Annotated in this window: 48 protein-coding genes (2 of these 48 cut by a window edge); 23 read left to right on the top strand and 25 right to left on the bottom strand. The window is 47.5% G+C overall.

What is annotated here, in order from left to right; genetic code table 11:
* Both ACN08W_RS05695 and ACN08W_RS05700 read left to right on the top strand, forming a co-directional pair.
* A protein-coding gene (locus tag ACN08W_RS05695; protein ID WP_419107103.1) for a putative quinol monooxygenase crosses the window boundary here: on the top strand, positions 1-215 show its 3' portion. It extends 94 nt beyond the left edge of the window; the window shows 215 of its 309 coding nt (coding positions 95-309); its start codon lies off the left edge, out of view; it ends in the stop codon at positions 213-215.
* A gap of 72 nt (positions 216-287) precedes the next feature.
* Positions 288-578: a putative quinol monooxygenase gene (locus ACN08W_RS05700; protein WP_419109003.1), complete on the top strand. Its 291-nt coding sequence runs from the start codon at positions 288-290 to the stop codon at positions 576-578.
* Between the two features lie 115 nt (positions 579-693).
* Here ACN08W_RS05700 and ilvD read toward each other — a convergent pair whose 3' ends face one another.
* Positions 694-2,556 carry a dihydroxy-acid dehydratase gene (ilvD, locus tag ACN08W_RS05705; protein ID WP_419107105.1) on the bottom strand — a complete coding sequence of 621 codons (1,863 nt, stop codon included), beginning with the start codon at positions 2,554-2,556 and terminating at the stop codon, positions 694-696.
* A 379-nt stretch (positions 2,557-2,935) separates the two neighbouring features.
* Here ilvD and treR point away from each other — a divergent pair, with 379 nt between their 5' ends.
* Entirely contained in the window at positions 2,936-3,661 is a 726-nt protein-coding gene (treR, locus tag ACN08W_RS05710; protein ID WP_419103997.1) for a trehalose operon repressor, read from the top strand.
* A 38-nt stretch (positions 3,662-3,699) separates the two neighbouring features.
* On the top strand, positions 3,700-5,370 hold the full coding sequence (gene treC / locus ACN08W_RS05715) for an alpha,alpha-phosphotrehalase (protein ID WP_419109004.1): 1,671 nt from the start codon (positions 3,700-3,702) through the stop codon (positions 5,368-5,370).
* Here treC and ACN08W_RS05720 read toward each other — a convergent pair.
* The 5 genes from ACN08W_RS05720 to nadE form a co-directional block, all read right to left on the bottom strand.
* Positions 5,367-6,305, bottom strand: coding sequence for an ABC transporter substrate-binding protein (locus ACN08W_RS05720; RefSeq protein WP_419103995.1), 939 nt, complete (start codon positions 6,303-6,305; stop codon positions 5,367-5,369). The genes treC and ACN08W_RS05720 overlap by 4 nt on opposite strands.
* Before the next feature lie 12 nt (positions 6,306-6,317).
* Positions 6,318-6,977: an ABC transporter permease gene (locus ACN08W_RS05725; RefSeq protein ID WP_419103994.1), complete on the bottom strand. Its 660-nt coding sequence runs from the start codon at positions 6,975-6,977 to the stop codon at positions 6,318-6,320.
* Complete coding sequence (locus ACN08W_RS05730; protein ID WP_419109005.1) at positions 6,974-7,648, bottom strand: ABC transporter permease; 675 nt, start codon at positions 7,646-7,648, stop codon at positions 6,974-6,976. Before ACN08W_RS05730 ends, ACN08W_RS05725 begins: the two co-directional genes overlap by 4 nt.
* Positions 7,645-8,736, bottom strand: coding sequence for an ABC transporter ATP-binding protein (locus ACN08W_RS05735; protein WP_419109006.1), 1,092 nt, complete (start codon positions 8,734-8,736; stop codon positions 7,645-7,647). The genes ACN08W_RS05730 and ACN08W_RS05735 overlap by 4 nt, the downstream gene beginning before the upstream one ends.
* Positions 8,737-8,925: 189 nt before the next feature.
* Positions 8,926-9,750 carry an ammonia-dependent NAD(+) synthetase gene (gene nadE, locus ACN08W_RS05740; protein ID WP_419103991.1) on the bottom strand — a complete coding sequence of 275 codons (825 nt, stop codon included), beginning with the start codon at positions 9,748-9,750 and terminating at the stop codon, positions 8,926-8,928.
* A 151-nt stretch (positions 9,751-9,901) separates the two neighbouring features.
* On the opposite strand from nadE, the gene ACN08W_RS05745 reads away from it, so the two are divergent.
* Positions 9,902-10,399: a DUF4870 domain-containing protein gene (locus tag ACN08W_RS05745; RefSeq protein ID WP_419109007.1), complete on the top strand. Its 498-nt coding sequence runs from the start codon at positions 9,902-9,904 to the stop codon at positions 10,397-10,399.
* Positions 10,400-10,526: 127 nt separating this feature from the next.
* On the opposite strand, the gene ACN08W_RS05750 is transcribed toward ACN08W_RS05745, so the two are convergent.
* Complete coding sequence (locus tag ACN08W_RS05750) at positions 10,527-14,426, bottom strand: S8 family serine peptidase (protein ID WP_419107109.1); 3,900 nt, start codon at positions 14,424-14,426, stop codon at positions 10,527-10,529.
* A 412-nt stretch (positions 14,427-14,838) separates the two neighbouring features.
* Between ACN08W_RS05750 and ACN08W_RS05755 the strand changes: the two genes are divergently transcribed.
* Positions 14,839-16,131: an adenylosuccinate synthase gene (locus ACN08W_RS05755; protein WP_419109008.1), complete on the top strand. Its 1,293-nt coding sequence runs from the start codon at positions 14,839-14,841 to the stop codon at positions 16,129-16,131.
* An 87-nt stretch (positions 16,132-16,218) separates the two neighbouring features.
* Here ACN08W_RS05755 and ACN08W_RS05760 read toward each other — a convergent pair whose 3' ends face one another.
* Positions 16,219-17,406 carry an MFS transporter gene (locus ACN08W_RS05760; protein WP_419109009.1) on the bottom strand — a complete coding sequence of 396 codons (1,188 nt, stop codon included), beginning with the start codon at positions 17,404-17,406 and terminating at the stop codon, positions 16,219-16,221.
* Between the two features lie 97 nt (positions 17,407-17,503).
* On the opposite strand from ACN08W_RS05760, the gene ACN08W_RS05765 reads away from it, so the two are divergent.
* The gene (locus ACN08W_RS05765; RefSeq protein ID WP_419102279.1) at positions 17,504-18,517 is read left to right on the top strand and encodes a magnesium and cobalt transport protein CorA; all 1,014 of its coding nucleotides are present in this window, start codon (positions 17,504-17,506) and stop codon (positions 18,515-18,517) included.
* Between the two features lie 70 nt (positions 18,518-18,587).
* On the opposite strand, the gene ACN08W_RS05770 is transcribed toward ACN08W_RS05765, so the two are convergent.
* A complete protein-coding gene (locus ACN08W_RS05770) occupies positions 18,588-19,229 on the bottom strand; it encodes a DUF6318 family protein (RefSeq protein ID WP_419109010.1) in 642 nt (213 codons plus the stop codon).
* Between the two features lie 244 nt (positions 19,230-19,473).
* Here ACN08W_RS05770 and ACN08W_RS05775 point away from each other — a divergent pair, with 244 nt between their 5' ends.
* Positions 19,474-20,034 carry an RBBP9/YdeN family alpha/beta hydrolase gene (locus ACN08W_RS05775; protein WP_419109011.1) on the top strand — a complete coding sequence of 187 codons (561 nt, stop codon included), beginning with the start codon at positions 19,474-19,476 and terminating at the stop codon, positions 20,032-20,034.
* Positions 20,035-20,068: 34 nt separating this feature from the next.
* Here the strand turns inward: ACN08W_RS05775 and ACN08W_RS05780 are convergent, their stop codons facing one another.
* The 4 genes from ACN08W_RS05780 to ACN08W_RS05795 form a co-directional block, all read right to left on the bottom strand.
* On the bottom strand, positions 20,069-21,382 hold the full coding sequence (locus ACN08W_RS05780; RefSeq protein ID WP_419109012.1) for a M18 family aminopeptidase: 1,314 nt from the start codon (positions 21,380-21,382) through the stop codon (positions 20,069-20,071).
* A 63-nt stretch (positions 21,383-21,445) separates the two neighbouring features.
* Positions 21,446-22,507, bottom strand: coding sequence for a lysostaphin resistance A-like protein (locus ACN08W_RS05785; protein ID WP_419107114.1), 1,062 nt, complete (start codon positions 22,505-22,507; stop codon positions 21,446-21,448).
* Between the two features lie 282 nt (positions 22,508-22,789).
* A complete protein-coding gene (locus ACN08W_RS05790) occupies positions 22,790-24,064 on the bottom strand; it encodes a glycosyltransferase family 87 protein (protein ID WP_419107115.1) in 1,275 nt (424 codons plus the stop codon).
* Between the two features lie 48 nt (positions 24,065-24,112).
* Entirely contained in the window at positions 24,113-24,568 is a 456-nt protein-coding gene (locus ACN08W_RS05795; protein ID WP_419109013.1) for a hypothetical protein, read from the bottom strand.
* Positions 24,569-24,670: 102 nt separating this feature from the next.
* Between ACN08W_RS05795 and ACN08W_RS05800 the strand changes: the two genes are divergently transcribed.
* Both ACN08W_RS05800 and ACN08W_RS05805 read left to right on the top strand, forming a co-directional pair.
* Positions 24,671-26,101 (top strand): hypothetical protein, encoded by a 1,431-nt coding sequence (locus ACN08W_RS05800; RefSeq protein WP_419109014.1) that lies wholly within the window; start codon positions 24,671-24,673, stop codon positions 26,099-26,101.
* Between the two features lie 136 nt (positions 26,102-26,237).
* On the top strand, positions 26,238-26,861 hold the full coding sequence (locus ACN08W_RS05805) for a transglycosylase SLT domain-containing protein (RefSeq protein WP_419109015.1): 624 nt from the start codon (positions 26,238-26,240) through the stop codon (positions 26,859-26,861).
* A gap of 34 nt (positions 26,862-26,895) precedes the next feature.
* Here the strand turns inward: ACN08W_RS05805 and bsh are convergent, their stop codons facing one another.
* The 4 genes from bsh to speB form a co-directional block, all read right to left on the bottom strand.
* Positions 26,896-27,903: a choloylglycine hydrolase gene (bsh, locus tag ACN08W_RS05810; RefSeq protein ID WP_419109016.1), complete on the bottom strand. Its 1,008-nt coding sequence runs from the start codon at positions 27,901-27,903 to the stop codon at positions 26,896-26,898.
* Positions 27,904-27,962: 59 nt separating this feature from the next.
* Positions 27,963-28,697, bottom strand: coding sequence for a glycerophosphodiester phosphodiesterase family protein (locus ACN08W_RS05815; RefSeq protein WP_419109017.1), 735 nt, complete (start codon positions 28,695-28,697; stop codon positions 27,963-27,965).
* A 513-nt stretch (positions 28,698-29,210) separates the two neighbouring features.
* On the bottom strand, positions 29,211-30,467 hold the full coding sequence (locus ACN08W_RS05820) for a PLP-dependent aminotransferase family protein (RefSeq protein ID WP_419109018.1): 1,257 nt from the start codon (positions 30,465-30,467) through the stop codon (positions 29,211-29,213).
* Between the two features lie 14 nt (positions 30,468-30,481).
* Positions 30,482-31,561, bottom strand: a complete 1,080-nt coding sequence (gene speB, locus ACN08W_RS05825) for an agmatinase (RefSeq protein WP_419109019.1) — start codon at positions 31,559-31,561, stop codon at positions 30,482-30,484.
* Between the two features lie 260 nt (positions 31,562-31,821).
* Between speB and ACN08W_RS05830 the strand changes: the two genes are divergently transcribed.
* Positions 31,822-33,441: a thiamine pyrophosphate-binding protein gene (locus ACN08W_RS05830; RefSeq protein ID WP_419107123.1), complete on the top strand. Its 1,620-nt coding sequence runs from the start codon at positions 31,822-31,824 to the stop codon at positions 33,439-33,441.
* A gap of 244 nt (positions 33,442-33,685) precedes the next feature.
* Positions 33,686-35,113: a sodium:solute symporter gene (locus ACN08W_RS05835; protein ID WP_419109020.1), complete on the top strand. Its 1,428-nt coding sequence runs from the start codon at positions 33,686-33,688 to the stop codon at positions 35,111-35,113.
* A gap of 110 nt (positions 35,114-35,223) precedes the next feature.
* On the opposite strand, the gene ACN08W_RS05840 is transcribed toward ACN08W_RS05835, so the two are convergent.
* Positions 35,224-36,213, bottom strand: a complete 990-nt coding sequence (locus ACN08W_RS05840; protein ID WP_419109038.1) for an aldo/keto reductase — start codon at positions 36,211-36,213, stop codon at positions 35,224-35,226.
* A 106-nt stretch (positions 36,214-36,319) separates the two neighbouring features.
* On the opposite strand from ACN08W_RS05840, the gene ACN08W_RS05845 reads away from it, so the two are divergent.
* The 6 genes from ACN08W_RS05845 to ACN08W_RS05870 all read left to right on the top strand — a co-directional run bounded on the left by ACN08W_RS05845 (position 36,320) and on the right by ACN08W_RS05870 (position 46,471).
* Positions 36,320-38,308, top strand: a complete 1,989-nt coding sequence (locus tag ACN08W_RS05845; protein WP_419109021.1) for a M13 family metallopeptidase — start codon at positions 36,320-36,322, stop codon at positions 38,306-38,308.
* 221 nt (positions 38,309-38,529) lie between these two features.
* Positions 38,530-42,291 (top strand): TIGR03773 family transporter-associated surface protein, encoded by a 3,762-nt coding sequence (locus ACN08W_RS05850; RefSeq protein ID WP_419109022.1) that lies wholly within the window; start codon positions 38,530-38,532, stop codon positions 42,289-42,291.
* A gap of 103 nt (positions 42,292-42,394) precedes the next feature.
* Entirely contained in the window at positions 42,395-43,840 is a 1,446-nt protein-coding gene (locus ACN08W_RS05855; RefSeq protein WP_419109023.1) for an anchored repeat ABC transporter, substrate-binding protein, read from the top strand.
* A gap of 34 nt (positions 43,841-43,874) precedes the next feature.
* On the top strand, positions 43,875-44,882 hold the full coding sequence (locus tag ACN08W_RS05860; protein WP_419107127.1) for a choice-of-anchor M domain-containing protein: 1,008 nt from the start codon (positions 43,875-43,877) through the stop codon (positions 44,880-44,882).
* On the top strand, positions 44,882-45,628 hold the full coding sequence (locus tag ACN08W_RS05865) for a metal ABC transporter ATP-binding protein (protein ID WP_419107128.1): 747 nt from the start codon (positions 44,882-44,884) through the stop codon (positions 45,626-45,628). Before ACN08W_RS05860 ends, ACN08W_RS05865 begins: the two co-directional genes overlap by 1 nt.
* On the top strand, positions 45,629-46,471 hold the full coding sequence (locus ACN08W_RS05870; protein ID WP_419107129.1) for an anchored repeat-type ABC transporter permease subunit: 843 nt from the start codon (positions 45,629-45,631) through the stop codon (positions 46,469-46,471).
* Positions 46,472-46,551: 80 nt separating this feature from the next.
* Here the strand turns inward: ACN08W_RS05870 and ACN08W_RS05875 are convergent, their stop codons facing one another.
* Both ACN08W_RS05875 and ACN08W_RS05880 read right to left on the bottom strand, forming a co-directional pair.
* Complete coding sequence (locus ACN08W_RS05875) at positions 46,552-48,075, bottom strand: MFS transporter (protein ID WP_419109024.1); 1,524 nt, start codon at positions 48,073-48,075, stop codon at positions 46,552-46,554.
* 19 nt (positions 48,076-48,094) lie between these two features.
* Positions 48,095-48,574, bottom strand: coding sequence for a polyketide cyclase (locus ACN08W_RS05880; protein ID WP_419107131.1), 480 nt, complete (start codon positions 48,572-48,574; stop codon positions 48,095-48,097).
* Between the two features lie 149 nt (positions 48,575-48,723).
* On the opposite strand from ACN08W_RS05880, the gene ACN08W_RS05885 reads away from it, so the two are divergent.
* The 3 genes from ACN08W_RS05885 to ACN08W_RS05895 all read left to right on the top strand — a co-directional run bounded on the left by ACN08W_RS05885 (position 48,724) and on the right by ACN08W_RS05895 (position 50,889).
* A complete protein-coding gene (locus tag ACN08W_RS05885; RefSeq protein WP_419107132.1) occupies positions 48,724-49,047 on the top strand; it encodes a putative quinol monooxygenase in 324 nt (107 codons plus the stop codon).
* A gap of 177 nt (positions 49,048-49,224) precedes the next feature.
* Complete coding sequence (locus ACN08W_RS05890; protein ID WP_419107133.1) at positions 49,225-50,043, top strand: NUDIX hydrolase; 819 nt, start codon at positions 49,225-49,227, stop codon at positions 50,041-50,043.
* A 24-nt stretch (positions 50,044-50,067) separates the two neighbouring features.
* Positions 50,068-50,889, top strand: a complete 822-nt coding sequence (locus ACN08W_RS05895; protein WP_419109025.1) for a thermonuclease family protein — start codon at positions 50,068-50,070, stop codon at positions 50,887-50,889.
* Between the two features lie 96 nt (positions 50,890-50,985).
* On the opposite strand, the gene ACN08W_RS05900 is transcribed toward ACN08W_RS05895, so the two are convergent.
* The 4 genes from ACN08W_RS05900 to ACN08W_RS05915 form a co-directional block, all read right to left on the bottom strand.
* Positions 50,986-51,618: a superoxide dismutase gene (locus ACN08W_RS05900; protein WP_419109026.1), complete on the bottom strand. Its 633-nt coding sequence runs from the start codon at positions 51,616-51,618 to the stop codon at positions 50,986-50,988.
* Between the two features lie 857 nt (positions 51,619-52,475).
* On the bottom strand, positions 52,476-52,904 hold the full coding sequence (locus tag ACN08W_RS05905; protein WP_419107136.1) for a DoxX family protein: 429 nt from the start codon (positions 52,902-52,904) through the stop codon (positions 52,476-52,478).
* A gap of 195 nt (positions 52,905-53,099) precedes the next feature.
* Complete coding sequence (locus ACN08W_RS05910; RefSeq protein WP_419102253.1) at positions 53,100-53,621, bottom strand: ferritin; 522 nt, start codon at positions 53,619-53,621, stop codon at positions 53,100-53,102.
* A 173-nt stretch (positions 53,622-53,794) separates the two neighbouring features.
* Complete coding sequence (locus ACN08W_RS05915; protein ID WP_419107137.1) at positions 53,795-54,322, bottom strand: MarR family winged helix-turn-helix transcriptional regulator; 528 nt, start codon at positions 54,320-54,322, stop codon at positions 53,795-53,797.
* A gap of 346 nt (positions 54,323-54,668) precedes the next feature.
* Between ACN08W_RS05915 and nhaA (ACN08W_RS05920) the strand changes: the two genes are divergently transcribed.
* Positions 54,669-56,000, top strand: coding sequence for a Na+/H+ antiporter NhaA (gene nhaA, locus ACN08W_RS05920; RefSeq protein ID WP_419109027.1), 1,332 nt, complete (start codon positions 54,669-54,671; stop codon positions 55,998-56,000).
* Positions 56,001-56,200: 200 nt separating this feature from the next.
* Positions 56,201-57,592 (top strand): Na+/H+ antiporter NhaA, encoded by a 1,392-nt coding sequence (gene nhaA, locus ACN08W_RS05925; RefSeq protein ID WP_419107139.1) that lies wholly within the window; start codon positions 56,201-56,203, stop codon positions 57,590-57,592.
* A 12-nt stretch (positions 57,593-57,604) separates the two neighbouring features.
* Here nhaA (ACN08W_RS05925) and ACN08W_RS05930 read toward each other — a convergent pair whose 3' ends face one another.
* On the bottom strand, positions 57,605-57,671 hold the final stretch of the coding sequence (locus tag ACN08W_RS05930; protein ID WP_419107140.1) for a hypothetical protein. The gene runs 680 nt beyond the window's last position; only the last 67 of its 747 coding nucleotides appear in the window; the start codon falls outside the window, past its right edge; the stop codon is at positions 57,605-57,607.

The raw sequence follows: 57,671 nt of genomic DNA on the forward strand, positions 1-57,671 counted from the left end.
AACAAGGTATGGTCAGCTATAACTTTGGGTCGCTCACCACCGACGAACAACCAGCAGAACACCGCGAATACGCGTTTATCGAACGTTGGGAATCCATCGAAGACCTCGAAACTCATATGGATACTGAGCACTTCAAAAAAGCTGACCAACAATGCCAGCACCTTCTTGCATCTCCCATGCAAATTACTATCTATGAGCTTCCCACAGCGTCCTAACTACTGTTAGGCTCTAAATACACCACATAATATGAGCCACATCCCAACCATTCTCATGTTAGGAGCAAAACCATGATTGGTGTTTTTGCCAAAGTATCCATCAAAGCAGAATCTATCGAAGCCTTCGAAAAATCTGCACAAGCCCTCGTAGAAGCAACACGCTCCAACGATAACGGACTCGTCAGCTACGATTTTGGAACTCTCTCAGAAGAAGGCACCGAAGGCGAATACGCATTCATCGAACGCTGGGAATCTCATGACGCACTCAAAGAGCACATGGGCAAAGAACACTTCACCACCGCTGTTGGTGAGTGGGAAGAATATCTCGCAGAGCCCCTACAGGTCAGCGTTTACGACTTCTAAAAGCTCAACACTCATCTGTCCCTTTCAACGATGAAAGAACAGAGAGCAAGGGTGGGGTGGCACAGATATTATGTCTGTGCCACCCCACCCCTTTATGTTGAGCTAAAAATATTTTTTAGACAGAAGTCTCGTCACTATACTCCGGCGGAAGAATACGCACACCACCCTTATCAGCAGAAGCAGCCATCATGCCATAGGCGCGAAGCGCCTTTGATACGCGACGCTCTCGCAGTTTTGAAGGCTTCCACGGAACAGCACCCTTGCGAGCGCGACGCTGTTCAAGAACCTCGTCCGAAAGATTAACACGCAAAATGCGACGAGAAACGTCAATCTCAATTTCGTCGCCTGTTTCCACTAGCCCAATCGCTCCACCTGCTGCAGCTTCAGGAGAAACATGTCCGATAGAGATACCCGATGTGCCGCCAGAGAATCTTCCATCTGTGATAAGGGCACAGGTTTTTCCTAATCCAAGACCTTTAAGATACGAGGTGGGGTAGAGCATTTCTTGCATACCGGGGCCGCCCTTAGGGCCTTCATATTGAATGACCACGATATCGCCGGCTTGAACATTCTTTGAAAGAATTTCTCGTACTGCTTCATCCTGAGATTCAACGACAAAGGCTCTACCAATAAAGTGGAAAAGTTCTTCATCAATGCCAGCAGATTTGATAATGGCTCCATCTTGGGCGATATTGCCACGTAGTACAGCAAGTCCACCGTCTTTGGTGTACGCGTGTTCAACAGAGCGAATACACCCGTTCTGCGCATCGTACTCAAGAGATTCGTATTGATTTGCGGTAGAAAACGCTACTGTTGTGCGGACACCACCAGGTGCAGCTTTGAAAAGTTCTTGCGCTTGTTCACTTGCTTTTCCTGAACGAATATCCCATGTGTTAAGCCATTGTTCTAGAGAGTCAGAATGAACAGAATGAACATCGGTGTTCAGTAACCCAGCACGATAGAGCTCACCTAAGAGAGCAGGAATTCCTCCAGCACGGTGAACATGCTCAATATGGTATTTGGTGGAGTTTGGGGCTACTTTTGCTAAGCACGGGACACGCCGTGAGATAGCGTCAATATCGTCGAGGGTGAAGTCCACTTCTGCTTCGTGGGCAATAGCAAGAATATGCAAGACGGTGTTGGTTGAACCACCCATAGCAACGTCTAATGCCATAGCGTTTTCGAAAGCTTCTTTGGTGGCAATAGAGCGCGGTAGAACGGAGTCATCGTCTTGTTCATAGTAGCGTTTGGTGAGTTCGACGATGGTTTTTCCGGCGTTGAGGAAGAGCTCTTTACGAGCAATTTGAGTCGCAAGAGTGGTGCCGTTACCGGGTAATGCTAGTCCGATGGCTTCGTTGAGGCAGTTCATGGAGTTTGCGGTAAACATACCGGCACAAGACCCGCAGGTGGGGCAAGCATTCTTTTCGATTTGGGCGAGAGCTTCATCGGAGACTGATTCGTCAACAGCCATGACCATAGCATCGACGAGATCGAGACGGTGTTCTACGATGTCTTCGATTCCTTCGCCTGATTCCATCGGTCCGCCGGAGACAAAAATTGTAGGGATGTTCAGGCGCATTGCTGCAAGGAGCATTCCGGGGGTGATTTTGTCGCAGTTAGAGATACAGACAAGGGCATCTGCTCGGTGCGCGTTAACCATGTATTCTACGGAGTCTGCGATGAGGTCTCGTGAGGGAAGGGAATAGAGCATTCCATCATGTCCCATGGCAATTCCATCATCTACAGCAATAGTGTTGAACTCTTTTGCGACAGCGCCGGCTTCTTCGATAGCTCCGGCGACGAGTTGTCCCATATTTTTGAGGTGGACATGCCCTGGAACGAATTGTGTGAAGGAGTTTGCGATAGCAATAATTGGTTTTCCGAAGTCTTCGTCGCCCATTCCGGTAGCTCGCCATAGTGCGCGCGCTCCAGCCATGTTACGACCGTGAGTCGAAGTACGTGAACGTAATTCCGGCATAACTATTCTTCCTTATGTTCTGTGGTGACTGTCCTCAAGTGTACGCCTGCTTCTAGGTCCTCATTCAATTTCTACCCGTGAAGTATTCATATTCCGAGAATATTGCTGCGCCAATTTTGTCTTCCAGTATGTGTTGAGGATACAGCACCTCTCCAGTTGTCCGTACCTATAGCATAATATTGCGTTAAAATGAAAAAAATACGTCAAAAAATCTCATGTTCCCCAAAATGCGTAACGCTTTGTTAACACATAGACACTCTTATAAAGCGCCCCTAGACTTGTGCTGTACTGCCAAGCACTCATAGCTATGCCCTTCCCACCTTTTAATGTGAGTGCCAGTAGCAGTTTTTGACGCATACACACCATGAAGAGGTAATCGATGGGAAAATATGAGCGCGTTTATCAAGACCTGTCAACAAAGATTGATAACGGCACCTACTCGGTAGGCTCCCTCCTACCCAGCGAAAAACAGCTCACAGAACATTACGGCGTTTCACGCGAAACCGCCCGTAAAGCCTTAGCGTTATTGACCAACCGAGGATACATTCAAAAAGTTATGGGTAAAGGGTCTATCGTCATTAACCGACCCCAATATGCGCTTCCAGTATCCTTTATCGCCAGTTACCAAGAACTTGCGAATATCAGCGGTTTTAGCTTCTCTAGCAAAGTTATATCGTGCGGCGAAAAAGTACACCACCCTCCACATATCTTTGAGTCTATTACCCCATCATTCCCCGCCGGCCCCTATCACTACCTCGAAACCGTGCACTATATTGATGGGGAACCCTCCATTATTGACCGAAACTATATTCTGTGTTCGGTAGTGCCGAGCATTCCGCGCAACGTTGCAGAAGAATCCCTCTTCACCTACCTTGAAGACACATTAGGGCTTGCTATCTCTTATGCCAGTAAACAAATCAAAATCGAACCGGCAACCATTGACGACCGCGAACGCCTGAACCTAGCCGCCGGAGAATACGTCGGTGTTACCACAACGGTCACAAGCCTTGAAGACACCACAACATTCCAATTCACCGAATCACGCCACCGTGCCGATAAATTTGTGTACCAAGACTTTGCACGCCGACAACGATTCCACCACTAACCGCTAAGGAGTAGGCGACCCTCGCCATACCACTAACTATGCCGTGGACAGAACGCACCATCTATCAGATATACCCAAAATCTTTTTACGATAGTAACGGCGACGGTATCGGAGATATCCGCGGAATTATCGAAAAAATACCCTATATCGCGTCATTAGGAATCGATATGGTGTGGTTTAACCCGTTCTTCGTCTCCCCACAACACGATAACGGATACGACATCTCCGACTACTACAATATCGACCCAAACATGGGCACCATGGACGATGTTGAAGAACTCATCCAAAAACTCAAAGCACACAATATTGACGTCATGTTTGATATGGTGCTCAACCACGTATCAACTGAACACCCGTGGTTTCAAAAAGCACTCGCTGGAGAGAAAAAATACCACGACTACTTTTACATCCAAGCACCACAACAAGACGGTTCGCTACCGACCAACTGGGAATCTAAATTTGGTGGACCAGCATGGGAACCCTTTGGAAAAACCGGTCTCTACTATCTGCACCTCTATGATAAAACCCAAGCAGACCTCAACTGGCACAACCCTAATGTGCGTGAAGAACTCTTTAACATCGTCAACTTTTGGCTCAGCAAAGGAGTACGAGGATTACGCTTTGACGTACTCAACGTCATCGGCAAAGATAAACAGCTCTGCGACGCACCAGCTGGTGTCGTGGATAAGACACTCTACACCGATACCCCACACGTTCATTCATGGGTCAAAGAGCTACATCAAAAAACTTTCGGAGCATATCAAAACGTCATCACCGTAGGTGAAATGTCCTCAACAACCATCGAACATTCTATTGGGTACACCAAACCTAGCCGAGACGAATTATCGATGGTCTTTAGCTTCCACCACCTCAAAGTGGACTACGACAAAGGACAAAAGTGGACTAACACTCGTTTTGATTTTGCGTTGCTCAAAGAAACTCTCAACGAGTGGGCTCTTCGCATGCAAGATGGTGGGGGCTGGAATGCTCTCTTCTTCAACAACCATGACCAGCCCAGAGCACTCAACCGTTTTGGTGATGCACAACAGTACCGCCAAGAATCTGCCACTATGTTAGCGACCGTAACGCACATGCTTCGAGGCACACCTTATATCTACCAAGGTGAAGAAATCGGAATGGTCGATCCAACATACTCCCAGATAAACCAATATGTAGATGTTGAAGCACACCACGCCTATCAGAGCCTACGAGAACAAGGACTCAGCGACGTGGAAGCCTTCAACATTGTTCGTACCAAGGCAAGAGATAACTCACGCGTACCTATGGCGTGGGATCACAGCACCTATGGTGGTTTTAGCGACGTGCAACCGTGGCTCATGCCCACCCACGCACAGCAGATTAATGTTGCTCAAGAAGAACGTGATGGAAGAATCCTTCCCTATTATCGGAAGCTCATTCAACTGCGTAAACAATACGCGGTTATTGCCTGCGGAACGTATGCCCCCTATCAATTAGAGCACCCAGACATTTACGCATTCTTCCGTGAAGATCACAAACATCGTATGCTTGTACTCACCAATTTCTACGGCAAAAACAGCACCATTAGCGTACCTGAAGAGTTCTCTCACGCGCAGATACTACTCAATAACCGTGAAGAAGAACCACAGCTTACCCAATCAACAATTACTCTTGAACCCTATCAAGCTCTCGTGCTTCTTTACTCGCACTCAGCAGATAAAGAACACTAATCGTTCTTCTTCGAGGAGAAGTGTTCTTCCACCCACTCTTGAGCCACTTGTGAAGGGTTTGCTTTCTCCTGCCCAGAGACTCGACTATTCAGATGAATTAAGTCGTCCGTCGTCAACAGTGCAGACACTTCATCAAGAACTTGCGCTGCAGCGTACGAAACATGTTGAGCGTTAATAACGGGTATCACTTGTTGAGCTAAGAAATTATTTTTGGGGTCATCAAGAACCACAAAATTATTCTGAGCAATTGCCGGATCGGTGGAAAAAATATTAGCAACCTGCACTTGATTATCTAATAACGCTTGAACGGTTAACGGACCACCACCATCGTTAATAGGGTTAAACGAGGCGGGAGTGAAACCATATTTTTCTTTCATACCAGCTAACCCATAAGAACGTTCAGAGAACTCTGGAGGAGCACCAATCGAGAGCTGATCTTGATGTTGAGCGAGGTCAGCAAGAGAACGAATCCCATATTTTTGAGCGGTCTGCTCTGTTACCACCAGAGTATCTTTATCTTCTGCCGGCGAAGCCTGTAAAACGGCTAAAGAAGAAGGCAAAGCCTTAGGCAACGCTTGAAGTATCTCTTCTGGAGATGTTGCAGACGTTTGAGCATCAAAATATAAAAGAAGGTTACCCGAATAGTCGGGAACAACACTGATAGTTCCTTCTTCTAAAGCACCAAGGTACGCCTCACGTGCACCAATTGCTGGTTGTGTCTGAGCCGATAGTCCACGAAGGTTAAGGGCACTTGCATAAATCTGAGCAATAATCTGAGACTCTGTAAAATCTGCTGAACCGACCACAATAGTCTCAGATGGGCTAGCAGTACCAAAAGCAGTATTTCCAGAAAGCCCGCACGAAGAAAGCGCCAACGAGGTAACACCCACACCAGCAAGACCAAATATTTTTCGGCGAGAAAGAGAAGAAGTCATATCAACAAAGTCCTAACGAATATGAGAAGAAGTAACGAGCCGTTGCACCAAGCTCAACAGAATATCGACAAGAAACGCTAAAGCAGCAACAAGAACTACGGCGGCAACCATACGGGTGTAATCTCGAACAGCTAAACCATCAATGAGGTATCGCCCTAACCCGCCAAGATTGATATAAGCCATCACCGTAACCGTAGCGATTACCTGCAACGTGGCGTTACGAATACCACCAAAAATTACGGGTAATGCCAGTGGCACCTCAACCCGCCACAGAATCTGCCATTCTGTAAGACCTTGGGCACGAGCAGCGTCCACTGTTGTAGCGTCCACAGAAGAAATACCGGCATAGGTTCCCGCCAGTAGAGGAGCCAACGCAAGAAGAATCAGAGCCAACGCCGGAGCAGTAAAACCAATACCAAGCCACAATGCAAATAACGTCAACAAACCAAGAGTCGGCAAAGAACGTAAAGCGCCAGTTATCCCAACGATAAGAGACTCTCCCTTACCGGTATGACCGACCCACAAACCTAACGGTATGGCGATAATCGCAGCAATAAGCAGAATAATCCCCGAATAGCTCAGGTGCTCAATGATGCGCTGCCAAATACCGCCAGGAGCTGTCCACGCACCCTCAGCAGTAAACCATGCCCACGTTTTATCAAAAATATTCATAGCTTCCTCCACCGTGTCAGCAATGCGCCTGCGCTAGCTAATAAACGGTCCAAGACAAGAGCCAAAAGAAGAGTTCCAATAATTCCTGTCCAAATTTCAGCTGGTAAGTCACGACGTAAACCGTCGGTAAATAGCGTTCCTAAAGACTGAATACCGATAATAGCTCCCACCGAAACCATGGAAATATTTGATACTAAAGCAACACGTAAACCAGCCATCATCACCGGAATAGCAAGTGGTAATTCTACGAACCAGAAACGAGATATAGGACGATAACCCACAGCAGTAGCAGCTTCAAGGGTTATCGGAGACACTGATTCAAAAGCATCGACAGCCGAACGCACCATCATCGCGATAACGTATAACGTCAATGTCACGTAGACGTTAAGCATTGATGTGATAGAAGTGCCCAAAATCAACGGCATCACCACAAAAAGTGCAAGAGAAGGAATGGTATATAGTAACGCAGCAAAGTTGACGACCGATGAACGTCGAACCTTCCCCCAACGAGTGCTCTTTTCTGTGGAACGTCCATCTCGACGACGACCTAAAGCAAGACGAGCTAAAGGAATAGCTATAAGAGTTCCGGCAATAACCGGAATCACCGATTGAAGAAGATGTAAGACTAGCAGGTGTAACACATAAGTGCTGTTAGAAATCAGCCAGCTCACACACTCACCCCATAGCGTCGGTGGCGTTCTGCCTCTGTAGCGTCAAGAACATCATCAGAGTTTAGAAGACCTTTAACGTAGCCTTCATCATCAACAACGACGCCCCAACCTGAAGGTGAAGAAAGAACAGAATCTAAAGCGTCACGTAAGTTACCACCTTCACGATACAGCGAACCGCCTGCAACAAGTCTGTTGTCGATAAACCATCCGGCGGGTTTTCCGTCCTCAACGTTAAGTTTCCACCGCCGCCATGGGGTGTTGAGACTATCGAGAGGGTACACTTTGAGCCCCTCTCCTGAGGCGAAGGTTAACCGTCGCATGCCACGGTCACGCCCAATAAAGGAAGCCACAAAATCATTAGCTGGTTCGCGAAGAATTTCCTCTGGAGAACCAACTTGCGCTAACTCCCCTGCAGAAAACACAGCAATATAATCGCCAAGAAGAATTGCCTCATCAATATCATGCGTTACAAAGATGATGGTTCTATTCAAGGTCTTTTGAAGCCTCAATAACTCATCTTGAAGATCTTTACGCACCACCGGATCTACAGCAGAAAACGGTTCGTCCATCAAAAGGATGGAAGAATCATTTGCTAATGCACGAGCAACACCAACGCGTTGCGCTTGACCGCCAGAGAGTTCTGAAGGGTATCTTTTCGCTAAAGAACGGTCTAAGCCCACCGTGTCCATGAGTTCACACGCTTTTGTGCGAGCAAGCGAACGACGCATACCGTTAAGGCGCGGAACTGTTGCAATGTTATCGACAATAGTTCGATGAGGCATCAGCCCTGCCTGTTGCAACACATATCCCATAGAACGACGTAGCTGATAGTCACGGATACTGTGGTTTGGTTCGCCATGAACAAGAATCTCTCCTTGGGTTGGCTCAATCATGCGGTTAATCATGCGCAATGATGTAGTTTTTCCACAGCCAGAGGGGCCAACAAAAACCGTGATTTTTCCTTCAGGAATACTTAAATTGAGATTGTTAATGGCGGTAACCTCACCGTATTTTTTGGTGACGTTACGAAACTCAATAGCATTCTTGAGCTGATGAGTAGAGTGTGTTTCGTGGTGTAATTGTCCCACAGCTGTCCTTGTGTTCAATGGAGGGTTTTCGCATAGATGAGGGTAACAATCATCTGATATGTCAAACAGTACAATCTAGAAAATTATTCCCTGCCCATCAAGAAAGGTGGAGTTGCTGAAAATACTACTGAGCAACCCCACCTCCTTGACGTTATGATGATGTTCTGCCTTCGACGCGGCTAGCCTTAACTAATCTTGGTACCACGTATCAAAGATCGTGACAGGGATAGTTCTCTTATGACGAGTGCGCATAAAACGCTGTTCAAGGTTCTGTGCTACAGCGTCAGAGACCGTTTTTCCTTCAAGGTAGTCATCAATATCGTCGTAGCTTAGTCCGAGTTCATCTTCGTCGGCACGTCCAGGCACTCCGTCGAGCAAATCTGCAGTGGGTACTTTCTCCCACAGACGCTTCTGTGCACCTAATTCTTTAAGTAATTCGCGGTTCTGACGTTTATTCAGACCGTATAAAGGAAGGATATCAGCGCCGCCGTCACCAAACTTTGTGAAAAATCCCGTGATAGATTCGGCGGCATGGTCTGTTCCAACTACTAAAAGATTTTTCTGGCCGGCGAGAGCATATTGGGCGATCATGCGTGAGCGAGCCTTGATATTTCCCTTATTAAAATCGGAGGAGTTCTCCCCTAACGCATGAGCAAACTCTTGAGTAAAGCCATCTACTGCGGGAGCAATATTGTAGGTGATGCTCTGCTGAGGTTGAATAAACTCTAAGGCTTGTTGAGCATCAGCTTCATCAAATTGCACCTTATATGGAAGTCGTACCGCAATAAATTCTGCGGGAGTTCCTTCTTCTGCTAGTTTTTCGACAGCGAGCTGGCATAGTCTTCCAGCAAGGGTAGAATCTACGCCACCGCTAATACCTAAGACAAAGCCCCGAGTATGACTTGCTTTGAGGTAATCACAAAGAAATTGCACTCGTTGGCGAATCTCTTCTGCAGGGTTAATGCTGGGTTTGACGCCCATCTGTTCAATAATTTTTGCTTGTATATCGCGCATAGTCCCTATCGTACTCGTGCGCCTATCCCAACCATAGGGGTTTATCCTCCTAAAGGATGATTTATTCTGCAGCTCCCCCCACCCTCATGATGAGATAGCTACCATGGTTATCATTGAAAACTCTCAGATTCTCATGAGAAAGAGCAACACTATGAGCAACCAGCACTCCTCCGAGTCGGCCCCTCCAACCGACACAACAGCACCCATGGATTTTTATGGCAACTACGCGCATCAGGCGCCACACAGTTCAGGGAATTTTTATAATGCTTCAGGTGTAAAAATCAGCGATAAAGAACGAAGCATTGCCGTTTTATCGCATGTTCTTCCTATTATTTTTCTTTTTCTCTCTGCCGGCACTCTCAGTATCTTTTCTCCTCTTATCATCTGGTTTATCTATCAAGACAAACCAGACTATGGGTTCGCTTCAGCATCTGCAGCCCGCGCTTTTAACTTCAATCTCACACTGATAAGCATCAATATTGTGGCAATTATTCTGTCATTTCTCACCTTCGGAATAGCCATTTTTATGTTGCTCATTACATTAATAATTACCTCTTTGATGCTGCTGATTTTCCATACCATTGGTGCTCTTGCCGCTCACCGAGGCACTATCTATGAGTATCCTCTACAGATTCGTGTTCTTAAATAATTTCTGTAACCAGTTCTACTAATTCTCCTAAATATTCCTTAAGCAAAAGAGTCCTTGTTGGTGGCGCATATAAGCGCCACCAACAAGGACTCTTGTCATCTAGTGGAATGATATTCCACAGATTGTTTTAGCGTCCGGAGAGAACTCCACGATCGTAACGGTAGATAAACGCTGCCATCTGGTCACGATTCACTGGTGAGAGGGCACGGAAGGTGCCATCTGGCCAGCCGCGAGTAATGCCTTGTTCTTCCATCCATGCAATCTCCTTGTAGAAGATGTAATCCGTGGAGAGGTCACTGAAAGCAGAAACGCTTGGTGCAGTGTACTCTGGGGATCCTGCCATGCGGTAGAAGAACGCTGCCATCTGGTCACGGTTCACAGGAGTCATGGGGCGGAAGGTGCCATCTGGCCAACCACGAGTAATGCCCTGTTCATGCATCCATGCAATCTCCTTGTAGAAGACGTAGTCCGTAGGAACGTCTTTGAAGGGGGAAACACTTGGTGCAGTGTACTGAGGGGATCCTGCCATGCGGTAGAAGAACGCTGCCATCTGGTCACGATTCACAGGAGTGAAAGGACGGAAGGTGCCATCTGGCCAACCACGAGTAATACCGCGTTGCGCCAACCATGAAATTTCTTCATAGAAGGGGTGGCTTGGATCTACGTCCGTGAAGTGAGGGTCATAAGCGTTAATGGGCTCTTCTGCAGATACTGCGAGAACCTGCGTACGGTCTCCATGAACACCCTTCTTAATACCGGAGAGGTTACCGGTTGCGTTGTGGGTGAAGATGAAGAGAGCTTTAACGTCCTCGTTAGTTCCGTTACGGTGTGCCTGAAGTTTATCTCCCGCCTCAAAAAGAACAGGGGTGAGGTAATCTTCAGAGCTAAACCATAGCTCAGGTGCTACAGGGTTGTAGGTAATCACATCGCTCACCTCAACAGGGGTGCTATCTCCTGTTTCAGGATCAACACTGCTGAGGTACTTGCTCATAGCCGTAACCTGGTAATTGATAGTTACCGGAGCAGAACCGTCAATACCCAATGCTGCCAAACTGATGGGCAAGACAAGAGTATTGCTGTCCATGGTATTCGTATCGAGGTCACCGAATGCGCCGTTTACGGGCTGGATGTCAAGGACATCAATTGCGCCTGCTTCATTAGGTCCACGAAGTGCTACTAGCGGGTAGTCAAGGCCCTTCGCCATGAAGGTGTACGCGGTGTAATCGGTGGTACCGTCACCATTGGTGTCAATGGAAACTTCAAATGATGCGTCAGAAGGAGTCAACGAATCCCAAGTTCCCCATGTAGAGATTCCAATACCTAGCATTGCTTGGCTTGTGTCTCCACCCTCAGCGAGGATTTGTGGAAGGTTAGAGGATGTACCAATGTACTGCAAGTCTGCAGACTGCATCGTTGGGCCGTTGAGGTCACCGGTGTGGATACGTCCACTGCTGTAGCCAAGTTCAAAAGCGCCAAGACCAGCACGGTAACCGTTCAAATCAAGGTTCTTACCGCTCAGAGAAAGTTCCTTGTTAAGAGAACGACCAAAGTCGATGTTCTCGCCATCAACCTTCAAGGTAGAAGAAGGCTTAGGAGCAATGTGTAGTGGTACACGAAGCTTCGAGTGCGCATCATGTAGGTCAAGACGTCCAGAATCAGAAGCGATGAACTGGCGAGCATATTCTCCAAGCTGTTTTTCAACAGTTGCCTTGTCGAAAGTTTTTTCCATGCTGTCACGGTCAATGTGAGCGGTGATGACGATGTCAGTCTTTTGACCTGCACCAACGGTGACAGACGATGGGTATGTGAACTCAACACCGGGCATATCAACGCTTGGCTCATAAGAAACTTCGAACGTGCGCTGAGCGTCAGATTTATTTTCGACGGTGAGCTTACGTGCAAAAGTTGCGGTGTCATCAGTAATCTCAACAACACCGAAGGATACAGAAACCTGCTGAGGTGAATCGGTGTTATAAACCAAAACGTTGTTATTAACAGCAGCAAGAGCGTCAACACGGCCGCTACCGGTACGTTCAACAGAGTAAATGTTTCCTTCGCTATCACGAACATCATGAGTAGCGGTGTTCATGATAGTGCTCTTAACCTCAGCAGGAGTGTAATCTTTGTGAGCTTCCATCACCAAAGCAGCAATACCTGCAACGTGAGGGGTCGCCATAGATGTACCACTCATGGTCAGTGAACCATTTCCGAGGCCAACACCAGCAGAGACAATGCTCGTACCAGGTGCAGCAACATCTGGTTTAACGTTTCCGTAGCTTCCGTGGTCGCCACGGGAGGAGCTTGTGTTCAAAGTGTCAAAGTTGCCAGATTCGAACTGCATAGCGCCACGCCATTCAGGATTAACCTGAATTTTGAGAGTTCCTGCTGCAGCCGCATCGCGAACTTTCGCTGCACTAGACTTGTTCAAACGTACGCCGGGGATAGTGCGGTTACCAGCGATGCCAGCATTTTCTGCTTCTACAGCACCAGCGAGAACAACGCCCTTACCGCCAGCAGCTTCAATATTGTTGAAACGTGTTGCAGAACCACAGGGGAAGGAGCCTGGCTCATCTTCCCAGTCAATCCAAACCCATTTACCAGCAAAATCTACGCCGTTGAACGGGTTGCAACCAAAACGATTATCGGCGGGAGCCATAACGACCTCGCCCATCAATTCATCAGGGTCAGCTGCATCGTAATCGAAGTTTACGCTGTAATCACCGATGAGATCCATTGGTTCGGAAGAACCTACCGTAGCGACAATCTTATCTCCGTGAGCGATAGACCCTACAGAGTTTGCTACGGTCAATGAGCTTGGAGCGTTTCCGGGGTTACCACCAATAGCGTATACGTCGTCGGAGTTTCCAGCTGCAATAACAGAGAGCACACCAGCGCGGGTTAGTGCTTCAACAATTGCATTTTCGGGGTCGTCGATGGGGCCGTAATCAGAACCTAGAGACATGTTGACAACTTGTGCCATGTCGTCAAAGTTACCGTCACCATTTGGGTCAAGAACACGGTCAAGAGCTTGCCCTGTGAGGTTGGTGCTACCTTCACAGCCAAAGACGCGTAGACCAACAAGTTTTGCTTCTGGTGCAGAACCAGGGCCAATTTGCATGTTGTGAACTTCGTCTGCAGTGAGCTTGTTGTAATCGCCTTGGAAGGTTTCACCATCAGCGTTAACACCGTAACCGGCAGCAGTACCTGCTACGTGGGTTCCGTGTCCAGCTGCTTTACAGTCGATAGGGTTGTTATCTGGTTTAGGGATGCTAGTTGCTGGGGATGAAGCATCGTAGTCGTCACCAGCGAAGTCATATCCACCCACAAATTTTTGAGGGTTATACAAACCAGAACGGCTAGAAGGCAAAGATGTTGCGTTCTTTGCTTTTTGGTACGCTTCCTCAGTACCAGGTCCACCAAAATCAGTGTGGGTGTAGTCAATACCGGTATCAATCACAGCGATGGTGACATCTTTACCTGTTTTTCCGGTGTTAACCCATGAAGCCAGTGCTTTAGTGTCTACGTCAGAAACAGAGTTTGCAGGGAATTTCTGGGTAATAGGAGTAATGCGCTCAACGTCTTTACGTTTTGCAAGCTGTCGAATAGCTTCAGCGTCACCAAGAATAGCTGCACCACGAACAGTGTTATGAGTGGTGTAAAGCAATGTTGCGTCAGAGTTCTGAGCGACAGATTGCCCTTGAGATTCAACGGCAGAGGCAATTGACTGCACGCGACCTTTAGCTTCTACCGGTGCTTTATCGCCGTTGAGAACTTCAGCGGGCTGTGTTAGTTCGAATGCGCCTTGGCCTTTGAACTGAACAAAAGCTGCAATTTTTCCTTCAGCTTTTTTCATGGATTCAGACAAAACTTCGTTTGCTGCATCCTTCAAGTTAGTGATAGGCGGTTGGCTATTGGACTCAGTAATAACTGCCTGTGCGCCGGGGAGCATGGATACTGCCATGCTGACTCCGGCAACAGTAGCTATACATGAGCGAGCCACTTTCCTACCGAAAGGGTGGTTTTTCATAGAAAACTCCTGTGAATTCAACATTACGCGAGTGACACGTAACACTCATGTTCCCTAGCATTACGGTGCAGGTCAAGTAAGAAACAGTTAATTGCCTATTAAAACGCCTAGTAATTCCACAATATGGAATTTTGGGTAGAAATGACCTCATGCCAACACCACCCAAAACAAACACCATCAGAAGCAAACTGACTAACACGCCACCACCGAATACACACAGTCGCACCACAAAGCTATAGCCAGCCGAATAAATCACTGTATTCTAGTACATGGTGTGTTTTCTGAGCCGTATCAAAAAGCTAACAACCCTCAAAACACTTTGAGAAACACAACGCCACTACGCTATGGACAGCACACACCGCACTGTTCGTGAAATCCGAACGGTGAAGCACTCAAAGGAGCATGACCCAATATGCCAGCAATAGTTATCGTCGGCGCTCAATGGGGCGACGAAGGTAAAGGTAAAGCAACTGACCTCCTCGGCGGAAGAGTCGACTACGTCGTCAAACCCAATGGAGGAAACAACGCCGGACACACCGTCGTCGTTAACGGTCAGAAATTCGAGCTAAAACTCCTACCCGCCGGTATCCTCTCTGAAAACGCAACCCCCGTCATCGGAAACGGCGTCGTCATCAACCCCGAAGCACTCTTCGAAGAAATTGACGGACTCGAAGCGCGCGGAGCAGACACCTCAAAACTCAGAATCTCCGCAAATGCACACCTCGTTGCCCCCTACCACCAGACCATGGACAAGGTAACCGAACGCTTCCTCGGCAAACGAGCCATCGGCACCACCGGACGAGGAATCGGCCCCACCTATATGGATAAAGTAGGACGCCTCGGCATCCGCGTACAAGACATCCTCGACGAATCCATCCTGCGTCAAAAAGTTGAAGGCGCACTCCGCCAAAAAAATGAACTCCTCGTCAAGGTCTACAACCGCCGACACGTAGAAGTTGAAGAAATCGTTGATTACTTCATGCAATACGCAGACCGGCTCAAGCCCATGATTGTTGAATCCACCCAACTACTCAACAACGCACTCGACGAAGGTAAAACCCTCCTCATGGAAGGTGGACAAGCGACCTTCCTCGACGTAGACCACGGAACATACCCCTTCGTCACCTCCTCAAACCCCACCGCCGGCGGAGCATCAGTCGGTTCAGGAGTCGGGCCCACTCGCATTTCACGAGTTATCGGAATTCAAAAGGCCTACACTACTCGTGTGGGTGCGGGCCCCTTCCCCACCGAGCTCTTTGACGAGATGGGAGACTTCCTCCGAACCACCGGCGGAGAATTCGGTGTTAACACCGGACGGCCTCGCCGTTGCGGCTGGTACGATGCCGTTCTCGCACGCCAAGCTGTGCGCATTAACGGGTTTACCGATTTGTTCATCACCAAATTGGATGTGCTTACCGGTCTCGAAAAAATTCCTGTCTGCGTCGCCTACGACGTCGACGGAGTACGCCACGACGAAATGCCCATGACACAATCTGAATTCCACCACGCAAAACCCATTTTCGAATATTTTGATGGCTGGAATGAAGACATCACCGGAGCAAAAACCCTCGAAGACCTCCCCGAGAACGCCCGCAAATACGTCGAAAAACTTGAAGAAATTTCTGGTTGCCGTATCTCTGCCATCGGTGTTGGACCCGACCGCGATAACACCATCGTCGTCCGAGATCTTATCGACAACGACTAATATTCCGTCCACTATGTCAAAGGGTGGTGTGCTGTTCCCCATTTCTCACGGAACAACACGCCACCCTTTGGCATATTAACAACGACCTTATGAACGACGCGAACCGGAACTCTTCATATCACCAAGTCCCATCACCACTGCACCAGCTAAGACGAGTACCGCCCAAATCCACCAAGCAACGGGGAAACCAGCTACTTGTGCCATCGCACCAACAGCTAAACCGCCTAACCCCGTACCAATATCAAAGTTTGAGTTCCATAGCACAGCCGCACCAGCACCATTTTTAGCCCCAGCATCTGCCAAGGCACGCACCATAGAAACACTCTGTAAGAACCCATAACCAATACCTAAAATAACGGTGGAGACAATAAAAACTGTGGCACGAGAAGAACCTTCTTCCATGCCTGCAGAAATACCGATACCAGCAATACCCACCGAAGAAGCACCCAAAATAGGGGTCATCAAAATACGTGTTCCCCAACGGTCAGTCAAAGAACCACCGTATAAACGGGTTGGAACCCCCACCGCCGTCAAACATAACAACGCCAATGTTGCCAGTGCCGGCGTATATCCCAGTTCAGTTGCAAACGTAAAGAATGCTCCGCCAGCGGCAGTAATTAACGTCAAGGTCAAAAGAGCCGGCCAAATTCTAAGAATCACTGAACCAAGACCATCAACACCTTCTACAGAAGGCTCAGCAGAAGTATGCTCCTCTACCAGACGACCTAACTTCCATGCAAAAGGTGCACCCGCAACCGCGATGAGTCCACTGCTGAGCACAAAACCGTACCCAAGAACCTCAATAAGCCACGGCGCAAGAGGAGTAAAAATAACTTGCGGAATAGCGGCAGCTAAACCATATAAGCCAACAGCAGTCCCTCGACGGTGACTAGGAATCAGGATAGACAACGCTGTTGAGCCGCACACCGTCACAATACCAAAACCAATACCGCGCAAAGCAGAACTTAAAAGAACCACCCATAGGTCTGAGCTAAGAGCCTGTAATGGTGAAGGGAGTCCCATGAATAAAGTGCCTGCACACACTGTGACGGGCCAGCCGATATAGGTCAACATTCTGCGCACAGCAACCAGCTGAGTCAGAACAGTAACACCCATGAGCGTTGCTGTTACTAAGCCCGCCCCAGAAGCACCAGCACCTCCAGCAGTAACCCATGCAGGAGACGCCGGAAGAAGTATTGATAAGCTACTCATCACGGCAGCAAAGGTGGCAAGAATAGGAACCATGCCGGGCATACGAAGAACGTTCTCTTGCATCTTTTCTTTCTATCAGAGGAGTAACTGTCGGCAAAAACACCGACAAACTAGCGTATCACTCCAAAACAATATCTACAGAAGCTTTACGATTGTTGCTATGCCTATTCTCGTCAACACCATCAACCTGCCCGACGGTTCTTCAACTAGTAGCGATTCTTTAGAGAACACGCATTCATTATTACGTGAGCAGCCAGAGTCTGTAGCGTTTATTGGAATGAGAGATCCCAGCGTTGAAGAGATGCGAAGTCTCGTTGAAAAATTTGGGATGAATGAGCTCGCAGTAGAAGACTCGATGGAAGGTCATCAACGAGCCAAAATTGACCGTTATGGCGACAGCTATTTTTTGGTGTTACGACCGGCAGTGTACCGTGACCGTGAAGAAGAGATTCGACTCGGTGAAATTCACTTATTCATGGGGCCAAATTTTCTTGTCAGTATCATCAAAGACTACCTACGAGAAGAGCAGGATATTCGTCAGCTCTTCGCTCAAATTGCAGGGCAAATGGGTGGGCAAGACAGCTCATGGGACATGATGCACCTCATTCTTGACGCCGTAGTTGATGGTTACACCCCTGTTATTGATGGTTTAGAGAATGATGGTGACGAAATTGAAGACAGTCTCTTCTCACGTGAAGATGTAGATTCTTCTAAAATCTCACAACGTATTTATGAACTACTCAACGAGGTTGCAGACTTTAAACGTGCATGTAAACCTATGACAACAATTCTTGACCTGTTAATGGGCAGGCTCAGAATGCTCCGATACCGTGATGATTCTGAAGAACAGTTAGAAATTCTTCGCCGTTTCCGAGATGTGCACGACCACGCCATTCTTGTCAATGAACGTCTTGACGATTTACGCAACTCGTTACAAAACGCTTTAGAGGTCAATAGTACCCTTGTCGCAGAACGACAAAACGATGATATGAAGAGAATCTCAGCGTGGGCGGCAATTCTTGTTGCTCCAACGATTATCGGAGCTATCTACGGCATGAACTTTGATAACATGCCAGAGCTTCATTGGAAGTATGGTTACCCGTTTTCTCTTGCACTAATGTTTGGTATATCCATGTTTTTGTGGGGGTTGTTTAAGCGTAAAGATTGGTTATAAAACGATTCTTTTTATTTGGTAGGTGTTAGATAATGTTGTCTACCTAGACCCTTATATTGACAAGGTTTCGTTATTCTTCATAGTTAATGCCTTCTACACCTAACAACGCAACAAAGGTCCATTGACTCTGGTCATAATATAAAGCAATCACACCAGGTTTTCCTTGAAAAATATCACCTTTCTCATCTTTACATTCACCGCTAATATCACAATATTTAGAAGCACTAACAGAAGGCCTCACTAAGAAACGATAGAAACCATCCTCACCCAAAACAAAATCATTATCTTCAAAATCAACTTTCATTTCATATTGGGATAACCACTGATTATTCTCATATATATTTGAAATATTCTTATAAAACTCTTGCTCTCTGTCGCTATCCGGCGCAGTAATACGAGAAATATCATCCACATCCCCCGTACTCGAAGCATAATTACGCAAATCAACCCAATACCGGATAAAAGCCTCAGCACCTTCTAAAGTCTCTTCACGAGCAGCCTCAGGAAAAACAGGCTTCGGCACATTAAACGCACGATGCTTCACAGAAGCCGCAACATACTCACCAGCATCAACTTTCTTTTGTTCCTCTACCGTCAGACCAGACTCATTAGTATCAGTCAGCGACGAAGAACTAACAGCAGTAGAAGATGCCGATGGTGGTGAAGGAAGAATTGTCGAACACCCGCACGCTAAAGAACTAATACAGAGCACAACACCAGACCGAACCAGCCAGCTTTTAAACGACAATCAGAACACCCACTCCACCAGCAAAATAATGGCTCAAACTCAACAAAACTTAATTTTTATTTAATCTACAACGATATGAACATAAAAAGAACCGCTCTGTACACATCAGAAAAATCTGGTTTCATAGAATGGTGTTAAACCGTTAGTGATTACATCACGTCATCTCTAAAATACTGGTCCCGTATTACTGGCTGTCGGAAGAATAATGATGAAATTTCTACTCGTTCCCGGATATATGAACTGCATACCGGGGCACTGGAGCCGGTGGCTCTCAGAAACGTACCAAGACTTCATCACAGTAGAACAAGACGACTGGGCGCACCCTATCCGAGAACAGTGGTTACAACGACTTCACCACACCATCACTCATATCGCAGAGCCGTTATTCCTCGTTGGTCATAGCTGTGGTGGTGCACTTATCGCCCAATGGGCAGAAGAATACGGGCAAGAAACCCATAGTGCCCCTGTCCTTGGCGGTATCCTTGTCGCTCCTGCCGATGTAGAATCTGCAACCCTATACCCCGACATTAAAGCCCAATCACCATTACCTAGCGGGAAACTCCCCTTACCTCTCCATATCATTGCTTCAACCAATGACCCCAACACCACCATCGAACGCTCCAAAGAGTTTGCCCAACGTTGGGGAACAACTTTAGAGTTCGTCAAAGATGGAGGCCATTTAGATACGCCTGACGGGTTTGGGCAGTGGCCGTATCTTGCACATTTGATTGAAGAACGCTCTGGGCAAAAGTTACGCCCGCACAACTAATAGCTATGATGCGGGCGTAACTGGTCAGTGTGAGTTAGAGAGTTGGAAGAGTATAGAACCCTTCAATAGCTCGTGTCATATATGCCATATCATCTATATGGCACATTTCTCGAGCAGAATGCATAGAGAGCAAGCCAATTCCCACGTCGATGGTTCGGATACCTAGACGGGTTGCCGTAATAGGCCCGATAGTGCTTCCACAAGGAACATTATTATTCGAAACAAATTCCTGATAAGGCACTTCTGCGTGACGGCAAGCTAACGCGAAAATACCGGCACCGATGGAGTCTGTTGCATACCGTTGGTTAGCATTGATTTTGAGAAGTGGCCCGTGCCCTGGTTGAGGTCGCACCTGAGTGTCGTGATGTCCGCTATAGTTCGGGTGGACGAGATGCCCAGCGTCAGAAGATAGACACACTGAGTTTGCGATAGAGCGCAGATATTCTTCCTGAGTTTCTTCACGTGTCTGTGAAATACGTTTAATGACGTCCTCTAAGAAGGGGCCCGCAGCACCAGAACGTGTTTCTGAACCGATTTCTTCATGGTCAAACGCTGCCAGCATGACGGTATGTTCAGCTGTTTCGTCGTACCCAGCGGTTACGTAACGTTCGAGTGCGCATAATCCTGCATGCACAGAAGATAGGTTATCTAAACGTCCAGATGCAAGGAGTTCTTTGTTGGCACCAAAGGTTTCAGGGTGTTGGTAGTCAGCAAAAAGTAAATCGTAGCCAAGGATATCTTCTGTAGCGATGTCTTCCTCTGTGCCGTGTTCTACGAGGTAGCCGAGGACATCATTCTCGGTTTTGTCGGTTCCCCATACGGGGTAAAGGTTCTGTTGTTTGTTGAGTTGCAGTCCTTGGTTAACGTCTCTATCAAGGTGTATGGCTAGCTGTGGAATACGTGCCATCGCACCGGTTGAGACGAGAACATTTCGGATGGAGGAACCGTCTTTGACGGTTAGACGTCCAGCTAGACGGAGTTCCCTATCAAGCCAAGAGTTCAGAAGTGCACCACCGTAGACTTCAACGCCGACTTGGTTCCAACCTAGTGTTGACACCGAAGACTGCGGCTTAACTTTGAAGCTAGGTGAGTCTGTGTGAGCGCCTAGAATACGGTATTGGCTACGTTGTGTCTTTTGTCCGCCAGCCCAAGCAATGATGGCGCCATCTCTGATGACGAAGAATCGCCCTGTTGCAGTGTTTTCTGGCCAGGTTTCTTGCTCTGAGAGTTCGCAGAAACCAGCTTTTTTAAGGCGTGAGGCAACTTGTTCAACGGCATGGAAGCTAGTTGGTGAAGCAGCAACAAAACGGGCAAGATCATCTATATTTGTACGAGCATCAACAGTCATGGTTCTATCCTATAACTACTAATACTTCAGAGAGGATCTTGCCCGTTGTTCTCAGAGGAAGATCTATCGTGGGATAGATTTTCCGTGAGTCATAGCAACGCTGAATGTTTGTGTATTGTGGATACCCATTTTGCGTGCTGAGAGTATCACAATGAGCACGATAATGAGTTGTATGATCAAGGTTCCGAGGAAGTCTCCTGCGGTGGAGCCTTGTTGAGCGAAGGGGTCAGCTATTCCTAGGCTTCCCATGAACATAACCCAAAGGTTGTTGACGACGTGTAGCGCGATGCCTGCTTCAAGACCACCAGTTTTCCATGTCATGAATCCGGCAGCTAGGCCCATGGTGAGCACGGACATTTGCGCCCAAAAATCGTATGCGTGACCGAACATGAAGAGCACGGCGGGGAGCGTAATCACGATGATGGGGTTGCGTATCCAGCGTCCGAGGGTTTGCATGAGGTAGCCACGGAAGACAAGTTCTTCTGCGTAGCATTGGATGGGGGTAATCGTAAAGATGAGGAGAAGGAGCCATACAAAGTTTTTACCAGGAGATTCAACGTCTGGGGCTTGGACGCTTTCGCCTAATGCGTTGATAAGCATGGGCAGTACGATGTATCCGATGATGGCGATAGCAAAACAGAAGCCCATCCAGCTCCAACGGATTTTTCCGTAGACGGAATGTACTAGCCCCCAAGGTTTTGGTCCGGTTACGAGCCGTGCTAAGAACATGGAGGGATAAAGAAGCGCGATAGAGCCGAAGACTAACGCAAAGATGAGGGGGTCTTTGAGTGTAAGGCTTTGTAGGCTTTGCAGGTTAAGGGTGATGTTTTGCGGTCCGAGGATAGAAGCAAAGGCTATGCCGAGGGCTATGGAGAATCCGAGGTAGAAGAGTCCGCCGAGTAGGCCTTCTGCAAGGGGGGACCACCAGCGGGTACGGGGGTCGGCGTGAGAGAGACGGTGGTATGCGAGGGTACGTTCTTCTACCGGTATGTGGTAGATAAAAGGTTGTCCGACAGCGGGCTGGGGTGTTTGCTGTGGTGCTGGTTTGTGTGAGTTTTCCTGCTGGTTTTTTTGTTGCCAGGGTATGTGGATATTCTCTGGATGAGGTTGTTGTTCTACTGCCATGTTTCTAGCCTAATTTTCCTTGTGTGTTTTTTCATCAGCCTTAGGGAGTATAAAGCGTTTTATTGGCGTGTTGTGTGCCCTATTGTGAGGTTGTTATTCTTCTGTTTTTAGGTTTTTATTGTATGTGAGTTGGGTATATAGCTGATTTGGAATGTTAAGGTTGTGTGGAGAGTGTAGCCTTTTCTTTCACGACGACGCCATATTTTTTGAAGATATTTGAGGCACAAAAAATGGTGCGTTCACTGTCATGAATGCACCACTTTAATTTAATGTTATGGACTGTTATACAAGTGGCTTATTGGTAGTTTTTAGAGAACTGTATATCCAAAGCAGTACGGCGCTAAAGAGTGCCGTAATGGGAATTGCCGAGAGGATAAGCCCTAGCGGTGCAATATCTTCCAGACGGTCAAGGGAACCGTGTACAGCGATACCAATCCACATCGGTGAAATATAGAGTCCAACAACACCTACCCAGGAGAACACTAACGCGCTCATTCGAATGGCTGAGGACATCTGATCAATAAATAGGGGGAATGCATCCACCCATAGAGCAATTGCTAGTAGCGGTAACCAGGTGTTGTGGTGAGACCAGCTAATGGGAGAGATAGAGACCATTAAGAAGGCGTTGAGTGCTATCTGTGAGATGAGCAGTTGACGTTGTTCTAGACGGTAGATAAGCCATGCTGTACCTGCCATGAGCAATGCAATAAGCCCGTAGTGTAGAACTTTGAGTAGTATCCCCGAACTTAGCCCAAAGTGCATGAGCCAGCCCTGAATGGAGATGTTATCGAGGTAGTTCGTGTTTCCGACACGGGAGGGGTCAGAAACCGCTGAGGTCCAGAATTCGATAGCTTCTTGGGGTAGGAAGATGAAACCAATAATGATAGTTGTTAGGAAGCTTGCGCCTAAGGTCATAATGCCTTTGAAATCTTTGCGCATCAGTAGGATAAGCCCAAAAGCCAGAGGGGTAAGTTTGATACCACCGGCTATGCCGATAAATAGTCCGCGAGGGATACGTGTAGCTGGGCGGATAAAGTCCCAAAGAACGAGAAGCATAATGAGCGGGTTAATCTGAACGAGCCCTAGCCCACGACGCCAAGGGCCTGAAAGCAAGATGATGGCAGCAAGCAAAGCGATGGTGCCGTATCGGCCGAGGCGGTGTTGAAGAGGTAAGGTACGCCCTCGTTTTTGCACATAGTTGTAGATAAGGGTTGCAACCCACCATGCAACAGCGTAGGCGAGTATCATCATCAGGAAAATGCCTACTTTTTGGGGTAAGAACGCAAAGGGTAGGAACAAAAGTGCCGCAAAGGGAGGGTAGGTGAAAGGCAACGCAAAATCTGGTCCAAGACGCAATAGGTCAATGACGTAGAGTTCTTTATCGAAGCCTTCATTATGAAAAATGGTCATGGCACCAGAACGGTACACCGAAAAGTCTAGCCCGCCGATAGTCAGCGAATATATGAGGTTACCGATACAGACGACAGCTAACGCTGCGTATGCGCATAACTGTAGCCTGTGTGTATTAGATGAAGTTTCTCGGGCTGATATTTTCATGGTGTTCTTGGTTCCTAAAGGTAACGATATAAAGAGTACATACTACCGTTATTTAGTAGTTTCTGAGGAGTTATTTTTTGTTGAAGTTGCTACTAAACGGGTGCTTCCATGACGGTGTGGGGTCTTTTGTGCTGGTGGTTTAGGTGGCTTATTTTCTTTAGGTGGTAGCGCTGCGATAATAAGGCCGACTTCTATCACTAGTAGCAGTAGCGCAGCATAGTATAGGTAGGGTGAGGGGTATAAGCTGGTGAAACTTGTAGCGAATCCTACGACTGTTGCCACGAGAGTTAAGAGCGCTAAGCCGAGTATGGTGAAGTGCCCAATTTTATATTTATCGGCAGCTTGAGGATTGCGAATGACAAGATAGCTTTGTAGCAGGATAAAGATAATGGGGAAGAATACTTGACCTGTAATTCCCATAGAGTCATTGGTGTACGAGAACATTCCCATTGCTTGGGTGATGAGTGTGGCAACAAGAAGTAAGGATACTGGCAAAGATTTCACGCAGGCTAGTCTACATCTTTTACTCGAGGTTGCGCTCTGATTTTTTTAGGAGCCTTATAATCGCAAGTAGAGTCACCACTTTTGGGTATAAAGGATGAGACGTTGACACATCACGGTAATCAGCCAGCACGAACTTTTCTCACGGGGGCTCGCCCGATTCCTCAAGAATTTGTTGCTCAGGCGTCAGGTCGAGCGACGTGGCATCGTAAAATTGGTCGGCCAGTAACATTCTGGTTGTTAGTTTTGCCGTTCGTGCTTCTTGCAAAACCTTGGGTTCCATCCTTTTCGTGGCTTGTTGTTCACATTGTGACGTTGGGGCTTATTACAACGTCGATTATGGTGTGGAGTCAGCATTTTACGGAGGCGTTGCTGAAGAATCGTTTGCCTGAGTCAGCTCGACTATGGCAGGTGCGTCGTATTTACGCGCTGACCGTGGCAGTTTTTGTCATTATTGCGGGGATGCTGAACAGTGTCTTTGCACTGACTTTTATAGGTTCTTTAGCGGTCGGTGTTGTGCTTGCTTGCCATGGTTTTTCTTTACTATGGCAGCTGAAGAAGGCTCTGCCCGCACGCTTTAGGTCTACTGTTTATTTTTATATTGTGGCGGCGTGGACCCTTCCTTTTGGTGCTTTATGCGGCGCCTTATTGACCTATCCTCCGGTTCTTCGTCATGGGTACGCTCAGTTACTTCTTGCTCATGAGGCGATTAATATTCTTGGTTTTGTGGGTATTACCGTTGTTGGTACGTTGATGACGTTATGGCCGACGATGTTGCGCACCAGAATGCACCCGCAGGCGGTGCGTTGGTCGCTGGTCGCTTTAGCGATGATGAGCTTGTCGGTGCTCATCATTTTGTTGGGTGCATTCATCGGTGTGCACTATGTTTCGGGGGCTGGGTTTGTTCTTTATGCTGTGGCTATTGGGTTGGTTCTGGTGTTGATGGTTCAAACTTGCACTGTCAAAAAGCCGGTTGATTATTCTACTGGTTCGGTGTTGTGCGCGGTGTTCTGGTTGTTGGTTGCGGTTGTTATGGCGTCATTTTTGGTGTTGAATGCTTCGTCTTTTGCTGATGTCAAGATGCGCATTTTGACGCCCATATTTGTTGCAGGGTTTTTATTGCAGGTTCTGCTTGGTTCGATGACGTATCTTTTTCCGGTGCAGATTGGTGGCGGTCCTTCTGTGGTGCGTTCTGCCAATGCTGTTTTTAATCGTTATGCGTGGGTGCGCATTAGCGTTATTAATCTGGCGTTATTGGTCTCTGTTGGTTTTGAGTATGTTGGGCGTCCTCTTCCTCCATTGACGGCGATTTTAGGGGTGTTAGGGTTTTGCGCTTTTATTCCGTTAATGGTTCTTTCGGTGAGGGCGTCGGTTAGGGGGCGTGCTCGGCTTCTTGAGGCTCAGTCTCGCGGTGAGAAAGTGCAGTTTAGCGTGGAGCAGACGACTCAGCAGATTCCGGCTATTGGTCGAGAAGTGTCTGTGGGTGTTGCACTGGTGGTGTTTGCGCTTGTTGTCGATGGGTTATTCTTTTTATAGGCGTCTAGTTCTGATTCGTGGTGGTTTTGTTTCCGGCGTGGTTCTTCCTCGTCGTACGTTGGAGAAACGCTCACGATAATTTGGGTTAGCGTATCTAAAGAGATTTACCTTGAATTTTAGGTTAGTCTAGTATCCGATGACTGCAGATAAAACTTCACGTTCTTCTTTTATGGTCCGCATCTTCTCCGGTGTGCTCGCCCATTGGCAGGTTATTGCTTCAGCGGGCTTATTAGCCGGCGGTGTGGCTGGTCTTGCCGCAACATATACAGATTATTGTGGTGAGACTGATTTGACGTATGCTCCTGCGGTGATTCGTGAAGATCTTAAGCGTGCTTCTGAAGAATCTGGTATTCGTACGGGTTTTCTTGCGGCTCAGTTGGAGACAGAGTCTCATTGGCGAGTAGAAGTTTCTTCTCATGCCGGCGCTCAGGGGTTAGCGCAGTTTACGCCTGACACTTGGGATATTTGGGGTCAGGGCGATATATCTAATCCTCATGATTCAGTGCGCGCTCAAGGTAAGTATCTTGCGTATTTGAAAGATCGTCTTGCTCCTTTGGCTAAGACACCTCAAGAGCTTCAAGATCTTGTTTTTGCTGGATATAACGCAGGCCCAGGAGCTGTCGAAGAATATCATGGAATCCCGCCATATGGTGAGACTCAAAATTATGTGAAGAGTATTAATAAACTTGCTTCATCAAAGTACAAGGTTACCTGTGACCCGGATCCACATTATTCTGTTGAGAAGCTTAAATATCGTTAGATACTTTTCACCCCCTCCAGTATCTTCTTAACCGTTAGTGTGCGTAACGTATAGTTTGAGCCCGCACAAGAGGGTATTGAATGAGCTCTGTGCCATCGGTATCGCAGGAAGACATCTCTATAGCATTGATACAGCTATTGTCGTATGTTTTGTAATAGTAGATACCATGAGAAGTGTTACAACACGACGAATACACCGTATATTCGCATTCTCCTTGCTCATTAAAACAAGAACCTTTAACCATCCCGACGTTATCGAGAATGTGGAAGAACTGGCTTACAGCCACTGTTTCTTGCTGGTTTTCTGCTGTTTCTTGCAATATTTTTAGATGATTCAACGTGCTAGAGCGCAAGAAAACAGCTTTGACGAGCCGTGATGCTGGTGAGCTGTCGCCAGGTAGTCCAAAACCGCCGAAGCCAACACCCACAGGGTTCAAGGGTTGTTCTGGTGCAACGTTATTGGAAGGCCATTCCGGCGTGAGATTAATATAGTTTTTGATGTTCTCAAGATGGTAAGGAAATGGCGGGTTATTAGTCAGGACGCCGAAGGGATTATCGTAAAATTTTAGCCCTTCAGTGGTGGATTCTATAACTATTGATTGTTGTGAGTCGCTGACCATCCAGTGCAAGGGTGCTAACGGCATATTTTGCGCAAAAGCAATATGGGTGAGGTTCAGGTTTGGCAGCACAACTTTTAGCTCATCTACGCTTGCGTATCTGCTAAGAACCCAAGGAATTAGCTCGTAAGGTGAAACATTAGTTTTCTCGTGGTGAGGCTCAAAATAATGTGCATTATCCGGAAAATTTAGTCCAGCAATGCTGAGACCTTTTTCGTTGCTTGCTTCAGCGTATAGAGGGTAGTTGTTCACAACGGTGGCCATACCAATCATGCAGTAATGCGATGAGGAGGAAGAACCGTCGGTGAAGTTGAAAGTGTAGTTTCGTGGAGTTATGACGACTTCTTCGCCAAATCCGCAATTTAGGTCTAGGTTCCTCCCGTAATAGGTCTCTCCATTGACGGAAAAGGTGAGGGCCGTACACATGGCTATTGTCTCCTGAAGATTTTAAGACGTTATGTGAGAGATGTTAGTGGTGCATATGTTTATGACGAGAAATCGCTCATGAGGTGTGCGTAATCGGTAAAGAGTCCGGTTACTCCCCAGTTCACTAATTCGTTAGCGCGAGCGCGGGAGTTTACGGTCCATACGTTGATATCGTATCCTGCGTCTCTCATCTGTTGGGTGAGTTTTTCTGTCATGACGCTATCTTCTGGGTGGATGGCGTCTACCTCTAGCATTTGGACTACCGATAGCCAGTCTGGTTGTAGCATTTGTTCGGTAAAGAGCGCCGCTGTTTTATGTCGGGGGGAACGACGCGAGAATTCATTGAGAAGCACGTGGTTGAAAGAGCTGACGAGGACTTCTCGTTCGGGGTTGAGTCGTTCAAGTTCTGCGATGACGGCGTCAAGTAGCTGGTAGCTTCTTTCTGCGCCTTGTTCATTGGATTTAATTTCGATGTTGGCGTTAAGGCCTTCGGCGTTCATGAGATCAATGAGTTCGGCGAGGGTGGGTATTTTTTCTCCACGGTTTTTCTCGTTGAACCATGAGCCTGCGTCAATGTTTTTGAGGTCTTCTTGGGTGATGTCGTAGAGGGTTTTGGCGCTGTTGGTGGTGCGTGCTAGTGAGGTGTCGTGCATGAGTACGGGTGTTCCGTCGGCGAGGATGTCGACGTCTGTTTCGAACCATGTCACGTTGTGTTCACAGCATGCTTTGATAGCGCTGAGGGTGTTTTCGGGTGCAATTCCAGAGAGTCCACGGTGGGCAAAAATACGAGCCATAGTGACAGAGTACATAGTTTTTGCCGGAAAAGAGAAGTTTTTATGAGCATCTATTTTTAGTGTTTAACGTTTTATGCCCTCCTTCGTGGCGTGAAGGAGGGCATTGCTCGTCTTTGCATGCGTGTGTGGTGTTATATAAACGTCTTAGGTCGCGTTGTTTCACCGGTTGTGTTGTCAACTTGAGCAGAGGTGAAATATTCGCTCTGAATGTTGTTCCCTAGGACGTGAGCTTGACGCTTCTTAGACCATCCGCGCAGATGGGCTGCAAAGGTTGATGATTCATTGAAACGGCTTAGGGTTGCCGTTAGGGATATACAAAGAATCCAACTATCTTAAGGTAGTTGAATCTGAGATATTATCCTACGGTCTTTTTGTACGTAGTTTAGGTGACAGTGTGGGGTTCTCTTGTTCTGAGGTGCAGATTCTTTGGGGAAGGTTTTTAAAAAAATAGTGCGCTCCACCGCAGCATGACCTTATCTTTGGTATTGCTGAGGTAGAGCGCACTATCGAGGTTTATCGGTTGAGCACTTCTGCTAAGCGTCGTACCCCTTCTTCTAGTACTGCAGGTTCTACTGAGGAGAATGCGATACGTAGTTGGTTTGCTCCAGGGTTTTTTCCGTCTACGGTTTCGTAGAAGGCGGCTCCGGGGACAAAGACAACGCCGTTATCTATTGCGGGGGCTAGCGCGTCTGTTGTATCTTTCCATGGGCTGTTCTCAGGCAATGTAAGCCAAGTGAAGAACCCTCCGCTTGGGGTGCTCCAGCGGGTTCCTTCAGGCATATATTTTTCGCAGGCGTTCAGGACTGCTTCGCATCGTTGTTGGTAAAGTGATGCGGTTTTTCGAGTGTGTTCTTCCCAGAGTCCGTCGCTCATGAAGCTCAAGACGAGACGTTGTGAGAGCACGGAGGGGCAGATAGTGACTGCTTCTGCTGCAATCTGTAAGAATTTACGGATGCGTTCTGGGGCGACCATCCAGCCGACGCGCACACCGGGAGAGAAGACTTTAGAGAAGCTTCCAAGATAGAGCACGTTCTCTGGGTCATATGAGTAGAGGCAAGGACGTCGTGTTCCATCAAAGGAAAGCTGCCCATAGGGGTTGTCTTCGACGATGAGGATGTCGAGTTCTCTACATACACGGGTGAGTTCTTGACGTCGTTCTTCGGAGAGGGAGACTCCTGTGGGGTTTTGAAAGTTAGGGATGGTGTAGAGGAATTTGATGTCTTTTCCCTCGGCGCGGATGGTTTGCACCATTTCTTTCACGTTGTGGGGGTCAAGCCCGTTTTCGTCTACATCAATTTGGCGAACGTCGGCTTGGTATCCTTCAAAGACGCCGAGTGCTCCGGTATAGGTGGGTCCTTCTGCAAGGATGACGTCTTGTGGGTTGACGAAGAGTTTTGTTACAAGGTCTAACCCCATTTGGGAGCCTGCGGTGATTTGGATGTCTGAGACTTTTGGGCTTGCCCCTTCTGTTTTCATGAGGGTGCAGATGAGATCAGCGAGGGGTTCTAATCCAGCACCGGAACCGTATTGTAGGACTTCTAAACCTTCTTCGATGATGATGCGAGAGGCTCTTTCACCGAGTTCTTCTAGGGGTAGGAGGTTCAGGTCGGGGTTTCCTCCGGCGAGGGAGATCATGCCGGGGCGCATTGCAACTTCGAAGACGTCGCGCACTGCTGATGGTCGGAATCCTCCGGCACGTTCGGCAAAGTGTTGCATGAGTCGTGCTTCTTCGGTGTTTGCGCCGTCGAGTAGTTCGTGAATTTTTACCATGGGGGTGGGGTTTCCTATTCTTTGTCGCCGTAGCTGATGGGGGCTTCGCCGTAGGCTGGTTTTCCGGTTCCGGCGTTGGCGCCTAGTGCGTGGAGGCTAATAAATTCGTAGACGACGTGGGCTGCTGCTATTCCGGTGAGTTCGGCGTGGTCATAGGCGGGGGATACTTCGACAAGTTCTGAGCCGACGATGTTCAGTCCGCGTAGTCCACGCAGTATTTCGAGTAATTCTCGGCTGGTGATGCCTCCGGCTTCGGGTGTTCCGGTGCCGGGTGCATGTGCGGGGTCTAGTACGTCGATGTCGATGGAGATGTAAAGTGGTCGGTTTCCGATGCGTTTTCTGAGGAGTTCAACGACTTTTTGCACTCCGAGGTAGTAGACGTCTGCGGAGGAGACGATACCGAATCCGAAGCGTCGGTCGTCGTCGAGGTCTTCTGTTCCGTAGAGTGGTCCGCGGGTTCCGACGTGGCAGAGGGCGTCAGTGTCGAGCAGTTCTTCTTCGAAGGCTCGACGGAAGGGCGTTCCGTGGGTGTATTCTGCTCCGAAGTAGGTGTCCCAGGTGTCGAGGTGGGCGTCAAAGTGTAGTAGCGCGATTTTTCCGTGTTGGTGGTGCATGTTACGTAAGTTTGCGAGCGCTATGGTGTGGTCTCCGCCGATGGTGATGAGTTTTGCCCCGTTTTTGGTGAGTTCTTGTGCTCCGGCTTCCATTTGTGCCAGTGCTTCTTCGATGTTGAAGGGGTTTCCGATGATGTCGCCGGCGTCGGCTACTTGTGCTTCTTTAAACGGTGAGATGTTGGCGGCTGGGTTGAAGGGGCGTAGGAGTCGGGAGCATTCGCGGACGTGGTTTGAGCCGAATCGTGCGCCGGGGCGGTAGGAGACGCCTGAGTCCCAGGGCATTCCGGCGATGACGATGTCTGCTTCTGGGACTTCATCGAGGCGTGGTAGGCGGGCGAAGGTGCCGAGTCCTGCCCAGCGTGGTACTTGTGCGGCGTTGATGGGCCCGATGCGTTCTACTCCGTCTGCGCCTGTTGCGATGACGCGTTCTGCTTGTGCAGAGAAGGAGGGTTGTGCGGGGGTGTTGGTTTGGTGGGTCATGTTTTCTCCTGGCGGTGTCTGTGGTGTTGTGTGGTGTGGTTCTGTCTTTCCCACTATGCAATAAATTGATGGAGTTGTGAACTACCCCATAGGTTTTTATTCATTGGTGAATATTTATTAGTGAGCTGGATAACTTTTCATAAGGCTAAATACCTCATAAACAATCAGCGTACTTATACACTTGCTTCAATACACTGTATCGATATTCCACGAAAACTATCTACTTCAAAGACCCAACCACCGTCACCAAGGAGCTGTTTGTGACCACAACAACCCCGCGCCACAACGCAGGCTACGCCATTCTAGCCACTCTCAAAAATTACGGTATTGACACCGTCTTTGGCATCCCCGGAACGCACAACCTTGAGTTCTACCGACACTTAGAAGAACTCAACATCACCCCTATTACCACCCGACACGAACAAGGTGCAGCCTACGGCGCTGACGGCTGGTCACAAATCAAAGGATTACCAGGGGTTGTCATTACCACCTCCGGGCCAGGATTACTCAACTCTCTTTCTGGCGCAGCTACCGCCTACGCAGAATCACGCCCTATGATTATCCTCTCCCCCGGCAGACCTGTCGGCCAAGAATACCGTGATATTGGGGCATTACACGAAACAAAAAATCCCACCGGAGCAGTAGACTCCATCGTGCAATTTAGCCGTCGAGTCAGCTCTGCCGAAGAAGCTGTGGACATTATCCATAACGCATTTCGTTCTTTTGCACATGAACGCCCCCGCCCCATTCACATTGAGGTTCCCCTCAATATCCTCGAACAAGACGTTGACCTCCCTGACGCACTACTCCAAGCGCGCCCACTGGGAAGCCCACAACCAGCACCCGTAGAAGATATTGAGAAAGCTGCCGATATTCTTGCGAACTCTTCACGCCCACTCATCGTAGCCGGTGGCGGATCCCTACCAGCAGCAACATCAATATTGGCGCTAGCTGAAGCTCTTGAAGCACCAGTTATCACATCAGTCAACGGCAAAGGCGCGATTCCAGAAAAACACCGCCTATCCTTAGGCGCAGACCTCCGTCTATCAGCGGCACACGCTTTCTGCCGTGAATCCGATGCCATGCTCATCATTGGCTCTAAAATTGGTGAAGCAGAATTATGGGATGGAGATATCCACCCACAAGGGCCTGTGATTCGCGTTGATATTGAGCGTTCTCAAATGCTGTGCAATATCGCACCTGATATTGAATTACCAGGTAATTCTGCAGCAGTAGTTCCCCAATTATTAGAAGCTCTCAAAGAGCGTGGAGTAACCCAAGGCACCCGAGAACAACGAGATTTACAAGAAGTTTTTGACGCTCTTGATAATGAGGGGCGTGCTATCGCACCAGAGCTTGCAGAACTCAACGAACGCATTATGGAAGTTCTTCCTGAAGACACCATTATTGCCGGCGATTCTTCTCAGGTCACTTATATGGGCACCACAACGTTCTACCGTGCACCACAACCTCATTCTTTGCTCTATATGGCAACGTACGCCACGTTAGGTTACGGCTTACCTGCAGCAATTGGAGCTAAAGTTGCAGCCCCTGAACGTCCTGTCGTCTGCTTACTCGGTGACGGCGCGCTCATGTTTGCAATACAGGAACTCATGACGGCAGTCGAGCAGCACCTCGATATTGCAATTATCTGCGTGGACAATGGCGGGTATGGAGAAATTCGTCAGAATGAGCGTGATCGTGGCATTTCAGATGTTGCGGTTAACTTGGTTCAGCCAGATTGGGTTAAGTTAGCTGAAGCATTTGGTGCCACCGCGTTTTCTGCAACTGTTGATTCTTTGGCAGACACAGTGACGGAAGCTCTCAAGACATCTGGTCCCTCATTAGTTCACTTGAAGATTAGTGAGACGTTGCGCTAATTTTTGGGTACGCGCAAGGCGCTGGATACAGGAGGGAAATCCCCGCGAGGGTTTCCCTCCTGTTGTTTTTTACGGGAATGGTTTTTATGGGTGATGAGCGCACCATTTTGAGCGGTGAGTCATTTTTGAGGGAACACAGAAACACACCTGGTTGAATCGTTATACAGATTAGTGCATACTTTATATACATTGCACGTTACTCAGACCACATTTAGTGTCTGCGACCTATGGAAATGAACTTCTTATGAACATCCTCATTATCGTCCTCTATCTCATAGCACTCGTAGCGTTCGGCTACCTCGGCAAAAAACGAGCACATAATGCAGAAGACTTCCGTGTAGCAGGACGCAGACTCGGCCCTGTTCTCTACACCGGCACCATGAGCGCACTCCTTCTCGGTGGAGCATCCACCGTTGGCGGTGTAGGACTCGGCTATACCTACGGAATCTCAGGAATGTGGCTAGTGACAGCTATCGGCGTCGGAATGCTACTGTTGAGCCTTATCTTCGCACCTGTCATCACCCGCGTTAAGCTATATACCGTCTCACAGGTACTCACCTTGCGGTATGGCGTGCGCACCACCCAAATATCATCTATCGTGATGCTCGCGTACACCGTCATGCTCACGGTCACTTCTACCGCCGCATACGCATCCATCTTCCGCGTGCTCTTTGATGTAGACCGCACATGGGCCATCCTTCTTGGTGCAATGATCGTCATCGGGTATTCCATGCTTGGTGGCATGTGGTCCATTACCCTCACCGACATGATGCAATTTATCCTCATGACCGTCGGTGTATTTTTCCTCCTCCTCCCTTTCTCTTTACATCATGCAGGAGGCTGGGACGGCCTACACCAGCGCCTTGATGCAGAGTTCTTTGCCGTTGGCAGTATCGGCACCGAATCTATCATCACCTATTTCGTCATTTACACATTCGGACTTCTCGTTGGACAAGACATCTGGCAACGCGTCTTTACTGCTCGCTCCCCAGAAGTATCCCGTTGGGGCGGTACCGCAGCAAGTATTTACGTCATTATCTATTCTGTAGCTGGCGCAATCATTGGTATGTGTGCACGCGTCATTGAACCTCATATTGAACACCGTGACGACGTCTTTGCCACCCTCGCCCAAAACTACCTACCAATTGGTATCGGTGGCGTTGTTCTAGCTGCTGGTGTAGCTGCCATGATGTCCACAGCTTCTGGTTCACTCATCGCCTCAGCAACTGTTGCCCGCGTAGATGTTGTACCGTTCCTGCTAGGAAAAGATTCTTTGCAGAACTCCGATGAATCATCTGATAGCGCTCTTGTCGCAGACCGCTGGTATGTTCTTGGATTTGGTGTAATCACCACTGTTATCGCACTCTTCCTCACCGACGCTATTACAGGGTTGACGATTGCCTATGACATTCTTGTCGGCGGTCTTTTGGTTGCGATTCTTGGTGGGTTGCTTTGGAAGCGTGGAACCGGAACGGCAGCAGCATTATCCATGGCAGTCGGCTCTATCGGCGTTATTCTTGGCATGGTGATATACGGTGTGATGGCTAATGAACCGATTTATATCGGTCTGGTTGCTTCTTTCATCGTTTATATCGTTGCTTCACTTCTCACAAAGCCCACTGATCCTCAAGTGGCGCAGAGATGGCAAGAGCGTATCCGTCAAGGTGCGTAGCTATCACTAGAGCATCTCTATGGTGGGTGTGTTCAATACGTTGAACGTATTGAACACACCCACCATTGTTATATCGTGCACGTATCTACACAATGTTCAGGTTTTACCCCTTAGAATAGGGCAATTTTCGGTGGGGCAGGGAAAATATGATTTAGTTCCTCAATATCAGATTGGTTTAGTGCCACTTGGGTTGATTGGACATTCATGTGTATTTGTTCTGGTGTCGTTGCTCCAGCAATCACAGAGCTGACGGTATCTTGAGCTAGAAGCCAGCTTAGAGCAATTTGTGCTTCTGGCAGTTCTCGTTCACGGGCGAAAGTGAAGAACTGTTCAAGTTGTTCCCACGGCGCTTGTCGTAGATATTCTTTCCGTGAGTGAGAAAGACGTGAGCCTTCTGGCGCTTGCTGATGTTGACGGTATTTTCCTGTGAGTAGACCGTTTGCAAGTGGGAAGTATGGCAGTACCCCAAGTTGTAGTTCTCGCGCTGCAGGGATAACTTCCAGTTCTGCTCGGCGGTCAATGAGGTTGTAATGATTTTCTGCTGCGATGAAGCGTTCACATCCTAGTTCTCGAGCAACATATTCGGCTTGAGCTATTTGCCAACCAGCCTGATTAGAGTGAGCAATGTAGCGTACTTTTCCTTGTGCGATAAGGGTGTCTAATGCACGAAGTGTCTCGTCAATTGGGGTGATGCCATCGGGGGTGTGGTAGATGTACACGTCAAGGTGGTCTACGCCGAGTCGTGTCAAGGAATGTTCTACTGCTCGCATAATATACGCGCGAGAACCGCGGGCTCCGTAATCTGCACCAGCAGCGCCATTCATATTCATCCCAAATTTAGAGACGATTACCATGTTTTCTCGTTCTTGAGTCCCAAGGTATTTGAGTGCTTGCCCGAAGCGTGTTTCAGCTGCCCCCGGAGTTTTTCCATAAATATCAGCAATGTCAAAGAGGTTGATTCCTGCTTCTCGTGCTGAACGGAGGACGGTATTAGTACCTTCTTGAGTTTCTGTGGGTGTTCCTGCACGTCCGAGGTTGTTGCATCCTAGTCCAATGGCGGAGACAGTGAGCCCAGATTGTCCTAATTGACGGTATTCCATGGTGTTTTGCATAGTTCTAGGGTACGCATATTCATGTTTGCTGCGGTAGCAGTTCTGCAATGTTTTAAGTGCAAATACACGTGACTCTCCTCTAGACTTAGGTTGTATGAGTACTAAAATTTCAGGAATTAATACCGAATATTTTGACCAGTCGGTAGCCCCTTCAGAAGATTTTTTCCGCCACGTTAACGGACGTTGGATTGACAACCATGTTATTCCTGCAGACCGCTCTAAAGATGGCGGTATGTATACTCTGCGAGATAAGGCGGAAGAAAACGTCCGTGAGATTATCGAGCAGGCAGCTCAGCAGGAGCCAGAGAGTCGTATCGGCATCCTCTATCAGGCATTCATGGATACTGAGACCATTAACAAGGACGGCATTTCTCCTATTCTGAGTGAAATTGATCCGATTCTTTCAGCGTCAACTCGAGAAGAACTCTTTGATGTTAACGCTCGTGCTTCGCGTGTGGGGGTTGGCTCTTTTATTGGTTGGTACACTTCTATCGATGTTCAGAATCCTGAAAAATACGTTGCGTATCTAATGCAGTCTGGTCTAGGGCTTCCGGATGAGAGCTACTATCGCGAAGAGAAGTATGAGCAGATTCGTCGCCAATATCAGGAGCATATTCGTCAAGTCTTTTCTCTTAGCGCCCTCGATGAGCGTGTTGGCGTTGAGGCTGCGGATATTGCTGAGCGCATTATGTCGTTGGAGACTAAAATTGCGTCTCATCATTGGGATAAAGTCACGTTACGTGATGCTCATAAACGTTATAACCCGTATGAGGCTTCTGCGTTAGAGGGTGAGTTCCCTGGTTTTGCCTTTTCGCGTTGGTTTGAGCTTCTTGGTTCTTCGGCTGAGCAATTTGGAACGGTGATTGTGGGGCAGCCTTCGTATCTTCGCGAGGTGGCTCAGCTGTGGCAAAGTGTTGATCTTCAGTCATGGAAGCTGTACTCACTATGGCAGGTGCTTCTGGCTCGCGTTTCATATCTTAATGACGAGTTAGTTCAGGCTCATTTTGAATTCTTTGGTCGGACTCTGTCGGGTACGGAGGAGTTACGTCCTCGATGGAAGCGCGGAGTGTCTGCGGTTGAAAGCTATTTAGGTGAGGAGTTGGGGCAGAAGTATGTTGCTCAGCATTTCCCACCGGCGCATAAAGAGAAAATGCTCGTTTTGGTGCAGAATCTTATTAAGGCGTATCACCAGTCCATTAGTGAATTACCGTGGATGACAGAGCAGACTCGTAATCGTGCGCTTGAGAAGTTGAGTCAGTTTGTCACTAAGATTGGTTATCCCGATAGCTGGCGTGATTATTCTTCTCTTGAGCTTGTGCCTGGTCAATTGTGTGAGAGCATCCGTCGTGCTTATGCTTTTGAGACGCAATTCCATCTTGACCGTATCGGGCAACCGGTGAATAAGGATGAGTGGTTAATGACCCCTCAGACGGTTAATGCGTATTACATGCCTCCGGCAAATGAGATTGTGTTTCCTGCGGCGATTCTGCAAGCACCTTATTTTGATCCTGAGGCTGATGACGCCGCTAATTATGGTGGTATTGGTGCTGTTATTGGCCACGAGATTGGCCATGGTTTTGATGACCAAGGGTCTAAGTATGATGGCACTGGTGCGTTAAATAATTGGTGGACTGATGAAGACCGTGAAGAGTTTGGGCGTCGAACACAGTCTCTTGTTGATCAGTATTCTCAGTACACTCCTCGCGGACTTGATGCTAGTGAGTACCGTGTTAACGGTGAGCTGACTCTGGGTGAGAATATTGGTGATTTAGGCGGTTTATCTATTGCGTTGAAGGCGTATCGTATTGCGCTTCAAGAAGCTGGTGTTAACGATATTAGTCAGGCACCTGTTATTGATGGTTTTACGGCTTTACAGCGTGTGTTTATTGCGTGGGGGCAGGGCTGGCGTACGAAGACTCGCCCTCAGCAGGCGCAGATGTTGCTTTCAACGGATCCACACTCTCCGGATGAGTTCCGTGTTAATGGTGTTGTAAAGAATATTGATGATTTTTATGATGCTTTTGATGTTCCAGAAGGTAGCCCGATGTATCTTTCTGCGGAGGATAGAGTTCGTATCTGGTAGATAACTTAAATGGAATATATACTAGCCATATAGTGATATTTTTCTTTTAGATAAGAGTCGCATGGGTGTTTTCAAGGTTTCTGTTTGAAAACACCCACACGACTCTTTATTGTGAGGTGCTGTTTTTGTGGAACGACATGAAAAGAAAATTTTTTAGCCATATACTGATAACGATTCTCATTATTAAGTTATGATGCTGAATGCATATCACTAGAAAGGCAATGATGTTTACACCCACATCTGGTGCATCAAAGCACCCTATTACCCGTTGCACGCTAGCAGCAGGTTTAGCATTTAGCTCTCTCTTCGCCGCTCTACCAGCAGCACAGGCTGGACCTGATGATGGCAAAATTGTTGCCACTCAAGCACATATCGACACCCCCAAGAGTTTCTGGGATGAAGATCAAAACACCTTCGCCATCTATGCTGAAGCACCTTCACAAGACGGCACTGGCCCAGCAAACTATGACCCAAACGATGCTGTTATTTGGGTTGGTAAAGGCTGGGGCTCAGACTTTAGACAGGCCAATCAGTACGCTTTCGTAGTGCCAGATTCTGAAGCAGCACGCTTTTTAGGTAATCCTGGCGATGTTCTCTATGCAGCACCTCAGCTTCCAAACTTCAACCATGATCCTGCGTGGGTTGGCTTTGGTGCAGATTCTGATATTCCTGTTGAAAAGTTCCGCGATGCAACGTTCTACCTTGATTTACTCCACGTAGACGGCCCCGGAGAGGTTCAGCTTTTTGGGTACAGCGGAAGCAACTCCCCCACCTCTTTCCGCCGTCTTCTTAGCTCAACAGACAACGGTTATCAATCTTCCCTCTTGCGTCAAGGAAGCCACACTCACAATTACACGAGTTTCACCACTCCTGGACGTTATAAATTCACCTATCGCACTGTTGCTCGTGCAACAGATGGAACGATTATTCAGTCCAAGCCAACAACCGTTACATGGCAGGTAGGCGGTCAACGCCCGCTCTCTGGTAGCGGAGCAGCTCAAGCGAACGAGAATGACACTCAAAACCGCTACGATACCGCACCTTCTGGTGATGTAACAACGGCTCAGTACGAGCTCTCCTATGCTCCTAAGGAAAAAGTTGAACGTGATGGAGATGATTTACTCACAACTCTTACGTTCCGTGCCGATAGCAAGGTCAACGGAAAACTTACCTTGTTCAATAACGGTTATTTCCTGACTGATTTAGATGTTGTCGATGGACAGGCTCAATGGGATGAGCTCTTTGGCACATCAGCTACAAACATTCAGGCAGTATTCACTCCAAACGAAGGTTCTGAGGGTGTTCGTTGGATTTCACAACCGCTGTCTTACACTCAAGGCGGCTCTGGTAGTGTCACTAGCGCCGAGGGTGAGAGCTCTTGGCCTGAAAAAGTGTCAGATCCCGATAATCTGACCCTTAAAACCGAGAATTATTCTATGACTTCCGGTAAATATTCTGTTGAGGTTCTTCCTTCAGATATTGAAGGATACGGGAAAGTCAAAGTTAAATTTGATGACCCTAATTTCCGAGGAGTCTTAGGCGGAGGTTTCTACTTTAAAGCTGATTCTCCGTACCCAGATACAGCTTTTGATGCGCCTTTTGTTAATGGTGAAGCAACGGCTTACTATAGCGATGATGGTTCTTGGATTAACAACGATCATTTGATTGTTAAGATTTTCCCTCATCCAGATATTGATGCTTATGCATCGTCTCTTGTACTAAGCGATAAGTATAAGAGTGGTACTTCTTATGCTGCTGATTCAGAAATTAAGCTGAATTCCGTAGCTTCTCCTGCTCCGGCTGAGCCTGTTGATCCTGCTCCGGCTGAGCCTGTTGATCCTGCTCCGGCTGAGCCTGTTGATCCTGCTCCGGCTGAGCCTGTGACTCCTGCTCCAGCTGAGCCTACTAAAGACCAATGTGTGGCAACACCATTTATTGGTAAAAAAATCCTAAGTGATGGACACGTCGACATTAAAGGCACGCTCAACCTTTCAGAAAAAAGCCTCGGCTTAGCTCTCAAGGATGAAACTGGCCAAATCGATTCAAAGGCTGTCGATAGAAACCTCAATGATATTGTCTTTACTGTTGGTGACCATGCCCGTCATACCCGCACAGCGCTCATGGGCGGAGAAGAACTTGATAGCTTCGTCGGTAAAGAGGGATCAATTTTCTACGCTTTGCCACAGACTCAAATTCAAGGAACCATCTGGCCAGGGTACAACACTCAAGAAATTGATTATTCAAAGATTGACGGCAGCGTTAAATTGCACATTGAACCGACGATGATGCCTCAAGACGCTACTTTTGGTATGTACCTTAGCGATGCTTTCGGTCAGAATCGAGTTCTTTTGGACTCAACAAAGAACCTCGATACTATCGATATTTCCTATGCAACGCATACCCATACGAACTGGATTTTCTCTACGGCAGGTAACTATGCATTTACGACGTATTACACTGCCACTCTCAAGGATGGAACTGAAGTAAGCAGCGAAAAGCAGCAGCTTTCTTTTGCTGTTGGAGAAGAAGCTATTACTTCTTGCATGACTGCAGCTGAAGTCGAGGATAAGGCTCCTGAGGCTCCTGAGGCTCCTGAGGCTCCTGAAGCTCCTGAAGCTCCTGAAGCTCCTGAAGCTCCTGAAGCTCCTGAAGCTCCTGAAGCTCCTGAAGCTCCTGAAGCTCCTGAAGCTCCTGAAGTAGAGGATAAAGCTCCCGAAGCAACGATGCCACCATCCTCAGAAGAAGACACCCCAGCTCCAGAAGTCACAGACCCTGTCGTTGAGGTTGTTGTCCCTGAACAGGCTGAGCACGGTGACCATCATGAGCACGGTGACCATCATGAGCACGGTGACCATCATGGGCACCATGAGCATGGGCACACCCACGGTGTAGCTCCAGCACCGACTGCCCAAACACCATCATCTGCTCAACACGCTAAAGCAACAGCACCAGCACAGAAGAAGTGTTACCCCAAAGAGCAAGTGATTGCCCACGCATCTCACAATGATCACGCACATCACGCTACTAACGCTTCATTTGTACCGGCTATCAAGCGAGCTGTTCAGACGAGCACCGTCGTCAATACTTCAGCTGACCAAGTTCACGAAGGACACTTTGATTTCGGCGCGCTACTTAGCGGAGGAAAACTCTCAGCCTCCGTCAAGGACGATCGCGTTAGCCCATCTCGATGGGTTGCACCTACCTCATTGCAATTCGTCTTGGGTAACGCCGCACAGAAAAAACTCCCTGCTGGCATGAGTGACATCGCTCCAGCCGGTAGCGATGTGTACTTGATTGGCGCAACCCAAGAAGCTGGAGTTCCATGGCTAGGTTGGAACACTCAAGATCCAGAACTTGTCAAGAACGCTCAAGGTCCTGTCACCATGAAGCTCAACAGCCTCAAAGGTCCAGGAAAAATGGCAGTGTTCCTCTCCGGAAACTTCGGTTCTGCTGGGCAGAAGGTCTTTGACTCCAACACATTAGGATCATTTGACGTTCCAGTAAACACCCACCAACACGGCAACTGGGTATTTACTGAACCCGGCAACTACACCGCAAACATCTCCTTCACCGCAACGTTGAAAAATGGACAGAAAGTCACAACTTCTGCCGACCTCAACTTCCAAGTAGGAGACGTTCAAGAGGGTAAGAGCCAAGCAGAAGAAAAAGCTTCTGCCCCTAAGGCACAGACTCCTCAAAAAACTCCACAACAAAAATCACAAGAAACCCAACGAGGCACTGTTGATACCGCAACAGGTATCGTCACACGTCCTGATGGGGCGAAAGTTCGTATCGTTGGAAAAACCGCTGACGGAGAAGATTGCGCACTACCTCAGCAAGAACTTGCACAAGCACAGAAAGAATCTGCAGCCGGCAAACTTGCATACACAGGTTCGCAAACCGGAACATATCTCGGTTTCGCAGCTTTGCTTCTCGTAGCTGGCGCGGGCGCGTTGACTATCGCTCGTCGCAAGAATGCGTAAATCGCGCATAGCGCGCATATTGGCGTACATCCCGGTCTTTGCTCTTGCACTGACCGGGTGTACGCCCCCTGCAGCCACCACCAGCAACCAACCATTGCAGGTGGTGGCTTCCACGCCTATCCTGGCAGATTTAGCACAAACTGTTGGAGGCTCACGCGCGCACGTTACCTCACTCGTTCCCCCCGGTGCTAACCCCCACTCATATGAGCCTTCTTTACGCGATATTCGAGATATTGCCTACGCTCATGTCGCGTTAACTAACGGTCTTTTATTAGAACAAAATAAGCTCATTCGGACTATTGATGCGAACCTCCCCGAAGCAGTAAAAGCCGTTCCCGTTGCAGAAAATATCTCTCAATACGGTGGGCAACTCCAACGTATTGTCGAAGACGCATCCTTAGATTCCCTCTGGCTCGGTGTACGTATTGAAGGTGGACATGCTGGTGAGCCAGTTCATCTGAACACAACAAAGATGGTAGGCCCCGGACAATCCGCAAGTTTTATTACAGAAACTTTCGGTGCTGTTGACACTGTTTCAGATTCTCATTCTTCCCAAGCAACTCGCACAGATTTAAATGGGCAAGAAGTCTCGACTGGTGTTTTAGGATCAGTAGAATTGCCGGCACAAGCTCATACCCACCTTTCGTGGAGTTTTGCAAAACCTGGTCTCTATGAGATAACGGTCCAAGCAGCAGACCATCAAGGAAAAACCACACAAGAACAAGTTGTTCGTTTTGCTGTTGGTGTTGATTCTGCCCAGCTTGCTCAAAAACTTGGTTCAGAGGTGAAAGTTCTCGATGCAGGACACGCAGACATTACTGCAAATATTGATACCGGCAAGATTTCTCTACGTACCGATTCACACGAAAATATCGAGTACTTAGACCCCGACAAGACCCTTATAGAAGTTCCGACCCGCACCTTGCAAGAAATACCTTCAGGTAGTCACTACCGTTTTTTGCATAACGATACGGGACAGGTGTATCTCTTAGCTCAAGCTGTTCTTGGAAAACATGTTCATGGGGATACTGACCCTCATTTTTGGCATTCCATTCCCAACGTTCAAGCTGCTGTCTCTGTTATTCGTGATGTCATGAGCGCAGCAGACCCTCAAGGTGCTACCGAGTACGCACGCAATGCTTCTGAATACGTTAAAGAACTTTCAAAAGGGCACCAAAAGTTACACGAAATATATGGGGCCCTCAACGAGTCTGAACGAAATATCATCACCACTCATGACGGTTACCGGTATCTAGCCGATACATATCAGCTCAAAGTGGTAGGTTTTGTGACTCCTGCCGCCGGCTCAGAACCAAGTGCGCAACAGCGAGCGCGTTTGCGTCGAACCATTGAAGATCTCAATGTTCCAGCACTTTATTTAGAGCGTGGAATACTTCAGCGGACAAGTGTTCTTGCAGAAGTTGCCGCAGATACAGGCACAAAAGTATGTGAGCTTTATGCGGATACTCTCGATACTCAAGCACCACATTATTTGGACATGATGTTGGCGAATGCGCACACCATACGCACCTGTTCTTCAGGAAAATAATTCACAGATAGGTATTTATAGAGAAGAAAGTTCTATGAAAAAGTTTCCTCGTTTAACCGCAGCCGTATGTACCCTATTGTTTTTAGGCAGTGGAACTTCTATTGCTCCTGCTATGGCAGATGAGACTGGTACAGAACACCACGATGCTAATGTTTCGGTACAAGAAAGGGCGTTAGAGCAGACGCTTAGCGCTGACTCTCCCATTGGCACAGAGAAAACGGTCATTCCACAAGGGCATGTTGATATGGGCCCAAAGTTTGTTGATGGTCAATGGCGTTTGATGCTTCATGACGATCACGGTCAGTCTCCTGTGTGGCGGCATCTTTCTGATGTCGTCCTTCAGGGCAATGATGACGCTAAGCTTCCAGTACCAGATGACCCGCGCTATGCTTTTGTGCAGGCTTCTGCTGGTGAAGATGTCTATGTTATTCCTCAGACCGAACGTTCTGGTGTTGTGTGGCCTGGATGGAACAGTCAAGACCCAGAAGTTGTGTCGCGTCTTGGTGAGGGCATGACGCTCACCCTAGAGAAGGTTGAAGGCCCCGGTCAGATGAGCCTCTACCTAGAAAACGGTAATTTTAGTGCTCCTCAGGTGCTCTGGAATTCTGCAGATACTCAAGCTCAAGATATTTGGGTTGATTCTAATAGCCATGTTCATGCGAACTGGGTGTTTACGAAACCCGGCGCATATTTTGTGACGGTTAAGGCTCATGCAACTCTTGCTGATGGCACCAAAGTTTCAGATACTGCACGCTTACAATTTGCTGTTGGTAGCGCGTTAAACCCGCAAGAAGTTTTTGCTCAAGCTGAGTCAAAACCGGAAGATTCTTCAGATTCAGATAGTGTGCAGTCGGCTCCTTCATCAGATACATCCACAGATTCTACGCAGAATACTTCAGCTCAAGATGCTCAGGACGCTGGTTCTTCCCTTCTTCCTATAGCGCTGTTTGTGGGTGTTGGGGCAGTTCTTATCGTTGCCCTGTACTTTTTCTCTCGTAAGAGTAAGCGTGCCCAGCAAGAAGCGCAGGAGCGTCTTCGTTGATGTATTCTTCTAGTCATTCTATTCACGGTTCTGATATGGGAACTGCGTTGGTATCAGCTGAAGGTGTTCGGGTTCGTTATGGTAATCGTGAGATTATCTCAGGTCTGGATATGACGGTTTCAGCTGGAGAGTTTATTGCCTTAGTCGGTGCAAATGGTGCCGGAAAAACCACGTTGTTAAGAACTCTTATGGGGTTGATTTCTCCTAGTTCAGGCAGTGTATCTATTCTGGGGCAGTCGCCGGCAGCTGCACGCGAAAAAATCGGTTATGTTCCTCAAAAACATTATTTTGAATGGTCTTTTCCGATTACTGTCAAAGACGCCGTGTTAACGGGTAGGACTCGGGCTATTGGTTGGTTTCGCCGCCCGTCAACGGATGATTGGGTGAGTGTTTTCCGTGCTATTGAGCGTTCTGGAATTACTCATTTACAAGATCGAGTTGTTGGTGAGCTTTCTGGTGGGCAACGCCAAAGGGTGTTACTTGCCCGAGCTTTAGCGTCAGATCCTTCTCTATTGCTCCTTGATGAGCCTTTCACGGGTGTTGATGCTCCGACACAGGATTCTCTCAATGAGTTGTATACGTCGTTGACAGAAGAGGGACTGGGCATTGTGATGTCTACTCACGATATGCTCTCGGCACTAACGCATTGTTCTCGTATTTGTGGTGTTCGGGGGGATCTTGCCTTAGATGTTCCTGCACATCAGATAAGTGTTGAAGAACTTCATCGTTGGCTCAGGGAGGCATAGTTGATTACCCCTCTAGATTTTATTCAGGATCTTTTTAACCCCCATCTGAGTTTTCTGCTTCGTGCTCTTGGTGCAGTTGTTATTGCGTCAGTTGTCACGGGAATTATTGGAAACCATGTGGTTTTGCGTGGAATGGTCTTTATTGGTGATGCTGTTGCTCACTCAGTTTTCCCTGGTTTGGCTGTTGCCTTTGTCATTGGTTCTAATTTGATGCTTGGCGGTATGGTTGCCGGTATCGTTACTGCTATTTTGGTGGCTATTTTTAGTCAGAATCAAAAGTTACGTGAAGATTCGGTGATCGGTATTTTCTTTGCTGGCTCTTTTGCCCTTGGTATTGTCATCATTTCTTTGCAACCGGGGTATTCGGGATCGGTGCAAGATTTTCTCTTCGGTTCTATTGTTGGCATCTCTACACAAGATGTTGTGACGGCTGCACTGATTGGCGCTCTTGTTCTTCTCGTCTTAACTGTTTTTCATCGTCCGATTGTTACGGTGAGCCTTGATAAAGAGTCTGCCCGAGCACTCGGCATTCCGGTCTTACTCATGGATATTATTTTGTATGTTTTAGTCACTATTTCGGTGGTTATTTCTCTACAAACGGTGGGTAACGTACTGGTTCTTTCGTTAATTGTTGTGCCAGCGTCTGCTGCTCGCATGTTGTGTTCTACGTTGCGAGGAATGATGTTCTTCTCCCCTATCTTTGGTGCAACATGTTCAACAGTTGGTTTATATCTTTCGTGGGCTTTTGATTTACCGGTGGGTGGAACTATTGTCTTGACGATGATTGCTGGCTTCTTAGTGTCGTGGGTATTCTCATCGTTGAAAACGCAACGTGCAGCCTAGGCGTAGCCCCCAAAAAACAAAAGAGTGTTTTCTTGAATCGGAAGGGTTCAAGAAAACACTCTTTTTTTACTCATACGTTTTTATGCTTGACGTAAGAGACGGTAGACGATTATTGAGGCGAGGGCCATCAGTATTGCGGAGATAACCGCTGTCCACACCACACCAGAGTCGAAGGCATGTTGTGCGGAGGTGAGCAGTTCGGTTCCGTGGTGTTCTAGGTGTTGTGCCACGGACACAGCGCCACCTAAGGTCTCTTGGGCATGATGTGCGTCGTCGGCGTTGAGACCTTGCGGTAGTTGAATCTGTGACCGGTATACCGCTGTGATGATTCCGCCAAGAACTGTTGTTCCAAGGAGTGCGCCTAATTCGTATGATGCTTCTGAAATAGCTGAAGCAGCCCCAGATTTTTCGGATGGGACGCTGGAGAGCATGAGATCATTTGCAATAGTTTCTCCTGCACCAGAGGCAGAGCCAAGCATGAGGAATGCAATCATCAGCCCTAAGTTTGTGGCAGCGTTATCAGAGATTGCTACTACACCATAGGCGACGGCTCCAAGCATTAAAGAGCCAGCGACAACTGTGCCGGGGCTAATTTTGGGGACGATTTTTACGACGGCTAACCCTGCAAGGACGGTAACCGTCAGCCCCGGTAGAAGAAAAATTCCGGCATCCATGGGTGACATTCCTCGGACCAGCTGAAGGTGTTGTGAAACGAAGAAAATGAATCCAGCCAAGGAGAAGATGGCGAGGAGATTACCTAAGATAGCGCCGGTAAAGGTGGGGTTAGTGAAAAGTCGCACGTCAAGCATGGGGATAGGTTGTTTAAGCTGTCTACGGATGAAGAGTGCACCGCAGATGAGTCCTGCTGTTGCTGTGAGAAGGTTCAGAGGTGTCAGCCCTGATTCTGCAACTGCTTTAATGGCATAGACGATGGTCGTCATCGTTGATATTGCAAGGAAGATGGAGAGGATATCAACGGCTCCGGGGTTGGGGTCTTGAGATTCGGGAAGTACCCATGGTGCAAGGGCAAGAAAGGGTAAAAGAACCACGAGGCCCATCAGAAAAATAGAACCCCATTGGAAATGTTCAAGGAGGAATCCTCCGACGATAGGTCCTAGTGCGGCCCCTCCAGAGAACATTGCTGCCCAGATAGCTATTGCTGTTCTTCGTTCGGTGTCATGGGTGAAAATATTACGAATCAGCGAGAGTGTTGATGGCATGAGCATCGCGCCGAAGAATCCAATACTTGCTCGCCCGATGATAAGCCACGTAGCGTTCGGTGAGAAAGCGGCTAAGGCTGAAGCGAGCGCAAACCCCGTTGATCCGATGAGTAATAGTTTTTTACGTCCGATTCTGTCTCCGAAACTTCCCATGGGTACGAGTAGTCCTGCGAGAACGAGAGAGTAGACGTCGATGATCCATAGCTGTTGCACGCCGGTCGGTTGTAATGCTTGGGAAATGGATGGCATCGCAAAGGCGAGTACGGTGTTGTCTACGGATACGAGCAGTACCGGTAGCATGAGCACGGCTAGCGCTGACCAGCGACGACGTGCGCTTATGGTTGGTTGGGTTTTAGAGATGATGGTGTTAGGGGCAGTTTTCACGAGTTATCTAAAGATTCTCCTATTTGAAGGTTCGATGCAGTTTTGCAAGGGATAGCGCAATATTTTTCCGGTTCCTGCTGTACATGCCTAATACTTTATATATTGGGTGAAGAGAGTATCTCCCCCATCGTGCTTCTCGAGCGTCGAAAGTTTCTCGTACGGTAACAGACCCATTGTGGTGGTCGATGAGTTCCCATCCCCATTCGTGCCCTGCGGGGTGACGCCATGTCATGAATTGATTTTTCTGTGCACGGGTCACCGTCAGTGTCATACGATAAGGGAGCAATAAAAACATTTTCTCTGTAAAACGGTCTCCTGTTTTAAGTTCTGGAGTTTGTTGAGAGAGTAGTTTCTGAACGCTTCCGCCACCGTCAAGCTCACAATGTTTTGCGGGGTTTGCGATAAAAGCATAGAGCTTGTGGATATCTGCGTTCAGTGTTGTTTCTGCGCAGATAACCGCAGGGTCAGTTTTTAAGAATTGCACCACAGGTTGAGTCATATGCTGTACTCTATCCTAGGTTTTTATCTTCATGGGAAATATTTCTTACCGCGCACTTGGGGCTGTTGTGCTGACGTGTCAAAATAAGAGTATCTACTTTTACAGTGGTTTCTACTCTAAATAGTTTAAATCCTCGAGAGGTACTTCCCATGATTTTTATTGTCGTTAAGTTCCCCGTCAAACCAGAAGAAGCCGACAGCTTCATTGAAAAACTCACTCCGTTCACTGAGGCCACTCGTGCAGAACCTGGTAATAAGTGGTTCCAGTGGTCTCGTAGCGTAGAAGATCCTTGTGAGTTTGTCCTTGTTGAAGCTTTTGAAGAAGATGCTGCTGAAGCTCATGTTAATTCTGATCATTTCCGTGAAGCGATGAAGACTTTGCAACCGCTTCTTACTCGTACTCCTCAGATTATTTCTCGTGTTATTGAGGGTCATGATTGGGATGAAATGGGAGAGCTTAAAGTCGAAGGCTAAGAAGCTTTAACATAAGTTTTTACGGGAAGACTCAGAGAATATGTTTTATGTTTTCTCACCTCTAAGAGTAATAGCATTTTCTCTGAGTCTTCTTGGCTCTAGTGCGGATAATTTTCACTAGAATAAGTGTGGATAGTGTAAACCCGTCTATGAAAACCAACTATGGGAGATTCCTTAATGACTGTGAACCCACAGGAAACAGAAAACAATGCTGCAGAGGGAGTGAATTGCCCTTCTACTCAGCTTGCGGTGTCTACTGTTATTCTTGCCTTGCGTGCGAAGGAGGGGGAATCACAGCATTCTCTATGGCTCCCATTAGTACGTCGTTTGCGTGAACCTTATAAGGGACAGTGGGCGCTACCTGGCGGCCCGTTACCTTATGATATGTCTTTGGAGCAGGCAGCTGGTTCCACGTTGAAACGAGCAACGGGGCTTGTTCCTGGCTATCTTGAGCAGCTCTATGCTTTTGGTGATGTTCATCGAACACCAGATTATCGTGTGCACCGTGATGGTGGTTCTCTACCTGTCCCGACAACGGACACCCAAGATACTCCACGCACTGTCTCTGTTGTGTATTGGGCGTCTATTCCTGCGACGGAAGTCAGCCATACCCGAATCCACGAGAATATCCGTTGGTTCCCTGCTGATGAGTTACCGTTGTTGGCTTTTGACCATAACGAGATTATTGAGTATGCGTTGTATCGTTTGCAGAATAAGGTGGAGTATTCTCGTATTGCTCACTCTTTCTTGGGCGAGGAATTCACTTTAGCTCAATTGCGTGAGGTGTACGAAGCAATTTTGGGGCGTCCTTTGGATCCGGCGAATTTCCGTCGTCAAATTGCTGCATCTAAATCTATTATTGATACGGGTAAACGAGTTGAGGGAACTCGTCATCGTCCTCCGCGTTTGTATCGTTATGATCATTCCAAAGCTTTTGCTGATCAAGGGCCGTTGGGTATGTATCGTGCTGCAGAGCATGCAGCAAATAACCTTTAACCTTTTTAACCTCTAAGGAATTTTATGAAAATCACTCGCACTTTTGTTCTCTCAGGGGTAGCTCTCTTGGCGCTTTCAGGTTGTTCTTCTGCTACCCCTCAGCCTGAGCCGTCACCGTCTTCTAGCAAGATTTCTTATGCGGATGGGTTGCACGCTAAAGTTCTTTCTGTTGAAACAGCAAATACGATTACTGTTGATGTTGATGGACGAACTAAGGAAGTTCGTTTGTTGAATGTTGTTGCGCCAACCGAACATAATAATGAGTTTTCGGGGTCATGCTTAGTTCCTGAGTCCACAGACTTTTTAAAGCAGAAACTTCCTGAGGGCACTGAAGTAACCTTGGACTTTGATGATTCACGGGTGGGTTCTTCGGGATATCTTGAAGCTGCCGTCTATGTTGGTGATGATTTGATTAATGCTGACGTTGTCCGTGAGGGATTTGCGACAACAACGTTCCTTTCTCAGAGGGATGAGCATTATGCCCCTGTCTCTGAGGCTCAGCAAGAAGCTGCTCGTGAGGGTCGCGGCATTTATTCTAAAGATGTTGAGTGTTCTCTTCCTCATGCTATCCAGCTCCATCTCGATCGAGTTCATCGGGCAGATGATTCTCAGAATGAGGAAGAACGTATCGGCCTATATAAGTCCGCATCAAACTTTTATAACACATTGATGTCTGAAGCGAAATCTCCGGACACCTGGGTTGGTTCTATTGTGACTCTTGATGCAGTTAAGGACCAGCTCAAAGAGCTTAAGAATGCTCTCGGCAAGAACTATTATGATGTTCAGGGTAAGAGTGAACGTGAAAAGCAGTCTGAGGCGAATGAGCCGATTCGTCCTGGCAGCTAGTTTTAGCTGTTTTTATAACCTTTAAATGCTGGTGGGGGAGACAACACATGTGTTGTCTCCCCCACCAGCATTTAAAGACTGTGTCCTTATGCGGTTTTATGCGCTAGGGATGATGAGTCCTTTAGTTTGGGATACTGCACGGAAGAATCGTTCTTGGACGTCTGCCCAGTTAACGATGTTCCAGAATGCGTTGACGTATTCACCTTTGACGTTTTGGTAGTCGAGGTAGAAAGCGTGCTCCCACATATCTAGTTGTAGTAGTGGGATAAGACCGACAGAGATGTTGCCTTGTTGGTCATAGAGCTGTTCGATGACGAGACGTTCACCAACGGTGTCCCATGCGAGAATAGCCCAACCTGAACCTTGGATGGTGGTGGCTACGTTGGTGAAGTGGTTACGGAATCCGTCAAAGGATCCGAAGAATTCATCGATTGCAGCAGCAAGTTCGCCAGTGGGTTTGTCGCCGCCTTCTGGGGAGAGGTTCTGCCAGAAGATGGAGTGGTTGGTGTGTCCGCCGAGGTTGAAGGCGAGGTCTTTGGAGAGTTTTGAGACAGTACCAAAGGAATTGTTCTCGCGTGCTTCGTGAAGCTGCTCTAGTGCTGCGTTTGCGCCAGCGACATAAGCTGCATGGTGCTTGTCGTGGTGTAGTTCCATAATGCGTGCGGAAATATGTGGCTCAAGTGCCGCGTAGTCATAGGGTAGGTCCGGAAGAACATACTTCTCTGCCATCAGGAGAGTTCCTTTCACAAGTTGTGTTGTTTTGTATCGTGATTTTTTGGTTTCATGTACAGTTTACGCATTGAAAGTAGGGTTGTCTTCCAAGGGGAACTACAGTTCGACTTGCAGTTGAGGTTTTTGAGTACTTTCAAGCTCTTATATTTGTTCTATTGAAAATACATTTATTCACGTCAGAGACACTTTAAGTAGGTTTTAGGGGAGCTTTAGAGATTCACTCCCCCCAGATTGTTTTCTCAAGAAAATATTGTGGATAATGTGAACAAAGTTTTCCACAACTCGTGGATAAATATGTGGAATGTTCGAATATCAGCGATTATATTGGCTTATTTTGACTAAAAATTGCTTATTTTTCTATGAATTTCGAATAATTTCAGAAATCATCGTATTAATCTTCGATAATGACAGTGGTGTAAGTTTTCCACCCCTGTGGATAAAACCTGTGTATAACTAATATTAAAACACCATCTTCCCTGTTTTATACGCCACCTATTTGCAGATTTTCCACATTGAGTAGTACAGAAATCTCCATTAAGTGGAAATTGTGCACATACTTATCCACAAATGGGGATAAATGAAGAGGCTCGCTAGATGAGCGCAACTAAGATTTTCTTTCTATCAGTGAAACAATACTTGAGAAACTCGCAAAACAGCATGTCAAAAGCTTATTTATAAGGAGAGTCTACCCAAAAATTGCAGCTCATTTCCTTGTCACAGCGGTGTAATCACACGAGTGTAAGTTTTCCACTGCTGTGGATAAAATCTGTGCATAACCTTTAAAATGCACAAAAAGAGGGTTCATCATTGATAACTCAATGATGAACCCTTCAAAAAAGAATATCAGTTAAAGACTAAGCAGCAACTTTTCCTCGAGCAAAAATTCGGTCTACCGCATAAGCGCCAGGTCCTGTCAGGACGAGAGCCACTGCCATGACCGCATAGCTGAGAGGAAGCTCAAAGCCGCTACCACTTGCAAAGAACCCATTTGAGATATGAACAAACGCAATAGCGCCAAACATAACAATACTTGTGAGAAGTGCCGCCAAGCGAGTTGCTAACCCAAGAATAATCAGCAGTCCACCAACAAGTTCAACGTAAGTGGTGAAGTTTGCGGAGATTTCAGGGGCAGGAATCCCGAGTTTCTCAAATCCTGCGGTAACACCGCTGATGGTCTTTTCGCTGTATTTTTGCCAGCCGTGCAACATCATTGCAATACCTAGACCGAGGCGTAGAACCAAAAGCCCTACAGAAGATGAAGGTGTATTTCTTAAAATATCCATAACTTTATCTTCGTCTAGAAATACTTTCCATTACAAGTTCCTAGACGTATAAAGTAACATTTATTATGCCTTTTTATGGTGATTTATAGCACTATTGCAAAGATGATGCTTAAACAACAGTGGGGCATGACACAAAACCAGTGCCATACCCTACCGTTATCAGGGTCTCCCTACACAGAAACTAACGTTTCACAGTTAGGAGCCAGCAGGAGTTGGTGCAGAATCATCAACACCATGGTCATCACCAAACTCACGAGCCACAAAGTTCTCAATATCAAAGAGGTTATCTGTACGTTTACAGATAGTTACCAAAGTTTCCATTGAAGCAACTTCTTCCACCTGTTCCTTGAGGAACCACAACATAAACTGCTCGCCCAAAGCATAGTTCTCAGCGCGAGCAGCTTCAAAAAGAGCCTCAATCTGCTCAGTAACCGTCTTCTCCTGTTGCAAAGAAAGCTCAGCAATCTCTAAAACACTCGAAAAATTATTTTCAACATGAGGAATACCTGGAATCTGAATTTCTTGGCCACGATCTAGCTGATATTGGACCATCATCAGAGCATGCCCGCGCTCTTCTAAAGACTGACGATAAAAATGGCGAGCAAGCTGAGGCAGGTCCTCAGAATCAAGCCATACTGCCATCGCTAAATACTGGTGAGATGCGTGGAACTCATGTCCAATTTGTTCACTGAGAAGCTCATAAAAGTTCTTAGCCATTAGGTAATCTCCTTATATATTGGCTCACATGCACCCAAGGCATGTTTTTATGTGCAGAAAAGCTACACGACAAATCTGCAATATCAATAGCTTCCTGTCAGGACTGATACAAGATAAAGCCCCTCAAATCGAGCTATTACATCTCAGTCTAAAGCACTCACACCCAACTAAGGCTAGCCCAAGAGCATAGAACGTTTAACCGTAATAACGTCAGAAGGCTTATCCCCCAAAACCGATTCACCAATTTTGGCTAATTGTTTAATCTGGCGAGGACCTAAATTATTAAAAATTTGCTGACGAACCTCTGCAACATGCCCCGGTGCAGCGTCTTGTACTTTCTTCAGGCCTTTATCCTCTAACCTACACATCGATACCCGACGATCTTTACTCCACAAAGAACGAGTAACATAGCCGTTCTTTTCTAAACGGGTTACAACACGAGAGAGCCGAGGCAATAGAGTATTTGTCTGATGTGCCAACTCAGTCATGGTTAGGCATTGTTCAGAAGCTTCTGATAAGACTGCTAAAACCATATATTCGACGAAGCTCAAACCAGAATCTCGCTGTAGTTGTGCTTCAAGTTTTCCCGGCAGGCTAAACATCACAGAGGCAAGGAACAACCAGCCTTCGCGTTCTTCTTCAGATAACCACGCTACGGTATCAGCGTCCTGAGAACATACTTCAGATGGGGGTGTACTCATGCTCAAGCCTCCGTTCTTTCCAATGGCCGAAGTCTAAAAAATCTAACCTTTTCTATTTTAGTGATTAGTTAAGACATTATGTCTGTTTCATAAATATTTGAGGCATATATGTGGACTTTTCTCATGGTAGCGGTGCCCAGACTAACAGAAGTCATCATTTATGACGTTTTCTCTCCTATGATAAGCTTGCTACCTAACACTCTATGTGGATAATACCGCTGAAAAGCTCATACCAACTATCCACCCAAGAGCATGGTGTGCCGGGAAGTCTGGTCGGCTCGTTTCCATACAACCCTTATCGAAACGGAATGTATCAAAGTCACACCACACATGCACAAGGAGCTATATGTCTTCTCAGACCGTCCTTTCGCGCGGCTCATACAAAGAGTCACAGCGCATTACAGAGATTCTTCGCAAAGAATCTGTTGGCGGGTTCATCCTACTCGGAGCTACAGTCCTCGCTCTGATTCTCGCTAACACTTCAGCTGCAGATTTCTATTTCAACCTGCGAGACACCAAACTAGGTCAAGACATTGGGGACTTTCACCTCAAGCTATCCCTAGGGCATTGGGCTGCAGATGCTCTCCTTGCCGTATTCTTCTTCCTTGCGGGTCTTGAACTCAAAAAGGAATTTGTCATTGGCGATTTACGCAACCCGGGAAAGGCACTTGTCCCCGTTGCGGCAGCAGCCGGCGGTGTAGCGCTTCCAGCCATCATTTACACCCTCATCAACCTTAATTCAGGTGCTGAAGCGCTCGGTGGATGGGCAATTCCCGCTGCAACCGACATTGCGTTTGCAGTAGCTGTTCTTGCTGTTATCGGTACACACTTACCGGCAGCGCTACGAACATTCCTCCTCACTCTTGCAGTAGTAGACGACCTCATGGCGATTATTATTATCGCTATTTTCTACACCTCAGAGTTGAAGATTCATTATCTAGCGATTGCTATTGTGCCCATCATCATTTACGCGCTGATTGCTCGTAAAGGTGAAAAGATGTTCCACCTGAAACCGGCAACATCATGGCTCGTGCTACTTCCTATTGGTGCTATTGTTTGGGCACTATTCCTCAATTCTGGTATTCACGCCACGATTGCTGGCGTTATCCTCGCCTTTACTATTCCCGTAAAACATACTTCTCACACCCATGCAGCTGATGCAGATCATGGATTAGCAGAAGTTATGGAACACCGAGTCCGTCCATTCTCTGCAGGATTCTGCGTTCCAGTCTTTGCGTTCTTCTCTGCAGGTGTTGCTATCGGCGGTCTTAACGGTTTCACCAGTTCTCTCAAAGACCCCATTGCCCTAGGTATTATCATCGCTCTCGTTGGCGGTAAGATTATCGGTATTTTCGGGGCAACATGGCTCGTTACCCGTCTACGTCATGCTAACCTCGACCCCGATATTAAGTGGGTAGATGTTCTTGGTTTAGCAGCACTTGGTGGTATCGGTTTTACCGTTTCATTACTCATTGCAGAACTATCCTTTGGTATTGGTTCAGAGCATAATGACCACGCGAAAATTGCGATTCTTACAGGTTCTATCTTGGCAGCGCTTGTCGGTGCAGCGATTCTCGGATCTCGCAATAAGTACTATAAGAACCTTGAGGCTAAAGAGTCTGTAGATGCTGATGGTGACGGCGTCCCCGATGTCTTCACCGATGACTCAGACGGATAGTTTAACGCCTGAGACATGGAGAAAACCCGCACTGTGGAATGATTTTCTACAGTGCGGGTTTTTTGTGACCTTCTTATCAAAACCGCATGAGATAGTGCACATTATGCACCAATTAATCAGTAAACATACTGTTTTTCTGGTGCTATTGGCTAAAGTACATAGCAGCACATCACACCATTTCTTCAGAAAGTTCTCCCCCTATGACACGTTCCGCTTACGATGAGGACAACGAACAAGCCGATGATGTTTTCTCACGCGGAACGTACGCTGAATCATCGCGTATCGCACACATTCTCAAGCGAGAATCATCCGGAGGATTCATACTGTTATGCGCCACAGTTCTGGCACTCATCCTTTCTAATAGCCCCGCTTCATCGCTCTATTTTGGTGTTAGAGAAACTGAATTAGGTTTTCACATCCCAGGGTTTGAACATCTTGTGATGCCTACTAGCCAGTGGGCGGCAGATGGGCTCTTAGTCGTCTTTTTCTTTCTCACTGGTTTAGAACTCAAAAAAGAGTTTGTTTTAGGAGATTTGAGGAATCCTCAACGCGCTATTGTTCCGGTAGCAGCAGCTTTTGGTGGTGTTATCGCGCCAGCGCTCATATTCTTTGCTGTTAATCATTCCAGCCCTACAGCAGTCCATGGGTGGGCTATTCCTACAGCAACAGATATTGCGTTTGCCGTAGCTGTTATTACGGCAGTTGGCTCTCATTTACCTTCAGCGTTAAGAACTTTTCTTCTGACGCTAGCAGTAGTAGATGACCTCATTGCTATCTTTATTATTGCTGTCTTCTATACTCATCATTTCAAGATAAGTTACCTTTTACTTGCAATTATTCCGATAATCGCATATTTATGGATTGCTCATCGTTTTGAGTATTTCTTCCACACTCGCACATGGGCGGCTTGGGTTATCCTCTTACCTCTTGGCATAGCAACATGGGCTTTATTCCTCGAATCAGGTATTCACGCCACCATTTCAGGTGTTCTTTTAGGTTTTTGCATTCCCGTAAAATACACTCAACAAGCTCGTGCCGTTCAAGCCGACGCAGGCTTAGCAGAGGTGCTCGAAAAAAGAATGCGCCCCATATCCTCCCTCCTTTGCATTCCTCTCTTCGCATTCTTCGCAGCAGGAGTCTCCTTCGGAGGGCCTGAGGGACTCATCAAAGCCCTCCGTGACCCAGTATCTCTAGGAATTATTGGAGGCCTAGTTCTTGGCAAGAGTATCGGTATTACCCTCACAACTTGGCTGATTACGCGACTCAAAAATGCGCATCTCGACCCCGACATCCAATGGATAGACATTCTATGCATCTCTATTACTGGAGGTATCGGTTTCACGGTGTCGCTTCTCATTGCCGAACTGTCTTTTCCAGCTGGCTCCGCTCATACAGAAGACGCCAAAATTGCGATTCTCGTCGGCTCTATTACAGCAGCATTAATCAGCGGTATCTTATTATCTCTACGCAATAAGGCATACCGAGATATTGAGATTAAAGAAAATATCGATGAGAATGCCGACGGTATCCCGGATGTCTTCAGCGATGATATCGACAGAATTAAGGCAGCGTCACGACGAAACACCCGCTAATCGAACAACGGTTTAGGCTGTTTTCAAAAATATTCCAAGAATTGCTTGCAGTACCGGATAGATGAACACATCTGCACAT

Source organism: Rothia sp. CCM 9419 (genome assembly GCF_048512815.1).
Taxonomy (GTDB): Bacteria; Actinomycetota; Actinomycetes; order Actinomycetales; family Micrococcaceae; genus Rothia.

Excerpts from the sequence above, each read along its gene's own strand:
- ACN08W_RS05880 (WP_419107131.1), bottom strand. The coding sequence starts at position 48,574 with ATGACTCAACCTGTGGTGCAATTCTTAAAAACTGACCCTGCGGTTATC.
- ACN08W_RS05820 (WP_419109018.1), bottom strand. The coding sequence starts at position 30,467 with ATGGTAAAAATTCACGAACTACTCGACGGCGCAAACACCGAAGAAGCA.
- ACN08W_RS05785 (WP_419107114.1), bottom strand. The coding sequence starts at position 22,507 with ATGGCAGTAGAACAACAACCTCATCCAGAGAATATCCACATACCCTGG.
- bsh (WP_419109016.1), bottom strand. The coding sequence starts at position 27,903 with ATGTGTACGGCCCTCACCTTTTCCGTCAATGGAGAGACCTATTACGGG.
- ACN08W_RS05725 (WP_419103994.1), bottom strand. The coding sequence starts at position 6,977 with ATGAATATTTTTGATAAAACGTGGGCATGGTTTACTGCTGAGGGTGCG.
- ACN08W_RS05700 (WP_419109003.1), top strand. The coding sequence starts at position 288 with ATGATTGGTGTTTTTGCCAAAGTATCCATCAAAGCAGAATCTATCGAA.
- ACN08W_RS05780 (WP_419109012.1), bottom strand. The coding sequence starts at position 21,382 with ATGACTGTTGATGCTCGTACAAATATAGATGATCTTGCCCGTTTTGTT.
- ACN08W_RS05750 (WP_419107109.1), bottom strand. The coding sequence starts at position 14,426 with ATGAAAAACCACCCTTTCGGTAGGAAAGTGGCTCGCTCATGTATAGCT.
- ACN08W_RS05755 (WP_419109008.1), top strand. The coding sequence starts at position 14,839 with ATGCCAGCAATAGTTATCGTCGGCGCTCAATGGGGCGACGAAGGTAAA.
- ACN08W_RS05890 (WP_419107133.1), top strand. The coding sequence starts at position 49,225 with ATGACTGTGAACCCACAGGAAACAGAAAACAATGCTGCAGAGGGAGTG.
- nhaA (WP_419109027.1), top strand. The coding sequence starts at position 54,669 with ATGTCTTCTCAGACCGTCCTTTCGCGCGGCTCATACAAAGAGTCACAG.
- ACN08W_RS05865 (WP_419107128.1), top strand. The coding sequence starts at position 44,882 with ATGTATTCTTCTAGTCATTCTATTCACGGTTCTGATATGGGAACTGCG.
- ACN08W_RS05745 (WP_419109007.1), top strand. The coding sequence starts at position 9,902 with ATGAGCAACCAGCACTCCTCCGAGTCGGCCCCTCCAACCGACACAACA.
- ACN08W_RS05815 (WP_419109017.1), bottom strand. The coding sequence starts at position 28,697 with ATGGCTCGTATTTTTGCCCACCGTGGACTCTCTGGAATTGCACCCGAA.
- ACN08W_RS05835 (WP_419109020.1), top strand. The coding sequence starts at position 33,686 with ATGAACATCCTCATTATCGTCCTCTATCTCATAGCACTCGTAGCGTTC.
- treR (WP_419103997.1), top strand. The coding sequence starts at position 2,936 with ATGGGAAAATATGAGCGCGTTTATCAAGACCTGTCAACAAAGATTGAT.
- ACN08W_RS05910 (WP_419102253.1), bottom strand. The coding sequence starts at position 53,621 with ATGGCTAAGAACTTTTATGAGCTTCTCAGTGAACAAATTGGACATGAG.
- ACN08W_RS05790 (WP_419107115.1), bottom strand. The coding sequence starts at position 24,064 with ATGAAAATATCAGCCCGAGAAACTTCATCTAATACACACAGGCTACAG.
- ACN08W_RS05905 (WP_419107136.1), bottom strand. The coding sequence starts at position 52,904 with ATGGATATTTTAAGAAATACACCTTCATCTTCTGTAGGGCTTTTGGTT.
- ACN08W_RS05845 (WP_419109021.1), top strand. The coding sequence starts at position 36,320 with ATGAGTACTAAAATTTCAGGAATTAATACCGAATATTTTGACCAGTCG.
- ACN08W_RS05760 (WP_419109009.1), bottom strand. The coding sequence starts at position 17,406 with ATGCAAGAGAACGTTCTTCGTATGCCCGGCATGGTTCCTATTCTTGCC.
- ACN08W_RS05885 (WP_419107132.1), top strand. The coding sequence starts at position 48,724 with ATGATTTTTATTGTCGTTAAGTTCCCCGTCAAACCAGAAGAAGCCGAC.
- ACN08W_RS05900 (WP_419109026.1), bottom strand. The coding sequence starts at position 51,618 with ATGGCAGAGAAGTATGTTCTTCCGGACCTACCCTATGACTACGCGGCA.
- ACN08W_RS05805 (WP_419109015.1), top strand. The coding sequence starts at position 26,238 with ATGACTGCAGATAAAACTTCACGTTCTTCTTTTATGGTCCGCATCTTC.
- ACN08W_RS05850 (WP_419109022.1), top strand. The coding sequence starts at position 38,530 with ATGATGTTTACACCCACATCTGGTGCATCAAAGCACCCTATTACCCGT.
- ACN08W_RS05720 (WP_419103995.1), bottom strand. The coding sequence starts at position 6,305 with ATGACTTCTTCTCTTTCTCGCCGAAAAATATTTGGTCTTGCTGGTGTG.
- ilvD (WP_419107105.1), bottom strand. The coding sequence starts at position 2,556 with ATGCCGGAATTACGTTCACGTACTTCGACTCACGGTCGTAACATGGCT.
- nhaA (WP_419107139.1), top strand. The coding sequence starts at position 56,201 with ATGACACGTTCCGCTTACGATGAGGACAACGAACAAGCCGATGATGTT.
- ACN08W_RS05765 (WP_419102279.1), top strand. The coding sequence starts at position 17,504 with ATGCCTATTCTCGTCAACACCATCAACCTGCCCGACGGTTCTTCAACT.
- ACN08W_RS05840 (WP_419109038.1), bottom strand. The coding sequence starts at position 36,213 with ATGGAATACCGTCAATTAGGACAATCTGGGCTCACTGTCTCCGCCATT.
- speB (WP_419109019.1), bottom strand. The coding sequence starts at position 31,561 with ATGACCCACCAAACCAACACCCCCGCACAACCCTCCTTCTCTGCACAA.
- ACN08W_RS05775 (WP_419109011.1), top strand. The coding sequence starts at position 19,474 with ATGAAATTTCTACTCGTTCCCGGATATATGAACTGCATACCGGGGCAC.
- ACN08W_RS05895 (WP_419109025.1), top strand. The coding sequence starts at position 50,068 with ATGAAAATCACTCGCACTTTTGTTCTCTCAGGGGTAGCTCTCTTGGCG.
- ACN08W_RS05860 (WP_419107127.1), top strand. The coding sequence starts at position 43,875 with ATGAAAAAGTTTCCTCGTTTAACCGCAGCCGTATGTACCCTATTGTTT.
- ACN08W_RS05915 (WP_419107137.1), bottom strand. The coding sequence starts at position 54,322 with ATGAGTACACCCCCATCTGAAGTATGTTCTCAGGACGCTGATACCGTA.
- treC (WP_419109004.1), top strand. The coding sequence starts at position 3,700 with ATGCCGTGGACAGAACGCACCATCTATCAGATATACCCAAAATCTTTT.
- nadE (WP_419103991.1), bottom strand. The coding sequence starts at position 9,750 with ATGCGCGATATACAAGCAAAAATTATTGAACAGATGGGCGTCAAACCC.